Source organism: Streptomyces longisporus, from assembly GCF_039532765.1.
In the GTDB taxonomy this organism is placed as follows: domain Bacteria; phylum Actinomycetota; class Actinomycetes; order Streptomycetales; family Streptomycetaceae; genus Streptomyces; species Streptomyces longisporus.
In genome coordinates this window covers 968537-1026207 of record NZ_BAAASG010000002.1, presented here as the reverse complement: position 1 = coordinate 1026207, position 57671 = coordinate 968537, and the positions used below count along the sequence as shown (strand labels likewise).

The window sequence follows — 57671 nt, the reverse complement described above, 5'->3', positions numbered from 1 at the left end:
GGCGCCGCGTCCGGAAGTCCGGGCGCGGACTCGCTGCGCCGTCAGCTCGCCGCGCTGTCCCCAGCGGACGCGGACGAGATGCTGCTCGACCTGGTGCGCGCCCAGGTGGCGGTGGTGCTGGGGCACGCGTCCGGGGACGCCGTGGAGCCCGGCCGGGCCTTCACCGATCTGGGCTTCGACTCGCTGACCGCGGTCCAGCTCCGCAACCGGCTGAGCACGGCCACCGGACTGCGGCTGCCCGCCACCCTCGTCTTCGACTACCCCAACCCGATATCGCTCGCGGCGCACCTGCGCGAACGGCTGGGCGGCGGTACCGAAGCAGGCGCCGCCATGGCGCCGGCGGCCGCCGCGGCCACCGACGAGCCGATCGCGATCGTGGGGTTGAGCTGCCGCTTCCCCGGCGGCGTGGACGGTCCCGAGGACCTGTGGCGGCTGCTCGCCGAGGGACGGGACGCGGTCACCACGTTCCCCGCGGACCGCGGATGGGACCTGGACGGCCTCTACGACCCGGACGCCGAGCACCTGGGCACCTCGTACACGCGGGCCGGCGGATTCCTGGACGACGCCAGCGCCTTCGACGCCGGCTTCTTCGGGATCAGCCCGAAGGAGGCCCTGGCGATGGACCCGCAGCAGCGGCTGCTGCTGGAGCTGTCCTGGGAGGCGTTCGAGCGGGCCGGCATCGACCCGGTCTCCCTGCGCGGCAGCCGGACCGGCGCGTTCATGGGCGGCTACACCTCGGGCTACGAACTGAGCGTCCTCGCCGACCCCGACTCGGGGGCCGAAGGCCACCTGATGACCGGCATCGCCACCAGCATCCTCTCCGGCCGGGTGGCCTACGCCCTCGGTCTGGAAGGACCGACGATGACGGTCGACACCGCCTGCTCGTCCGCCCTGGTGGCGTTGCACCTGGCCGCGCAGGCGCTGCGGTCCGGCGAGTGCTCGCTGGCCGTGGCCGGCGGTGTGACGGTCATGGCGACGCCGGGCACCTTCGTCGAGTTCTCCCGGCAGCGCGGGCTGGCGCCGGACGGGCGGTGCAAGGCGTTCGCGGCCGACGCGGACGGCACCGGCTTCGCCGAGGGCGCCGGCCTCCTCGTCGTCGAGCGGCTCTCCGACGCCCGGCGCAACGGGCGTCGCGTGCTGGCGGTGCTGCGCGGCAGCGCGATCAACCAGGACGGTGCGTCGAACGGTCTGACGGCGCCGAACGGCCCGTCGCAGCAGCGCGTCATCCGCGCCGCACTGGCCAACGCCGGACTGCGGGCCGACGAGATCGACGCCGTGGAGGCCCACGGCACCGGCACCACGCTCGGCGACCCGATCGAGGCGCAGGCGGTGCTGGCCACCTACGGCCAGAACCGTCCGCAGGACCGGCCGGCCTGGCTGGGCACGGTGAAGTCCAACATCGGACACACCCAGGCCGCCGCGGGCGCGGCGGGCGTCATCAAGATGGTGCTCGCCCTCCAGCACGGCCTGCTGCCCGCCACGCTCCACGTGGACGAGCCGTCGCCGCACATCGACTGGACCGAGGGCCATGTGCAGCTGCTCACCGAGGCCCGGCCGTGGCCGGCCGGCGAGCGTCCGCGCCGCGCGGGCGTCTCCTCCTTCGGCATCAGCGGCACCAACGCCCACGTCGTCCTGGAGGAGGCACCGGCACCCGAACCGCCCGCGGACGCCGAGCCGGCGCCCGCCGTGGTGCCGTGGGTGCTGGCCGGGCGCACCGACGAGGCCTTGAGGGCACAGGCCGCGCGGCTGCGCGCGTTCCTCGCGGACCGGCCGGACGTGGACCCGGCCGACGTCGGCCGCACGCTGACCCTGCGCACGGCCTTCGACCACCGGGCGGTCGTGCTCGGCGAGGACCGGGAGTCCCTGCTGGTCGGGCTGGCCATGGCGGCGGCGGGCGTGCCGGCCAGGAACGTGCTCATCGGCACCGCCGCGGGAGAGCGCAAGGCGCTGTTCTTCTTCCCTGGCGACGGGCCTGACGAGGCGTCGGGCGACGGGCCCGGCAACTCGCCCGGGAACGTGCCCGGATGGCTTGCCTCGGCCGCCCGGCTGCTCGACGAGTCTCCGGTCTTCGCGGCCTCGATGGCCGAATGCGCCATGGCCCTGGCCCCGTTCACGGACTGGAAGCTGAGCGAGACGGTACGCGGAGGCGCCGTGGCGGTGGACCGGCCGGAGGTGCGCGGTCCCGTGCAGTGGGCGGTCATGGTGTCGCTCGCCGCGCTGTGGCGCTCGGCGGGTGTGCGCCCGGCCGCGGTCGCCGGGCACGGCGTGGGCGAGATCGCCGCCGCCCAGGTGGCCGGAGTGCTGTCCCTCGCCGACGCGGCCAGGATCGCGGTGCTCACCACCCGGCCCGCCGGCGCCCCGGGCTTGGCCGAACTGTCCGCGATCGCCCCGAGGACGGAGGGCGTGCCGGTCTTCTCCGGCCGCGACGCGGCGTGGATCGACGGTGCGGCGATGGGGGCGGGCCACTGGTGTCGCCCGCCGCGACCGGCCGCGCCCGTGGCCGAACTCGCCGAGGCCCTGGCGGGGGGCGGCTACGGCCTCTGCATCGAGGTCGGCCCGTCCCTGGCGTCCACCGCCGAGATCGGCCGCGCCCCCGCGGCGGCAGACGACCCGTCCCGATCCGTCGCCGTGGTCGCGACGCTGCGCGGCGACGGATCGGGACTCGGCGCCGTCACGGCGGCGCTGGCCGCCGCCCACGTCCGCGGTGCCGCGGTCGACTGGCTCGCGGTGCTGGGCCGCGGGCGGCACGTCGATCTGCCCACCTACGCCTTCCAGCGTCAGCGGTTCTGGCCCGCCGCGCCCCGGCCCGCGGCCACGCCGCCCGCGGCCGCTGCGGGCGAGGACCGTTTCTGGACGGCGGTGGAGGGCGGCGACCTGGCCGCACTGGCCTCCGTGCTCGGTGTCGACGAGCCGCTGCGCGCGGACATGCCGCTGAGCGAGGTGCTGGCGGGCCTGACGGCGTGGCGGCGCCGCGAGAGCGAGCACGGGCGGCCCGGCGGTCCGGCAGGTGACGAGGCGTCAGCCGACACCCTGGGCTGGCTGCGACGGCTGCTGGACCTGCCGTCGGAAAAGCGGCTCGACCTGCTCGTCGACCTGCTGCGCGGACAGTTCGCCGAACTCCTCGGCTATGAGACGGAGGAGCAGATCCGGCCCGACGCGGACGTGTTCGAGTTGGGAATGACGTCGATGACGGCCGTGCAACTGCAGGTGACCCTGATTCGACAGCTGGGCGTGCAACCGCCCGAGGGATTTGTTTATGATTACTATTCGCCGGCAGCGTTGGCCGATTTCCTCTCCGGGATTCTTCCGGATTCACTCGCGGAGGCCGATCCGGGCCCTGAGGTTCTCTAGGAATCCCGCCGAATTCCATTGATGGGATGGTTAAGTGCCGAACGAAAATTCAGCGTCCGTCATATCTGTCGGCGCGTCGAACCGCACGAGCATCCCGCCCGCCGCCCGCATCGCGGCCACCGCCAAAGAGAAGTCAATGTGGATGGTGGACAAGCTGGCTCCGGATTCCGCGGCCAACAACATAGGAGTCGCCCTCCAGGTCGGCGGGCGGCTGCGGCCGGACGCCCTGCAGGCGGCCATGGCCGTCGTGCTCGGGCAGTACGAGGCACTGCGCACCGTCTTCCTCGAGTCCGGCGCGGACCTGTTCAAGCAGGTCGTCCCCGTCGGTGAGTCGGCCGTCGAGATCGAGCCGCTCGACCTGTCCGGAGGCCGTCCGGAGCAGGACCTGGCGGCCTTTGTCAGCCGGCCGTTCCGGTTCGACGGACGGCCGTTGGCCCGGATCGGGGCCGCCGGCCACCCGGACGGCGACATCCTGTGCGTCGCCGTGCACCACCTGGTCTTCGACATGAGGTCCGCGGTCCTGTTCCTCCAGGCGTTCCTCGCCGCCTACGACGCGATCGCGGCAGGCCGGCCCGTGCCCGCGCCGCCGGCCGGCGCGACCCTGACCGAGACCGGCCCGAAGCCCGCGGACCTCGCCCACTGGCGGGAGGCCCTCAGCGGGTTCTCGCTCGGTGAGCTCGACCTGTGGTGCGGCCTGCCGCGCGGGCGCCGGCCCGCCATGACCGGCGAGAGCGTCGGCCATGTCCTCTCCGCCGAGGCGCAGCGGGCCGTGCGGCAGCTCCAGCGCACCGCCCGCGCGCCGGTCGCGGCGATCCTGCTGGCCGGGTACGCCGCCCTGCTCGCCGCGCACGGCGCCGGACCGGACCTCGTCGTCGGCTCGCCGGTCGACGTCCGCGGCTCGCGCGAGAGCGCCATCGGCAACCATGCCAACGTCGTCCCGCTGCGGGTCACGGTGGACTTCGCCGAGGGCTTCCGGGCCCTGGTACGCAAGGCTCGCGACGCCTTCCTCGGCGCCATGGCGCACCCGACCTCCGTGGACGACCTGGCCGGCGTGGCGGCAGGCGTCGAGCAGTCCTGGCAGCGCCCGCTGTTCCGGCACCTGTTCAACTTCCTGCCCGAGATGGCCGTAGGCGAGCTGACCGTGGCCGGGCTGCCCGCCAGGCTGCTGCCGATCGAGAGCCCGCACAGCAAGTACGACCTCGAACTCGTCGGCAGGCCGTCCGGCGGCGAGCTGCTGTTCCGGTACTCCCGCGAGATCTTCTCCCGCGCCGACGTGGAGGCGCTGCTGCGCCGGCTCGACGCGCTGCTGGTCGCCGCCGCCGAGGACCCCGACCGGCCACTGGGCGAGACCGCCGGCTGGAGCAGCCCCGACCGCCAGGCCGTCGACCGGGCCAACGACACCGCCGGCCGCCCACGCCACCCCGTCGTCCCCGAGGCGTTCGCCGAGCATGCGTCAAATGCGCCGCGGGCCGCGGCCGTGGCCGGCGACGACCGTGCCCTCGGCTACCAGGAGCTGCACGAGCAGGCGGAGGCGGTCCGCGCGCTGCTGGCCGCCGTCGGCGTCCAGGCCGGAGACGTGGTGGCGACCGCCGTATCCCCTGTGGAGCAGGCGGCCGCGGCCCTCGGCGTGTGGCGGACGGGTGCCGTCCTGCTGCCGCTCGACCCCCGACAGGACCCCGCCTGGCTCGACCGCCGGATCGAACAGGCGCAGCCCGCCGCGGTGCTGACCGGAGCGGGAACCGATCTGGCCGACGTCCGTCTGACCCGCTTCCTGCCGGGCGACCTGGCCGGTCTCGACCTGCCCGTCGTCCTGTCGATGGACACCGCCCCGGCGCCCGGCACCGCCGCGCCCGGCACCGCCGCTCCCCTCGACCCGGCCGCGCCCGCCTGCCTGTTCCACGACTGCGGGGACGACGGGCAGCCGGTGGCCAGGGCGCTGAGCCACACGGGACTCGCCGACAGCGCCGGGCACTTCGCCGCCGAACTCGGCGTGCGACCCGGAACCGGGCTGCTGTCCCTCGCGGAGCCCTCCACACCCGGCGCGATCCTCGACCTGGGGTTGGCACTGAGCGCGGGTGCCCGGCTCGTGCTCGCCCCCGAACAGGCACGCACCGGCGGCGCCGCCCTGCGCGCGGCGGTCGACCGGTACGGCGCGTCCGTCGTGCTCGTCCCGTCCGGCACCCCGGCCCGCATCCTGGAGGATCTCGGCGACCGGCTGCCGGGACTGACCGCCCTCGTGCACGCCGGGGAGATCACCCGCGCCACCGCCGGGCGGCTGCTGGCGGCCGGCTGCCGGCTGTACGGCGTCGACGGCATCGAGGGCACCACCGGCCGGGTGCTGTCAGGACCCGTCGACACGGTCGACCACGCGCCCCGCCTTGCGCCCATCACTCGTACACATGCCCGGATCACCGCCCCGGACGGGCGCGAGCTGCCGATCGGCGTGCGCGGCGAGCTGCGCCTGGCGGGCACCGGTCTCGCCGACGGCACGACCGATGAGCGATACGGACGGCGCCTGCGCACCGGAGTGCAGGCCCGTTGGCGCCCCGACGGAACCATCGAACTGCTCGGCCGGACCAGCCGGCAGACAGCCACCCCGGACGGCCCGGCCGACCTCGACCGGGTCGAGGCGGTGCTGCTGGACCACCCCGGCGTGACCGCGGCCGCCGCCCTGGCCGTCGCCCGCCCCGACGACACCCAGGTGATCGTCGCCTTCGTCGAGCACCCCGGCGCCGATCCTGCGCAGCAGCATCAGCAGCTGCTCGCGCACGCGGCGTCCGGCCTGGACACGCCCGCCGTACTCCGGCGGGTCGTCCTCCTCGACGCCCTGCCCCGCGCCGTCGACGGCCGCCCCGACCGGATCGCTCTGGAACGGCTCGCCGAGAAGGAGCTGGGCGAGGCACCCGAGCCGGACCCGGCCGACGACGACCCGCTGTGCGCCGGCCTCATCGGGCTGTGGCGCAGCCTGCTGCCCGATGCAGAGGTCACCGCACGGACCCACTTCTTCGAGTCCGGAGGTCATTCGCTGGCCGCGGCGATCCTGGCCGACCGGGTTCAGGAACTGACCGGCACGTCCCTCGAACTGAAGGAGATCTTCGAGCATCCGACCCCCGCGGCCCTGGCCGCGAGGCTGCGCGGGTGACACCGAGGCAAGGCAGCTCGCGGCGCGGGAGACCCGGCCGTCGCGGACCGACCACGACACCGCAGGGAAGAGTCAATGACCGCTGATTTCACACAGCACCGCCTCGCCGTCATCGGCGCCGGCGTGATGGGCACGAACATCTCGACGCTCGCCATGGGGCACGGCGTCGACGTCGTACTGGTCGAGACCGACGAGTCCGCACTGGCCTCGGCGAAGACGACGATCAGGCAGAAGCTGCGGCACGCCCAGCTGATGGACGTGCTGCCGGCCGACCGCCCGCAGGGTTCGCTGACCGTCACCGCCTCGCTCGAGGACATCGCGGACGCCACCACCGTGGTCGAGGCCGTGACCGAGGTCGTCGAGGTCAAGGAGCAGGTCCTGACCGCGGCCTCCGCGCTGGTGCGGCCCGGCACCACCCTGATATCCAACACCTCCTGCATCTCCATCGACGAGATGGCGGCCTGGGTCCAGCGCCCCGAGGAGCTGCTCGGCGTCCACTTCATGAACCCCTCGTACATGATCAAGATGGTGGAGGTCATCCGCGGCACCCGGACCGCCCCCGAGATCCTGGAGGCGGCCGTCGGGCTGCTTTCCGTGCTGGGCCGGAAGTCCCTGGTCATCAACGACTCCACCGGCTTCGTGATCAACCGGCTGCTGCACCCGCTGATCAACACCGCGGCCATGCTCGTGCAGGAGGGCGTCGCCTCGGTGGAGGTCGTCGACGGCCTGCTGGAAGGCTGCCTCGGGCACTCGACCGGTCCGCTGCGCACCGGCGACCTGATCGGCCTGGACAACCTGGTCGACTCGCTAAACGTGCTCTACGAGAGCCGCGGTGACGAGAGCTGCCGTCCCTGCGACCTGATGCTCCAGCTCGTCAAGGACGGCCATCACGGCCGCAAGACCGGGCGGGGTTTCTACGACTACGGCACGCCGGCGGCTTGACCGGCACCGCCCTCGCGGTCCGCCGCGCAGAAGTGCCTTGAACAAGAAGGGAGTTCAAGCCGGGCGGTCTTGTGCGCCGTGGGACGGACCGGCCAGGCTGGCTTCGTGGACAAACAACAATCAGCAGCCGAATCCACCGGGCCCGTGGCCGCAGAGGACATGAGGGCGTCGAACGCCGATCGAGACCAGGTGGTGGAGATCATCCGCGACGCGGCGGCCGAGGGCCGGCTGACTCCCGAGGAACTCGAACAGAGAGAGCAGTCGGCGCTGGCCGCGCGAACCCTGCGCGATCTGGCAACCCTGACCAGGGATCTGCCGGAGCAGCCGAAGCGGGCGAAATCGCCCGTCCCGGCCAAGGACCTCGTGAAGATCGAGAAGCGCATCGGCTCGGTCGAGTGGGTCGGCCCCTGGGTGGTCCCGCGCCGGATGGAGATCAAGCTGACGGTCGGCAACGCCAAGATCGACTTCAGCGACGCGGTGGTGACCGATGACGTGCTGTCGATCGACGTCGACCTCGGCATCGGAGGCGACCTGCTGCTGATCACCAGGCCGGGCATCGTGGTCGTGGCCAACGAGGTGATCGTGCGCATGGGCGATCTGAAGGTCCGCCCACCCGAGCAGGACCCGAATCACCCCGTGGACCTGCGGATCGAGGTCACCGGCCGGCTGCGCGGCGGCGACTTCGTCGTGCGCTATCCGCGCAGCCTGCGCTGACGGCGCTTGCGCCGCGAGGGCCGAGCGGCGCGCAACGTCGGGCCTTCGGCTCCCCGCTCGCCCTCGTCGGGTCGAAACCCGGCGAGGGCGACCTGCGTCAACGTGTTCTTTCACTGTGGCCGTCGACCGGCCCGGGCCGCTGCGCGAGCCGGTGAGACTGTCTCGTCCGCTCGGCGAAACGCGATGCATGCTCAACCCTCCGTGTTTCCGCATTCCGGTCCGCCGCTTTAAAGTCAGTGCGATTTCTCAGCCGAGGGACAAGCCCGCGGAGGCGGGCGGGAAGCGGCGCAGTAAGCCGCCGCCGCCCGCGGCGCGGCCGCCTTCCCTCGGGCTTCGCCTGCAGCTGCCACATACCGAGGGCTTCCGCGAGGCCGGCGCTGCCACCGACGGCGAAATATCCGACCTCACCGACAAAGAGCTGGATCTCTGGGGGAGCCCGTGGTCAGCAACGTGGAGCAGGACACCGAGGCTGTGGTCGGTGGCGGCGCAGGCGCTCGGCAGGACGCGCTGTGGCTGCTGGAGGCGCTCGTCCCGGGCACGGCCGTCAACAACCTGTCCGTCGCCTTCCGGGTCGGCGCGGCCGTGGACCCTGCGGCGCTGCGGGCCGCGCTGGCAGCCGTCGTACGACGGCACGAGGCGCTGCGCACCGTCTACCACTCCGACGGCGCGCGGCTGTCGGCCCGGGTGACCGCGCCCGGTGAACTGAGACCGGAGCTGACCGAGGTCACGACGGCCGCCGCCCCGACTGCCGCCGATCTCGGGCCCTACGTCACCGCGCCGTTCCGGATCAGCGGCGAACCGCTGATCCGGGCGGTGCTGCTGCACCATCCGGACGCGGACATGTGCGCGGTGACGGCGCATCAGCTCGTCCTGGACGCTCCTTCCCTCCGCATTCTGCTTGAGGAACTCGTCGCCGAGTACGAACGTGCCGCAGCGCAACCGGCGTCGGCCGAGCCGCACCCCGTCGAGCCCCCGTACGTCGCCCCTGCGCCGAGCCCGGCCGGCCTGGAGTACTGGCGTGCGCGCCTGGCCGGTGCCGCCACCGACACGCTCGACCTCGGCTGTGCGCTGCCCGATCCGGAGCGGCCGACCCTCTCCGGCGCGGTCGAGCGCGCCGAGCTCTCGCCCGGGGCCGCCGCCGCGGTCCGGCGGCTGAGCGAGGACCTGGCCGTCTCCGAGCGCTCGGTACTGCTGGCCGGGTACTGCGCACTGCTCGAGGCGCACGGCGCCGGGCCCGATCTGATCGTCGGCCTTCCCCACGACCTGCGGCCGCCCGCATCCGCGCGCACGATCGGCCCGCACGTCACTGTGCTGCCGCTGCGGATCCCGGTCGACCCCGACGAGCACATCGGCGACCTGATACGGCGCAGCCATGAGGTGGCCGGGGAGGCCGAGGCCCACGCCGACGTGGCCGTGGACGCGCATGCGCCGGAACTGCTGCGCTCCCGGTCCGGACGGCTCAGCGCGATGTTCCGCCTGCTGTTCGACTACGCCCCCGCCGCCGACGGACCTCCTGCGCGGTTCACGCTCGCGGGCACGCCAGCCGAACTCGTCGAGGTGGAGAACGGCTGCGCGAAGCCGGACCTCGAACTGCGGGTGGAGTCCTCGGCCGACAGCGCACTGCGCGTGCGTGCGGCCTACCGGACCGAAGTCCTGACGCAGTCCGACGTCCGGTTCCTGCTGGAGCGCTACGACGCGCTTCTGTCCTCGTTCGGCGCGCGGCCCGGCCGGACGGTGGGTGCCCTGCGCGGCTGGAGTGCTCGCGACCACGCGGTCATCGACGCCGCGAACGACAGCGCCGGGCCGGTCGAGCCGGACACCGTCCTGCGGGCGATCTGGCGGCGCGTGGCCGCCGCGCCCGATGCCGTCGCCGTAGTGGAGGACGAGCGTGAGGTCACCTACCGCGCGCTCTGGCTCGCCGCACAGCGCATCCGCTCCCTGATCGAGGCGGCAGGCGTGGAACCCGGCAGCGTCGTGGCCGTGGCACTGCCGCGCGGTGCCGCCCTGGCCGCCTCGGTGCTCGGTACATGGCTGGCCAAGGCGGCCTACCTTCCCGTCGACACGGCTCATCCCGAGGAACGGATCAGACACCAGCTCTCCGACTCCGGTGCGCGCCTCGTGCTCGGCGAAGCACGGCTCGCGGGACTGGCCGAGCCGGGCGCGAGGCTGACCGTGCTGCAGCCCCCGCCGGTGGACGGGACGGCCCACGACCCGACGCATCCGCTCGACGAGCCCGCGTGGACCGATCCGCAGTCCTGCGCCTACCTCATGTACACGTCCGGCTCGACAGGCCGGCCGAAGGGGACGCTCGTTCCCCATCTCGCCCTGGCCAATCTCGTCCTGCACTTCGTCGAGGAGCTGCGGGCCACGCCGCGGGACACGACGCTGTGGACGACGACGTTCGCCTTCGACATCTCCGGCCTGGAGCTGTTCGTGCCGCTCGTCTCCGGCGGACGCGTGGTCGCCGGCCCCGATGCGGCGCGCTCCAGTGGCCGGGTGCTCGGCGCGCTGCTGGACCGGCACGCGATCCGGATCGTGCAGGCCACCCCCACCACCTGGCGGCTGGTGCTCGACCGGGTCGCCGACCGGCTGTCCGGCCGCATCGTGCTGTGCGGCGGCGAGCCGGTACCGGCCTGGCTGGCCGGACGCCTGGTCGCCGCGGGCGCCGAGCTGCACCACGTCTACGGCCCGACCGAGACGACCATCTGGTCGACCTCGGCCCTGGTGACACAGGAACCGACCGGCCGGCTGGATGTCGGCCGTCCGATCCGCAACACCCGTCTGCTCGTCCTCGACGGCCGGGGCCGGCCGCTCCCGGTCGGCCTGCGCGGCGAGCTGTGCATCGCCGGTACCGGCGTGGCGATCGGCTACCACGGCCGCCCGGAACTGAACGCCCAACGCTTCGGCGTGCACCCCGAATACGGGCGCTACTACCGGACCGGCGACATAGCCGCCTGGCGGCCGACCGGCGTCATCGATCTGATGGGCCGAAGCGACCGGCAGGTCAAGCTGCGCGGCAACCGCATCGAGCTCGGTGAGATCGAGTCGACGCTGATGACGCATCCCCACGTCGGGGGTGTCGCGGTGGTCCTGGTCGGCGACCCGAGCGGCGACGGCGTCCTCGTCGCCTGGCTGGAGCCCGCCACCGGGCTCGAAGCGCTCGAACCGGACGACATCGCGGCCCACGCACGCGAGCGGCTGTCCAGGGCGATGGTCCCCGGTGAGTTCCTGCCCCTGGACGCCCTGCCGATCAACGGCAGCGGCAAGATCGACTATCCGCTGCTGGAGCGCCGCGCCGCGCAGCGCCGCAGTGCCGTACCGGCCTTCGGCGCGGGCCACAGCGCGCCCGGGGACGCCTCCACCGAGGGCTCGGGCCCCGGTTCGGGCGACGGGCTGCTCGACGAACTCGTCACGCTCTGGGCCGCGCTCCTGCGCCGCAACGACGTGGACGCCGACACCGACTTCTTCCAGCACGGCGGTCACTCGATGCTGGCCGCCGTCGTCCTCCAGGAACTGGAACGGATCAGCGGCGTCTCGCTCGAGCTGTCCCAGATGTTCGAGCAGCCCGCCACCCCCCGCGTCCTCGCGGCCCGCGCCCGCAGCGTCGCCGAGGACGCCGGCTGACGCGACCGTCTGTGGCCGAGGCCTCAGTTGAACATCCCGTGGGCCTGCCGACCGCACCGCGGTGCGGCAACTCGCCGCGGACGTCTTCGCGCGGGGGAAGACCTCCAAGACCGCTGTTCAATTGCGGGACATCGGCGTCCGGCGGATCCGGGTTAATCTGCCGAACGGCTCTGGATATGACCACTCTTCGCAGGCGGCGCCGGCCGACTTCCTGTTCGCGCAACTCCCGGCGTACGTCGAGGACGCCGATCTCGCGCAGTTGTCGAATTCGCGGGGAAATACCCTCCGCCTTAGGACGATGGGATGAAACACATGCCGAACGCACAGTCCTGGAGCGTCATATCCGCGCCCCCCTCGGACCGGATCATTCTCGGCGTCGACTTCCCGGCCGCCGGGCGGCGGGAGGCCGGGTTCGACGAACTGGTGGCCGGCATGGGCTCCGCATGGTCCGAGTACGGGTTCCTGCAGACCGTGCCGCCGACGGTGGGACTGGCCGACCGGCCCACCGGCGACTACTACACCGAGCACTGGATGCGGGCAGGCGACTGGGAGCAGTACGAGGTCGTCGCCGTGTTCGGGTACTGCGTCGGCAGCGTCTACGCCGCCGAGATCGCCCGGCGGCTCACCGGGACGCAAGGCACCGCGCCCAAGGTCGTCCTCTTCGACCCGCAGCTGACCGACGTCCAACTGCTCGCCAACGAGATGCACAAGATGATCGCCATGGCCGGCCCCGTCTTCTCCGAGGAAGAGGCCGAACAGGGCCGCCGACGCGCCACCGCGATCGTCGAGGGCACGTCCGCCGTCCTGGCGGAGGCAGCCGTGGAGATCGTCGACCTCTACCGTGAACTGGCGACCCTCGCCTTTCAGCGGATCGGTCTGTCCGACAGCCGCCGGGACGAGGTCGTCCGACTCTTCGAGTCGTACATGACGTGGCTCTCCGCGGCGGCCCAGGTCGACCCCAGCGACGTCTGGCAGCGCTCCGTCGGCATCACGTCCGACGACTTCGCGGCGCAGGAGGAGGCCGGGGACCCCATGGTCGTCGACGCCGTCAAGGTCCTCGGCCGGCGGTTCCCGCTCGGCCTCGGCCACGCCGACCTCATGCGCGACGAAGCCGCGGTCCGTGTGCTTGTCGACCACGTCGGACTGTGAGCGCGCCCCACCCGCCGTCGAGCAATGGCACTCCGCCTCATCGAATTCACCGTACGAGAGGACGAAAAAAATGAGCGATGTCGCAGATGTCCTGTCTGCCATAGCCGGTGTTGACGTTTTCCTCAAGGATCTCTTCGTCGGTGATGACGAGCATCTGAAGTCAGCGCTCGACCGAATCGACGAGAACGGTCTGCCGCCGGCCAGCGTTTCCCCCTCGCAAGGCAAGTTCCTCTATGTGCTCGCGAAAATCGCGAACGCGCGCAACATCCTGGAAATCGGCACACTCGGCGGATACAGCACGATCGCGATGGCCCGGGCGGTCGGCTCGAACGGGCACGTCATCACGCTCGAATACGAGCCGAAGCATGCCGAAATCGCGAAGGAAAGCATCGAGCGCGCGGGCCTCGCGGACATCGTCGACGTACGCATCGGTGCGGCACTTGAGTCCCTTCCGAAGATCAAGGAAGAAGGCTTGGCCCCGTTCGACCTCGTGTTCATCGACGCGGACAAGGAAAACAACGTCGAATACATCTCGTGGGCGGTCGAGCTCTCTCGTCCCGGCGCTGTCGTCGTGGTGGACAACATCATCTGGAACGGCGCGGTCCTGGACGAGAAAAGCGAGGATCCCAATGCGATCGGCGCTCGCGACGCACTGCTCGCTTTGAGCGCCGACGACAGGTTGGAAACCACCGTGCTGCAGACCGTGTCCTGGAAGGGCTGGGACGGATTCGCCGTGGCGGTGGTGAAGTAAGGCGCCGGCACGCGTCCGCGCCGAAGACGACATCCAGGATCCAGAGCCGGGCACCACAGGCGACTGAAAGGTAGACAACTCTCATGGCATCAGCAACGGTCCTTGTGGTGGGATCCGGGCCGACGGGGCTTTCACTGGCGTACGACCTGACGCGCCGCGGTGTGCCGGTGCGCATCATCGACCGACAGAAGGAGTTCACCACCGCGTCGCGCGGCAAGGCCGGAGTGCAGCCCCGGACGCTCGAAGTCTTCGACGACTTCGGAATCCTCGACAGGCTGCTCGAAGCCGGCACCACACGGCTGCCCTTCCGGCGGTTCCTCCGGGACCAGCTGATCAGCGAGGTGGTCCCGTACGAGGACAATGAGCCGCGCCCCGACGCGCCGTATCGCCGCATGCTCTACATCCGCCAGAACGACGTCGAGGAGATCCTGCGGGGCCTGCTGAGGGAGGTGGGCTGTGAGGTGCAGCGGAACACGACGCTCACCGGCTTCACGCAGACCGACACCGCCGTGGTCGCCACGCTGGAGGGTCCGTCCGGGACCGAGGAGGCCGAGTTCGGCTACCTGGTGGGGTGCGACGGCGGCGGCAGCACCGTCCGCAAGCAACTGGGACTGGAGTTCCGAGGCTTCACGGACAACACCCAGTGGCTGTACGTCGGGGACGTGGAGGTCGACGGGCTGCCCAACGACGCCTGGTACCAGTGGTACGACCTGGAGCGCGGCCTGCTCCTGATGTGCCCGCTGCCGGGGTCCGACTCCTGGCAGGTCCAAGGGTCGGCACCGGCCGCCCCCGACGGTACGATCCCGCCCCCGTCGCTGGAGGCGCTGCAGGACGCGGTCGACCGCATCAGCGGGATGCCCATCAAACTGAGCAATCCGACCTGGCTCTCGGTGAACAAGAAGAACGTCCGGATGGTCGATTCACTGCGCTCCGGCCGGGTCCTGCTGGCCGGCGACGCGGCCCATGTGCACCCCGTGGCGGGTGCGCTCGGCGCCAACACCGGCGTACAGGACGCCTATAACCTCGGCTGGAAACTCGCCAGGGTGGTCAGGAACGGGGCCCACCAGAGCCTGCTGGACACCTACCAGGAAGAGCGCCTGCCGATCGCGGAGTGGACCCTGCGTACGTCCCTCGCCTCCGCCGACCGGATCGCGGAAGCCGTGATCGGAGGCAAGGGCGGCGCCGAAGCGGGACTGACCGAGGAGACGATGCAGCTCGGGCTGAACTACCGCGACAGCTCGCTGAGTTGGGACCTCGCTGCTCGCGGTGGTGAGGACGGTCCGGGGATACACGCGGGCGACCGCGCCCCGGACGCACCGTGCTCGGACGGCACGCGGCTGTTCGATCTCTTCCGCGGACCCCATACGACCCTGCTGGGCATGGGGGCGGGTTGCCGTGAGGCGGTGGCCCGGGTGGATTCCGTCGGCATCGCCGGACTGCGCACCGTGGACCTCGAAGAACGTCCTGCGACCTACGGCTATACCGAGGACACCCTGGTCGTGGTCCGGCCGGACGGCTATGTCGGACTGGTGACGACAGCTGACGACAGCGCCGGGGTGCTCAAGTACATGGACTTCCTGCAGGCCCCTCATTCCCTCCAGGGCCGATAACCGAAGCACAGGTGTCTCGACCAGGCAGGCGGCCCTTGCCTGCGCGCACGGCACCGCAGTGGGGTGCAGCGACGAGTTGCTGCACCCCTGACCCATGTCCGGGGGCGGCGTCCGGTGTGAGGACCGGGTTTCGCACCGGACGGCGGCCGCAGGTCCGCGCCACGCGGTTTCCGCCCATCCTGGCCGGCCACTGTCAGGGCGCGGACGAGTCCGCCCTCCGGACCGAAATGAGGCCCGGCGGGTGCCCACCGCCGCGAGTGTGGGGCTAGACCCACCGGCGAAGGGGCGTAGCGGGATACCGGGCGCGGCCCGGCCGAACGTACCTTTTCCCGGTCGGCCGACGTGTTCTCCTGCCGGCCCGCGGATCAGCGCAGCCGTAACGAACCCGTTCCACCTTCCGGAACCAGACGTCAGGAGGGTCCCAGTGAACCGCCCTGGGCATTTCGTCGCATGTGTTCTCGTGGCCGCTGCTCCGCTGTTCGCACTGGGCGGCTGTGGCGTGCCCGACCAGGTCGATTCGCAGTGTGCGAACAGCTCCTGCACCGTTCATGTGCACTCCGGGACGTCCGTCGACGTCAAGGGCATCCGACTGAACGTCAAAGAGGTCAGCGACGACTATGTCACCCTCAGTTCCCATGGCATGAGCCTGCAACTGAGCAAGAAGCTCGACCTCAAGCTGGGCAGCCACACCCTTCGTCTGGTCCAGACGGGGGGCGGCACGGCGGAGATCCAGATCAAGTAGGGCGCGACATACGATGACCGCCACCTCCGAGGAGGTGGCGGTCATCTGTGTGCCGGTTCTGCCGGAGGCCCTCAGCTGCGCAGTTCTGAGGAATCCTGCACTGGCCGGTCCTCGGCCTCGTCGGAGGGGGAGGCGGAGTCGCCTGCCTCGGGAACGCCGCCCGCCCGGTCCGCATGGCCCGGCCACCACGCGGCGTGGCCGATGAGCGCGGTGAGGCTCGGGGTGAAGAACATCGCCATGATGAATGCGGCGATCGCGATACCGAAGGAGACCGCGAAGCCCATCTCCCTGAGCAGTGCGTTGCCCGCCAGCATCATCGTGGCGAAGGTGGCCGCCAGGATGAAGCCGGCCGCGGCCACCGTCGGACCGGCGTGGCGAAGCGCCACCCCGGCCGCCTCACGCGGGTCGCGGCCCTCACGGGCCTCCTCGCGGAGCCGGGCGATCATGAGGATGTTGTAGTCCGTGCCGATGGCGACCACGAACAGATACATGATCACCGGGAGCAGGAACATCAGGCCCGAGTGCCCCTGCCCCTTCTGGAAGATCAACACCGTGGCGCCGAGGGTGGCACCGAAGCCGAGACCCACCGAGGCGATCAGATACCAGGGGGCGACGACACTGCGCAGCAGAAGTCCCAGAATGACCATGATCAGCACAGCGGCGACGGGGAAGACCGTCCGGTAGTCGTGGTTGACCGCGGAGTCGATGTCCTTGTAGATCGAGGAGAGGCCGCCGACGACGGCTTCGCTGCCGTCGGGGGCTTGGGAGTGCGCGACGTCGCGCACCCTTTGCACCGCGGCGATCGCCTGGTCCGTCGACGCCTCGTACTTGAGTGTGACGGTGAAGTCCGCGCTGGTGCCTTCCTTGTTCAGCTGGGACATGCGGGCACTGGTGACGCCGTCAACGGCGGCGAGCTTCTCGGCGTACGCGTCGAAACCCGCCTTGTCGAGCGGCTTGCCGTCGGTGCTGGACAGGTACACGTCGGTGGGCGCGGCGGCGCCGGCCGAGTACGCCTTCTGCATGTCGTCCTGGACGACCATGGACTCCTTCGTCTTGGGCATCGAGCCGGATGCCAGGTCGAAGGTGGCCTTGTAGCCGAGCGCACCAAGAGCCAGCACGATCAGGACCAGGCCGGATGCCACCGCGGTGAGCGCCGGGCGGCGCTGTACGCCCCGTCCGAGGGCGGCGAAGCGGGCGTTGCTCGTCTCGTGCTTCCAGGACTTGGAGGGCCAGAAGACCTTCGGCCCGATGAGTGACACCACGGCCGGGATCAGGGTCAGAGCCGCGACCAGGGTGGCGGCCACCGCGATGGCGAGCGCCGGCCCCATCTGCTTGAGGAAGCCCAGCGTGGACAGCACCAGCGCGAGGAAGGCGATGACGACCGCCCCGGCGGCCGAGGCGATGGCCTCGCCGACCCGGCCGACCGCGTTGACCATGGCCTCCTTGGGCTCGTCACCGGCGCGCAGGCGTTCGCGGTAGCGGAACATCAGGAACAGGAAGTAGTCCGTGCCCACGCCGAACAGCACGACGATCAGGATCGACGAGATCGAGCTGTTGGCCTCGAGACCGAACAGCTTGGTGGCATAGGCGATCAGGCCGTTGGCGACGGCGGAGACCAGGCCGATCAGGATGAGAGGCAGTACGGCCAGGATCGGCGCCCGGAAGATGATCAGCAGGCTCACCAGGATGATCGCGAAGGTACCGATCCCGACCAGGGCGTCGCCGCGCTTGGACGCGTCCTTCTGGTCGAGGGCCTGCGCGGCGGGGCCGCCCAGCTTGACCTGGAGATGTGTGCCCTTGACCAGTTGCTTGACGTCGTCGCGCAACACCTTGGCAGCGTCGATCTGCGCGGGCTGACCCGCGGTCTTCCTGTTCATCTGGACCAGGGTCATGGTGTACCTGCCGTCCTTGGACGGCGGTCCGGGTACGACCTTCTGCACCTGGTCGATGTGCTTCTGACCCAGCTCGGTGGTGATCCGGGCGGCGTCCCGCTGGTCGTCGGCGGTCAGCTTGCCGCCGTCGGTGCGCTGGTACAGCGCGATCGCCGACGGAGTGAACGCGCCGGGGAACGCCTTGTGCTGGACGTCTGATGCCCTGATGGACTCGTAACTCTTGGGCAGGAAACTGCTCTCGTCACTGTTCGAGGGCAGGCTGGGTGCGGTGGCCACGATGGCCACCGCCGCGATCAGCCAGGCCACGATCGTCCAGACGGGATGCCGGACGACAGCGCTCCCAACGCGTCGGAACATGCGGGGGTCCTCCTGGATGGCAAGGTCACCGCGGCTCGGGAAGCGACCCCGGGCATCGGCGGAGTCGGCCGGCGCTCCTCGTCGGGCCGGCCGAAGGATTGGCTTGGGAGTGGCTGCCTTGCGGTCTGATTACGCCAGTGCCTCGTACCGGACTCGCGACCTGAAAGGCAGAGCCGTTCTCAGGAATTCTTCGGAAAGGCGGCGCGCAGCACGGAACCGCGGGTGATGACGGCGGCACCGATCAGGCCCAGGGCGGACACACCCTGCATTGCGGCGTACCAAGTGGGGCAGAGACCGGGAATCAGGTCGATGCCGATGATCGCGATCGGCAGGATCACGCTGAGCGTGCTCAGACGCTCGTAGTCCCGTCGCACTCCCTGCGAGGCGCGGACGGCGCTCCGGTAGAGCACCGGTGCGAGGGCGAGCAGGATGGCGCCCCGAATCCACATGAACCCGGTCGTCGAGTGGCCGGTGAGCGCCACCACGGCGACGGTCGCGAGCACGATGGCGCAGACCATGCCGAAGAGTGCGACGTACTTCTTCAGCTGGCTGAAGGCCTCCTGGGTGCGGGCGCCGTCGAAGTACGCCGCTCCGGCGGGGGTGTCGCTGGTGTTCATGATGTCCTTCTTTCTCCATCTCGTCGTGGTGTCGACGCTACGGAGCGCGAGCGTGCGGCGGTATGGGCCTGGACGTACGGGGGAGTGGGGCCAGCCCCACCTCCGAATCCAATATGGCGATGGCAAGGTGTTCCCCGGAGCGTTCAACCTCGGCGGTCGCCCACGGCACCACGCGTTCAACTGGAGCGAACCGTGGACGTGACCGTTGTTACGCTCCAGCGCAAGTGGTCGGGCAGGGTGCCCGGTGGTGCGTAGGGGGTTTGTGGTGGCTGTCGGTCAGGTAATCCGGTTCGACGGGACGCGTGGCTATGGGTTCATCGCACCGGAACACGGCGGTGAAGACGTCTTCCTGCACGTGAACGATTTGCTCATCCCCGAGTCGTCCGTGCGCTCGGGACTCGCGGTGGAATTCGAGGTAGAGGACGGTGACCGCGGGCTGAAGGCCTCCCGGGTCCGGCTTGCGCAGACGCTCGGTCAGGCGGGGCAGGCGATGGTGTCCCGGCCGCGCATGCCTGTGGCATCCGAGGGGGCGGCGGGCGGTCCGTCGTCCGAGGAGAACCAGGAAACGATGTGCGACGTACTCGGTTCGGCCGAGTACACACGAGAGGTGACCGAGCTGCTCCTGGCCTCCGCGCCAGAACTGACAGGGCGTCAGATCGTAGAGATCCGGGCGCAGTTGGTGCAGTCGGGCAGGCGGCACGGCTGGGTCGAGGACTGACGTGGACATGTGACGCATGCCGATCCGCTCGGGGCAGCCGCCTCGTGCGGCGCCGCACCTCTGTGGCGGAGCGGGGCGTCACCGACGCGACGCGGACCATGACGGAGGCGGCAGTGGAAGAGGTTCGGGCTGAGATCGTGGCCGTCGTGAGCCAGGTGCTCACGGCGGCCGGCGATGACGTTGTCGAGGGCGAATCGCTGTTCATCCTCGAATCGATGAAGATGGAGATCCCCGTTCTCGCCGAACACCAGGGCCGGATACTGCGGGTTCCGGTCGCCCCCGGTGACACGGTTCAGGAAGGTGACCTCCTCGCGGTGATCGGCTTCGACGGCCTCTCCGCGGATGAAGGGCAGTTGGCGACCGCTGTCTCGAAACGGCGGTGTTGACGAGAAGGGACGACATGAGCACCGAGACGCTGGAGTTCCAGGCCGAGGCGCGGCAACTCCTGCAGCTGATGGTCCACTCGATCTACTCGAACAAGGACATCTTCCTGCGCGAACTGATCTCCAACGCCTCCGACGCCCTGGACAAGCGCCGTCTCGCCGGTCTCAGGGACGACCGCCTGGGGGCCGAGGACCTGCGCATCGACGTCGAGGTGGACAACGAAGCCCGCACGCTGACCGTGCGGGACAACGGCATCGGCATGTCGCGCGACGACGTCGTGGGGCTGATCGGCACCATCGCCCGGTCCGGCACGGCCGAGACCCTGCGCCGGCTCCGCGAGAGCAAGGAGTCGGCGGAGCTGATCGGTCAGTTCGGCGTCGGCTTCTACTCCGTCTTCATGGTCGCCGACAACGTTGTGCTGAGCACGCGCAAGGCCGGCGAGGAGACCGGCGTGCGCTGGGAGTCGGACGGCGGCGGGACTTACACGATCGAGACCGCCGAGGATGTGCCGGAAGGCACTTCGGTCACCCTCCACCTGCGTCCCGCGGACGAGGAGGACGCGCTTCACGACTATGCCGACGAACGCAGGATCCGGGAACTCGTCAAGCGCTACTCGGACTTCATCTCGTTCCCCATCACCCTGGGTGACGAGACCCTCAACTCGATGAAGGCCCTGTGGGCCCGGCAGCGTTCCGAGGTCAAGGACGAGGAGTACCGGGAGTTCTACCGGCGCATCAGCCATGACTGGACGGACCCGCTCGAGATCATCCAGATGCGGGCGGAGGGCACCTTCGAGTACGAGGCGCTGCTGTTCCTCCCCTCGCGCGCCCCGCACGACCTCTACCAGCGGGACGCCCGCCACGGCATCCAGCTGTATGTCAAGCGCGTGTTCATCCTGGACGACAGCCGTGAACTCCTCCCCGACCACCTCCGCTTCGTCAAGGGAGTCGTGGACGCGGCCGACCTGTCCCTGAACATCTCCCGCGAGATGCTCCAGCAGGACCGGCACATCCAGCTGATCCGCCGCCGCCTCGCGAAGAAGGTCCTGTCGACCGTCAAGGACCTCATGAGGAACGACGTCGAGAAGTACCGCACGTTCTGGCGTGAGTTCGGACCCGCGGTCAAGGAGGGCCTCCTCGACGGGGCCGAGGATCACAAGGCCATCCTCGACATCGCGTCGTTCGCATCCACCGCCGGGGACGAACCCGTCGGCCTGGCCGACTACGTGGCCCGGATGAAGGACGGCCAGGACAAGATCTACTACATGACGGGCGAGAGCCGCGCGCAGGTGGAGAACTCCCCGCACATGGAGGCGTTCAGGGCCAAGGGGTACGAGGTCCTGCTGCTCACCGACCCGGTGGACGAGATCTGGGTCGAGGCGGTGCACGACTACGACGGCAAGGAGTTTCAGTCCATCGCGAGCGGAGAGGTCGACCTGCCCTCCGAAGAGGACCCGTCGCCGGAGAAGTCCGGCCGGTACGCGTCGCTGCTGGCCTGGCTCAACGAGACCCTCGACGAGGTGCAGGACGTACGTCTGACAACCCGTCTGACCGATTCGCCGGCGTGCCTCGTCAGCGCTGCCGAGGCCATCACGCCGGCCCTGGAGAAGCTGTACAGGGCGATGGGCCAGGCGGTTTCGCCGGTCAAGCGCATCCTTGAGCTCAACCCCGAGCACCCGCTGGTCAGCGGTCTGAACTCCGCGTACGAACAGCGTGCCGCGGATCCGGGTCTGACCGAAACGGCCGAGCTGCTCTACGGGTGCGCCCTGCTTGCCGAAGGCGGCGACCTGAACGATCCGGCGCGCTTCGCCAAGCTCTTCACCGACCGCCTCGTCCGGACTGTGTGACCGACGTCCTCAGCGCCCCTTCCGCAACAGCCGACCGGCTGTCGCGGAAGGGGCGCTGCCGTGCGTGAGGCCGGCGTAAATTACGGAACGTCGGCAACCGGATTAATTTTTGTTGCGAGCCGAGTTTCCGGAATCAGGCAGTTGAACGGAGACCGCTGAGCCTTCTGATGGTACATATTTTATGGAGGACGCGTGGCTGGTTGCTGCATCGTCCCAAGGGTCCAGTCACTGTTCCAAAAAATGCGGCGACAACGAGAGGTGACGTACGTGGGGCACAAATTCTCCCTGGTTCTCAGTCGGCAGATCACCGATGAGGAGTCGGTCATCCTGCGAGAAGCCGGTTTCGCCGACGCGGCTTTCCTGAGCGATTCACTTCCCACCAACGCCGATGTCGCCGTTACGAAGATAGATTTCGATGACACGGCATCGCCCACTCTGGCCGAGGCGATCGAAACGGCCCTGGAGACGGTGAAGAAGGTCCCCGACCTCACCGTGCCGGGTCTGAGTGTTCCGGCCGTGCCGAAGGAGTCTCCGGCCGACGAGCCGCCCGTGCTGGTCGGCGAGGTGGTGGACGAGGCGGCCGCAGCGGAACAGCCGCCGGCGAAGAAGACGGCCGCGAAGAAGCGCAGCGCGAAGAAGGTGAGCGCCGCGGTCCAGGGCGCGGGCGGGGTGTAACCGCCGGGAACACATCGAGGCTCCGGCTCGAGAGGTGACCATATGAGTCACCCGGAACAGCCGGAGCTTCGTTGCGTTTGCCGCCTGTCGGCGTCGTACTACTTTCAACAAGGTCGTTCAACTGGCGCATCGCGAGGGTTGAACACTTCTTCGAGTTTGAGTCGCGTGTATGACTGGGGTTGGCGGATGGGCCTCGCGCGTCCCGTGCTCGACGGGCCCAGAGCCACCGGAAGTACTTGAATTCCCTACTGACATCGATGTCGACGGTGGTAACAGCGAATGGCTCAGAGGAATTCGGTCGGCGTAGCCAGGTCTACGATGATGTCCGATGTGCGGCGATTATCGCGTATCAGGTCCCTGTCGACCGGCAGGTGTGATACGCCCAGGTCAGGCCTCTTGTCACGGTGTCGTACGGAATGCGACGCGGGGATCCTGGAGTTCTGGACCGCCGCAGCTGTGTCTCAGGTGCCGGCAAGCCCTCGGCGGGCTGGCGCATTGTGGTCTGGTGCTGAACTCCCTGGACGAGCCGAATAGTGCGGGAATCTGGTTGTCGAAGCCCGGGGGAAAACCTTTTCTACAGGGTCGGGGAAGATGGCCAAGATGCATGTTGACACCTTGTCGGTTTGCTGTCGTCGGCCAGTGGCGGACGCCCTCGACTCCTCCATCCATATGGGGGTGTCTTCTTCGATAAATTTGGGTAATACCTGCGTGCCGCAGTTCCGTTTTGTTCCCCTGGGTGCAAAATGAGGGAAGTGGAGACGGGGCTGGTCCGGCATTGCCGTCGAGTGTCTGCTCAGATGTGTCGAGCGGGTAGTCTTAAAGAAGTTGTAAATCCGGATGCTTCGCTTCCATGGCGAGGTGCGGACTGTTAGCCTGGAGGTACGGGATTTAACAATCCGTGCAGCCTGACCAGCTATTAAATCGGGGGTGTTAATGGGTGGCCTGCCAAACGTCCCTCATGGACTCCATGTGTGCGGTAGGAGCTAGATATAACGGCTCCAGCTTCTTCACTGCGAATAACTCGGTGTCGTTGTCATGGGGGTTGCAATATGGGCCTTGTAGGACGCAATGTAATTTCGCTTGGAGTGGATAGTTTTCGGGACGGTGTTCCCGGAATTGTTTCCGTTCCGATCATGCAGGTATTACCCGGGGACTCACCCCGCTTGGCGGGCGAGGACAAGGCTCACGTATTACGGCTGGCAGCGCTCGACGGCAAGCTTCCGCCCATACTCGTCGATCGAAGAACCATGAGAGTGATCGACGGGATCCATCGTTTGATGGCGGCCTCGCTCAAGGGGCAGGAGATAATCGACGTCGAGTTCTTCGACGGCAGTCGCGAGGACGCGTTCCTCAAGGCCGTCGAGGCGAACGTCGAGCACGGGCTCCCGCTGACTCAGGCCGACCGCACCGCAGCGGCACTTCGCATCCTCAAGTCGCATCCCGACATGTCGGACCGTGCCATCGCGAAGTCCACCGGTCTGGGGGCCAGGGCGGTCGCGGAGCTGCGCCGCTCGTCCGACTCCGTACCGAAGACGGATTTTCGTGTCGGGCGGGACGGCAGAGTGCGTCCGCTGAACGGTGCGAAAGGCCGGCTGCGGGCGGCGGAGCTCATCAAGGACAACCCGGACGCTTCCCTGCGCCAGGTGGCCAGGATGGCCGGAGTCTCCCCGGCGACGGCGCTCGACGTGCGGCGAAGACTGGAACGCGGTGACGAACCAGTCCCGTGTCCGCAGCCCGCCGTCGGGGTCGAGGCGGAATCCCTGAGGGATGACTGTCCGGTCCAGAACCTGTCCGAGGTCGGGCCCCAGTCGACGGCCACGCTCGAAAAGCTCATGCGCGATCCCTCGCTGCGACAGAGCGAGTTGGGGCGCCGGCTCCTGAGGATGTTCAGGGAGAACGTGCTGGGGGCGAAGGACATGACGGACATCGTTGCCTCGGTGCCCTCCCACTGCATCGAGTTGATCATTCAGCTCTCCCGGCACAACTCGCTGATCTGGGACGAGTTCGCCCAGGAGTTGAAGCGGCGGGCGCAGGTCGTCAATCCCGAATAGCGGCGGATCTGTTCAAGGTGACCGTGGCCTTCCAGGGCGACGGGTGTCCGCCTGAGAACCGGGCGGGAGCGGGCACAGGGCGGCGAGGACCGGACAGCCGGTCCGTCCGCCCGCATGCCCCGCGCCCGCCGCCGGGACGGGCAGGCGTCCTGTTTCCTCACCGTGGCGGCTCGGCTCCCCCGAGGTGCGGGTGGCTAGCTCTCCCCGGGGTCGGCGGCGGTCAGTGCGAGGAGCGCGTCCTCCAGGGGCACCCGCTCGACCCGGAGACCCTCCGGCACGATGCCGTGGTGCGCCAGTTCGGACAGGACCGGGTGCAGCACGTCGGTGGTGGCGGTGACCGTCACCCGCTCGTCCTTACGCGTCACACCGGTCACGCCGGGCAGCCGGGTCAGCAGGTCGTCGTGGAGTGGGAGGGACGGCAGGAACGTGATCCGGTGGTGGTCCCGGATCCGCTGGATCAGTCCGGACGGGGTGTCGACCGCCGCTACACGTCCTTTGTTCAACAGGGCGACACGGTCGCACAGGCGCTCTGCCTCCTCCATGAGGTGTGTGACGAGGAGGATGGTGACGCCGCTGGCACGGACGGTTTCAATCGTGTCCCATGTCTCCCGCCGGGCATGGGGGTCAAGGCCGGTGGTGATCTCGTCCAGCACTGCCACCTGAGGGTTGCCGACCAGTGCCAGCGCCATCGACAGGCGCTGCTTCTGGTCGCAGGACAGTTCCCCGGAGCCGGTCGTGGCCCCCGAGTTGAGCCCGAGCGAGTCGACGAGCACATGCCAGTCGGCGGGATCGCGGTAGAAGGAGCTGTACAGCGTCAATGCCTCGGCGACCTGCAGTCTGTCGGACGTTGTGCCGTCCTGTAGCCGGACGTCCAGTCGGCGGGTGATCTCGGCACGTTCCGCATAGGGGTCGAAGCCGAGCACCCTGATGGTGCCCCCGTCGCGTTTCCGCAGCCCCTCGATGCATTCCACGGTCGTGCTCTTGCCCGCGCCGTCGGGCCCGAGGATCCCGAAGATCTCACCTTGCTCGACGGTCAGGGAGACATCGTCGACCGCCACCACGTCGCCGTACTTCTTACGCAGGTTCTGCACCTCGATTACTGCGGACACGACTGTCCCTCCGTGTAGGCATCCCCCGCGGATGTCATACGGCCGGCGGTGAGACCGGCCGACTTGAAGAACCTATGGGGGCACCCCGCTGCGAGGTATCCCACTACGCCCCGCGGACTGTGGGTCTATCCCCACTCACCCAGCGTCACACCCATGGCCCTTTTTGGCTGGAATCAGCCGCTCTGAGGGGCGGGTCGTCGGCTGTCGGGACGAGACGAGGGACCGCCGTTCAGCGACCGCTCTGTTCGTCGGCGCCGAGATAGGTCAGGACGGCCCGGACCCGGCGGTTTGTGTCGTCGTCGGCGGCGGCGAGGCCGAGCTTGGCGAAGATCGTGGTCGTGTACTTGCTGATGGCGCCTTCGCTGAGGAACAGCCGGCCGGCGATCGCCGCGTTGGAGAGTCCCTCGGCCATCAGGGCAAGCACCGAGCGCTCCCGCTCGGTGAGGGTGGCGAGCGGATCGGCTCGCATGGGACGACCCAGCAGCTTCGCCACCACCGTCGGATCGAGTGCCGTACCGCCGTCGGCGACGCGACCGAGTGCGTCCATGAACTGTCCGGCGTCCAGGACGCGATCCTTGAGCTGGTAGCCGACGCCACCGTGCCCGTCGGCGAGGAGTTCGCGCGCGTAGAGCTGTTCCACGTGCTGCGAGAGGATGAGCACGGGCAGCCCTGGTACCTCCCGGCGCGCGGAGAGCGCGGCCTGCAGTCCTTCGTCGGAGAACGTCGGCGGCAGACGGACGTCCACGATCGCGACATCCGGCCGGTGGGTGAGCAGCGCATCGAGGGTGGCGGGCCCCGTGTCGACCGCCGCCACCACCGAATGGCCATGGGCCTGCACGAGACGGACCATGCCGTCGCGGAGGAGGAAAAGATCTTCGGCTACGACAACGCGCACGGCACCGCCACGGTCATATGGGTGGGACCTCCGGCCGGGCTGTCGATCTCCAGCCGGCCACCGAATGCAGCCAGCCGACGCTGGATCCCGCTCAGTCCGGAGCCTGGTCCGGCGGCGGCCCCGCCGATCCCGTCGTCGGCCACGGTGGCGGTGAGCGTCTCATGTGCGTAGGTGAGTTCGACTGCCACCCGGGAGGCATGGGCATGTTTGGCCACATTCGCCAGCAGTTCCGCCACGGCGAAGTAGACCGCCGACTCGACCGGGCGTTCCGGCCGGGCAGGCACGGCGCTGTGCACGGTGACCTCGACCGGAGCGTCGAGTGCCAGGGCGCGCACGGCGTCGATCAGGCCGCGCTCGGCGAGCACGGGCGGGTTGATGCCGCGGACCAGCGATCGCAGCTCGGCAAGCGCGGTGGCCGACGAGGCTCGGGCGTCGGCGAGGATGGCCTTCGCGGCGTCGGGATCGGTGTCGACCAGTTGCTCGGCGGCTCCCATCGACATACCCATGGCGACCAGCCGGGCCTGAGCGCCGTCGTGCAAGCCCCGTTCGATGCGCTCCAGTTCGGCCGACTGGGTCTGTGTCAGATCCGCGCGGATGGCTTCCAGCTCCTCCACGCGCCTACCGAGCTTGGTGCGCGGGACCGGCCCGAGGAACCGCTTCGCCAGAGGCCCGAAAACCCGCCACGCGAACGGGGCTGCGGCCAGGCTCGCGGCGATCATGACGATGCCGTAGCCGAGGAGCCCCGGCGTCGACGTCATGGAGACGCCGCCGACGAGCCCGAGCAACGGCAGGACCGCGACCGGCAGCACGGTGACACCGGCGATCAGGGCCCACAGCCCGTCCCAGTGCAACTGCGGGTCGTGGAACCGGGCGTGCACCTTGGCTCGGCGGCGGGCTTCCCGCTCGGACCGGTGGTACTCGTGGCCGTCCCACCAGTACCCCGTCACCATGCGGGTGACCGGCGGAACGGGCCGGTAGGACACCTCGATCCGCAGACCGAGCCAGTCTTCCGCGCGTCGGCGCGCGGCCGTCGCGAGCGCACGGCTGGTCAACGGGTGTACGACCCAGACGGCCACGGCCATCCACACGATGACGACCAGGGTCTCCCCAAGAGTGGCCAACGCCCGGACGGCCAGCGGGGCGGAGGCAATTCCATCGGACCAGGAATAGGCCACCTGGGAGCCGCCCAGACCGACGACCACCGCCACAGTCACGAGCAGGCTGGTCAATCCAGCCAGCACCAGGGACCGGTACAGTCCCCGCGCGACCTCGACGCACCAGCGCACGGGACCGCCTCCTGCAGGCAGCCTCATTCGCCCATCCTTTCGCCCGGCAATCATTGTGCCAGCCGGGATTCCCTTCCCGGCATACGGCGAACGTACGTCGGCCGTTCCGCGCCAGGCATCCCGCTACGCCCCCCGAGCGGTGGGTCTAGCCCCACTTCGGCCTTGGGCGCCGGTTCGGGGGGACTGGCGCGCAGTGTCCGACCGCGGAGGCGGGGTCAGACCGGAGGGATCGTCACCGCGGTGGCCACCCATTGGTGACGGACCGTCCACCGTCCCTCGAAATACCTGAGTCGGCGGCCTCCGACGACCGGTCCGGGGACGAGCAGCTCGGCGCGAAAATGACCGTAGGGCACCGCTCCGGATGCAGCATGGACCTCGATGTCCGCCTCCTCGAAGCCAAGCCACTCGCCGGTCAGGGGGAACCACGCCTTGTAGACGGACTCCTTCGCGCTGAACAGCAGCCGGTCCCAGTGGACGGCGGGCCGCTGCGCGGCCACCAGTGCGAGGCGCGCCCGCTCGGCAGGCAGCGACACGGCGTCCAGGACGCCCTTGGGCAGCGGCCCGTGGGGTTCGGCATCGATACCGAGGGAGACGAGGTCGGTGGTGCGGACGAGGGCGGCGGCGCCGTAGCCGTCGCAGTGGGTCATGCTGCCGGCCAGACCGGCAGGCCACAGCGGTGCGCCGTGCTCGCCGGGCAGGATCGGCTGCGGGGGCACGCCGAGCTTGTCCATGGCACGGCGTGCGCAGGCGCGTACGGCGGCGAACTCGCACCGACGCTTCTGCACGGCCTGCGCGACGACCTCGGCCTCCTCGGGATACAGCGGGGCCTGATCGGCCCCGCCGTCGCCGAATGACTCCACGGCCACCACCGAGTCCGGGAGCAGGTCAGTGATCAACGGTTTCCACCTCCAGCAGCAGTTGGCGGCGCACCCTGCCCGAAGGGCGCGGGTGCCGGCCGCTCGCGGGATGCTGAGCCGACGCGACGAGATGAGGGGACTGCTCGCCGCGAAGGCTCCACGCCCGGACCGCACCCCTGCGCAAAAGCGCCGGACGGGGAGGGGAGATCGTGTTGTTCGACGGCATCCTGATCCCCACCCGGCACCGCATCGGAACAGAGAGCCGGCCCAACCACTTCGGCCCACTGCGTCCGACCGGCGCGGTGAGCGGTGGGTCACCGGCGCTCGGCGCGGCTGTGCGTGTCCTCAGCGGGGAATCAGCTGACGTTACTGCAGCCCGACGTAATGACAGGCGCCGACTCGTCGGACCTGTAGGACCAGTTGAGGCACCGCCAGACCGCGCTGCCGCCGGTGGTGGTGATGGTGCGGTATTCCCATGCGAGATCGGTCGGCCCGGTGCAGTTGGTGCCTTCCAGCCACAGGCCGGTGGTACTGAAGTGCGACGTCAGAGTCGCGCATACGTAATCGGCGGTGGCGGCGGCCGAGGTGGCCGGGGCGGCATGTGCTGCGGTGGCGGGGGCGAAGGTGCCCACGAGAATCGCGGCTGTGCAGGCACCGAGGTGTAAAACCCGCTTCAAGTGAATCTCCTGTCTTCGGCCCGGGCCACGGCGGCCCCGGGCGTGCGCTCCCAGTCTCGGCAGGTGAGAGATGGGGGACAACATTTGCCCGGGTCCCGAGGTCAAACGCGGACGGGCGTCAGGACGCGCGAGACTCGCCCACGACCTGGACGGCATTCCGACCGAAGGCCATACCCCGACAGCCAGCCGGTTTTCGATGACGGCGAGGGTGAGCTGGCAATGCCTATTTCGGGCCGCGGTCGCCATCGACGGGTCGAGGCCCGCCGACCAGTGCGGCAAAACCGACGACGCCCCTTTCATCGGCCCCAGGGTCACACCGGTGGTCAGCCGGGTGCGGGGGAGTCACCCGGCTGACACTGAAGAACGTAATCATCCGCAGCATGCGGCCGGTATCCCCCTACGCCCCACGGGCAGGTGGGCCTAGCCCCACTCCTCGGCCCCCTCCGGCGTGAGTTCCGGATGCTGTTTGCTGCACTGGGCAGCCATCGCCTCGGGTCGCCTTGCCCGGAGTGCGACGATGCCTCACCCCCAGGCAACCGATCCCCGAACTCTAGAAGAACCCCAGTTTCTTCGGACTGTAGGAAACGAGAACGTTCTTCGTCTGCTGGTAGTGCTCCAGCATCATCTTGTGCGTCTCGCGCCCGATCCCGGACTGCTTGTAGCCACCGAACGCCGCGTGCGCCGGATAGGCGTGGTAGCAGTTCGTCCAGACGCGGCCCGCCTGGATCGCCCGGCCTGCCCGGTACGCGGTGTTGATGTCCCGCGTCCACACGCCGGCACCGAGGCCGTACAGCGTGTCGTTGGCGATCTTGACGGCGTCGTCGAAGTCGTCGAAGGACGTCACGGAGACCACCGGGCCGAAGATCTCCTCCTGGAAGATCCGCATGCGGTTGTCGCCCTCGAAGATGGTGGGCTGGACGTAGTAGCCGCCCTTCAACTCGCCGTCGTATTCGAGGCGTTCACCGCCGGTGAGGACCCGGGCGCCTTCCTGTCGGCCGATGTCGAGGTAGGAGAGGATCTTCTCCAGCTGGTCGTTGGAGGCCTGGGCGCCGATCATCGTGTCGGTGTCGAGGGGGTGCCCGGGCTTGATCAGCTCGGTGCGGGCGACCGCCGCCTCGAGGAACTCGCCGTAGTTGCCGCGCTGCACGAGCGCCCGGGACGGGCAGGTGCACACCTCGCCCTGGTTGAGCGCGAACATGGTGAAGCCTTCGAGTGCCTTGTCGCGGAAGTCGTCGTCGTGCGCCCAGACGTCGTCGAAGAAGATGTTGGGCGACTTGCCGCCGAGCTCCAGGGTGACCGGCTTGATGTTCTCCGAGGCGTACTGCATGATCAGCCGCCCCGTCGTGGTCTCACCGGTGAACGCCACCTTCGCCACCCGCGGGCTGGACGCGAGCGGCTTGCCCGCCTCCACGCCGAAGCCGTTGACGATGTTCACCACGCCCGGCGGCAGCAGGTCCGCGATCAGGCTCATCCAGTAGTGGATGGAGGCCGGCGTCTGCTCGGCGGGCTTGATGACGACCGCATTGCCCGCGGCGAGAGCGGGGGCGAGCTTCCACACCGCCATCAGGATCGGGAAGTTCCACGGGATGATCTGCGCGACGACGCCGAGCGGCTCGTGGAAGTGGTACGCCACGGTGTCGTCGTCGACCTCGCCGAGCGAGCCCTCCTGGGCACGGATCGCGCCCGCGAAGTAGCGGAAGTGGTCGATGGCGAGGGGGATGTCGGCGGCCAGCGTCTCACGCACCGGCTTGCCGTTCTCCCAGCTCTCGGCGACCGCCAGCTTCTCGAGGTTCGCCTCCATCCGGTCGGCGATCTTCAGCAGGATGGCGGAGCGTTCGGTCACCGAGGTACGGCCCCACCCGGGGGCGGCCGCGTGCGCCGCGTCCAGCGCCCGCTCCACATCCTCCGCCGTGCCGCGCGCGACCTCCGTGAACGGCTGTCCGTTCACCGGCGACGGGTTCTCGAAGTACTGTCCGCGGGCCGGCGGCACGTACTCGCCCCCGATGAAGTGGTCGTAGCGCGCCTGGTAGGAGACGATCGCGCCCTCGGTGCCGGGCGCCGCGTAACGGGTCATGCTGCTCTGCCTCCCTCGAAGCGCTGCCCGCCGTTGGGCAGCTCCCGTCGGGAGGCTAGGGACGACGACGTTGCAACTACGTTGCCGCGAGCGCCCCGGGGATCCGGGCGTGGCCTGCGCCGGTGCGGCTCCCCGGCGGCCGGTGGTTCCGGGCCGGGTGGCCGGTGTGGTCGGCTCGTCCTTGGGGGTGCTTTGGCGGGCTTGGACGGATGCTGGGCGCGGGGGTGGTCAGTGCCGTGCGGCGGCAGGGCTACACCGTCGTGGTGCCCCGGCGGCCGGTGGCCCCGGGCCACGTGGCCGGTGCGGTCAACTCGTCCTCCAGCGCGGTCAGTCGGGCCCGGACCGTCGCTGTCGGCCGAAGCACGGCGAGAGCCCGCCACACGTCGAGGTCGTCCTCACCCCACGGCGCGTGCGCCCAGTCGGCCAGCAGGTCGGGGTCGCGGCGGGCGATCAGTGCCGTACGCAGGGCGTCGGCGAGTCGGTGCCTGAGCCGCACCACCGCCGGGGCCTGGGAGCCGGGCAGCAGCGGACCCGCGTACGCCGTCGCGGCCGCCGTGACCGCTCCGGTCTCCAGCCGCCGCTCGACGACGGCCACGTCGCACTCGACGGGCACGGTCAGCCGGTACGGCCGCGAGGCCAGCAGCCCCGGGCCCAGCACCCTGCGCAGCCGGGCCAGTTCGGCGCGCAGCGTCACCGGCGTCACCGACTCGTCCTCGTACAGCGCGCACAGCAGCTCGTCGCCGGTCAGCCCCTCCGGGTGACGGGCCAGCAGGACGAGGATCTCGCTGTGCCGGCGGCTGAGCCTGATCCTGCGCCCGCCGGTGACAAGGTGCGCCTCGTCCCGGCCCAGCGCCGTCAACTCGGGCGCGTCGGAGGCGGGCCGCTCGGGAGTGAGCAGCGCCAGCTGTGACTCGGCGGCGCGCGCGACCGCCTGCACGAATCCCAGGCTGTGCGGATGCGCGAGACCGTCACCGCCGGTGATGTCCACGGCGCCGAGCACCCGCCCGGTGCGCGGATCGTGCACCGGAGCGGCCGCGCACGTCCAGGGCTGCACCTGCCGGATGAAGTGCTCGGCAGCGAAGACCTGCACCGGCCGGTCGACGGCGACCGCGGTCCCCGGCGCGTTGGTGCCCATCGCTGTCTCCGCCCAGCGGGCACCCGGCACGAAGTTCATCCGCCCCGCATTCCGCCGGGTGGCCGGATGACCCTCGACCCACAGCAGCCTGCCCTTGGCGTCGCACACCGCGAGCAGATGCTCCCCGTCGGCCGCGAACGTCCCCATCAGCTCACGGAACAGCGGCATCACCCGCGCCAGCGGATGCTCGGCCCGGTAGGCGCCGAGGTCTCCGTCCGCCAGCTCCACGCTCGCCGTGCCGTCGGGCCCCACGCCGGCCCGGGCGGAGCGCCGCCACGACTCGGCCACCACCGAACGCACCGGACGCGTCACCGTGCCCGCCTCGGTGAACGTCTCGTGCGCGCGACGCAGCATCCGCGCGTGCTCGGCAGGGTCGGCCCCCGGCTCCAGGGCCACCCACGGATCGGTCAACTCGGCCTCCCCGAGAGGTGATGCGGCTGGGGACATCGTCACTCCCGGTGCGCGCGCCGACAACCGTTTCGACCAGGTCACCCGAATGACGGCCCGCCCCCCGGGTCAACGGCCTTCTCTACCGGACCCGACCGACCCCCGGGGTCAGCCGACGGCGACGAGCTTCATGTAGCGCCTCCAGTCCCAGTGGCGTCCGGGGTCGGTATGGTCCGTCCCCGGCACCTCGTAGTGCCCGATGATGTGGTCCCGGTCCTTCGGGATGCCGTACTTGGTACAGATCGCCGCGGTGAGTTTGGCCGACTGTTCGTACAGGGCGTCGGTGAAGTATGCGGGCCGGTCCACCCAGCCCTCGTGTTCGATGCCGATGCTGCGCGTGTTGTAGTCCCAGTCGCCCGCGTGCCAGGCGATGTCGGCCTCCCGCACGCACTGCGCCACATGCCCGTCCGCCGAGCGCACCAGGTAGTGCGCGGTCACCTTCTTCTCCGGGTTCTGGAAGATGGCGAGCGTCTTGGCGTACGTCTCCTGAGTGACATGGATGATCACGCAGTCGAGAGGATAGGACGCGGGGCGGTCCGATGCCGTGTAGTTGGACCTGCTCGCCTGCTGCCACTCCGCCCCCGGGTAGTCGACCGCCTGGTCCTGCGCTCCCGCCCGCGCGTCGGGAAGTAACGCGTACGGGACGGCGGCCAGGGCGGCGCCCTTCAGGAACCACCTTCTGGATGTGCTAGGTCCTGCCCTTTCCATGAAGCCGTGCCTTTCGATCAGTGGGGGAGGCTCAGCCCCGCACAGTCGTCGCGATCTCGCGCAGCTGCGCGTGCACGCCGCGATGAGTCTCGCGCGAGGGCAGCCACTGTTTGCGGATCTTGGCCACACAGGTGTAATTGGTGTCGCACACATTGGCCAGCGGCGACTCGACCGCCTGCGTTGCGAACTGGTACGCGTCCAGCTCACTGAACCCGTAGTCGCGCACCAGCCACTGCACCAGGTCGAGCTGCGATATCCGGAACGCGTCCTCCAGCGGCCGGGCCGAGCCCGTCGAGATGATGTGCGTGTCCGACTCGATGCGCGGCCAGGGCGTGGCGAGCCCCTTGAGCAGTTCCACGATCACCACGGTGTTCATCGCGCACTCCACGGCGACCCCGCAGGTCTCGCCCTCGCCCTGCCGCGCGTGGCCGTCGCCGAGGCTGAGCAGCGCGCCCTCCACATTCACCCCGAGGTAGCAGGTCACACCGGCCCGCATCTCGGGCGTGTCCATGTTGCCGCCGTGCGCGTCGGGCACCAGGGCCGAACGGACCTCGAGGTTGGCGGGGGCCACGCCCACCGTGCCGTGCATCGGGTCCATGGGCAGCTCGGCCTCGATGTCACTGTCGCGCGCCCGGAACAGCGCCGTACGGCGGGCGCGGTCGAGCTGCCAGATCCACACCGTCTCCGGCAGCGGCGGCTGGAGTGTGGCCGTGGTGTGCGTGGAGGTGAGTGCGCCGAACAGCGGGACCGTGGTGGACGCGGCCCAGTCACGGGCCGGTTCGACGGACACGAAGTGCACGGCAATCGTGTCGCCCGGTTGGGCGCCCTCGACGTGGAACGGCCCGGTCTGCGGATTGAGGAAGGGGAACTCGCACACCTCGGACACCAGGTCCTTCTCGGAGCGCACCCGCCCGGCGAAGCAGTCCTCGGTGTACAGGTCCAGGACGGTGCCGGGCGCGATGCGTGCCACGGGCGGTGCGCCGCCGAACGTCCAGGCGTACTCGCCCGGCTCGGGCCGGACGGTCAGGATGCGGGGGTCGCTCATCGTCGTGCTGCTCCGTTCTGCGCAGGATCGGTGGGGGAGGGGTCGTCGAGGTGGACGCGGGCGGTCTCGGATATCCGCTCGGGATGGCGCCGCATCAGCACCAGCAGCACCACGACGCCGGCAGCCATCCACACGGCGACGATCGGTCCGGCGTAGGACACCGGTGCGGTCAGCTCGGTGACGAAGTCGAAGGCGGGCAGGCCCGCCGCGGTCAGCAGTGCGGGCACGAACGCGACGATCCCGAGCAGCGGCAGCAGGAGATGCCGTACCGGTTTGAGCAACTCCCGTCTGCGGCGCAGGAAATAGCCGGCGCAGGCGAGGTTGACGACGATGTAGACGCCGATCACGACCGTCACGATCACCGTGGCGAGCAGCAGGAAGGCCGTCACCGGGTCGTAGCCGAAGCCGAGCGCCAGCACGGCACCGACCGCCACCACGCTCTGCACGGCGATTCCGGCGACGGGGGAGCGGTATCTGGGGTGGAGCGCGGCGAGAAGGCGGGGCAGGACGCGGATGCGGGCCAGGGCGTAGGCGGTCCGGGTGGAGACGTTGGCGCACGCGTTGGCGTTGGCGATCGTCGAGTTCACCACGGCCAGGAACACCAGCACCCAGAACAGGCCGAAGGACGCCCGTGCCACACCATCCCAGGACGCGGCGCCGGAGGCCCCGAACTTCGCGAACCGGTCCGGTCCGAAGTACACCGTCATGGCGTAGGTCGTGACCACGTAGAACAGGCCGATCCCGAGCGCCGCACCGAGCACTGCCCGGTGCATGGTGCGGCGCGGGTTGCGGGTCTCCTCGGCGAGCGGCGCCGCGGCCTCGAACCCGGCGAAGGCCAGCACCGTGTACACCGACCCGGCAAAAACGCCGCTGAGCCCTTGATAGCCCTCGGCCGTGTGCGAAGTGCCGAACACCGAAAGCGTGTTGTGCGCTCCCGCCCTGCCGATCAGCCAGACGGCGAACACCAGGAACACCAGAACCTCGAAGACGCCAAGGACGGTGCCGAAGCGGGCCGAGGCACGCACCCCGAAGTACCCGGCGGCCGTGATGATCGCCGCACCCGCGAGCGCCCAGGGCCACCACAGGTCCGCCGGATACGAGGACCACTCCTGGTGCAGTGTGCCCGCCGTGGTGAAGCCGAGCTGAAGAAGCAGCAGCGGCGGTACCAGCGCCTCCACGAACACATAGCCCCAGCCGACGAGGAAGCCGACCGCCGGATGCAGGCCCTGCGCCGCATACGTCGACACCGAGCCCGCCGCGGGGAGCTCACGGGCCAGCTCGGCCACGCAGGACGCGGTGAACAGACAGGCCACCAGCGCGATCAGCACGGCCAGCGGCAGACTCCCGCCGGCGAAGGCCGCACCCGACGGAATGGACGCGGCGACGGCTGCGGCCGGCGCCATGGCCGTGATGCTCTGGAACAGCACCTCGCGCAGCCCGATCGCGTCACGCCTGAGACCCGCGTCCGCTGCCACATCCCCCGACATGTGAATCCCCCTCAATCCACGCAGACTTGCCCGACGCCGCCCGACCCGGCGGGAGTGCCTCGCGTGAATCACGGTACGGCGCTTGCGAGTTGGGCAGAAGGGTGCAGCGTGCTTCGGTGGACGACGGCGCGAATGTGGAAAACCCGGCCACCCGTACGGGTGAAGCCGACGGCTGAAGTGATCTACTGCGTACGCCGCAGGCTCGCCGAAAGATGGTGCTGCAAGGGCCGGCCGACGGCCGCGAGGTCGAAGGCGAAGGTGAGGGTGGCGTCGTCGGCGAGGGTGTAGCGGCGGCGGGTGGCGGTGACCTCCTTCGCGGTGGGGGTGAGTGCCACGTCGTGGGTGGAGAGGTCCACCGTGCCCTTGCCGGCCTGGCCGACGGCGATCTCCGCGATCCCCGTGGGCTGGGTGATCAGCGCCTCCACCCGGCCGTCGGGCTGAAGCCGCCACCAGCCGCTCTCCCGGGCCGCCGGACGCAGCGGCGCGTCCTCGGCATCGAGGAGCCAGGCCCGGGCCTCGTAGCGGAGGAAGGGCCGCCCGTCATGGCTGAAGACGACCTCCTGCCCGTACGCGAAGTCCCCGTCGAGCGTCGGGTAGCCGCCCTCGCCCCGGCCCCGCCATGTGCCCAGGAGACCGAGCACAGGCGCGAGCAGCGGGTGCGGTGCGGGCGGTGCGTCCGGCCGGTGGCTGTCGGGGTAAGGGTGCTCAGCTGCGGGGTCGAACACGGTTGCTCCTCGGGTCGTGCCGGTGCCGGGGGAAAGCCTAGGGCGGGTGCCGGGCGCAGATCCGGAACAACGGCGCGGGTGCGGGGATCAGACTCGTTCAGCCGCCGCTGCGGGTGCCGGGATCGGACCCGTTTCGCACTGCTGCGGGTGCCGCGCTCAGGCCCGTTCACCCACCGCCGCGGGGTCGTCCAGCACCGCCCGTACCACCGAGTGTGCCGCTCCGAGAAGCGGCCCCTCCGGGCCCAACCGCGACACGGACACCGGACAGGCCGGGCCCGCGGTACGTCGGTCCAACTCGGCCTCCAGCGAAGGCAGCAGCCACGGCGCGAGCCCGGCCAGGGCGCCGCCCAGCACCACGCTCTCGGGGTCCAGCAGATTGACCGCCCCGGTCAGCGCGATGCCGAGCGCCCTGCCCGCGTCGCGCAGCGCACCCCGTACGGCATCGTCACCCTCGGCGGCCCGGCCCGCCAGCAGCCCGACACGGTCCTCGCCCGGCTCCAGGCCCGCCGCACGCAGTACCGCCTCCTCACCGGCGTACTGCTCCAGACAGCCGCGCCCACCGCACGCGCACACGGGCCCCTCCGGCTGCACCGGCACATGACCCAACTCGCCCGCGAAACCCCGCGTTCCCCGCAGCAGCCCCCCGGCCACGACGACCGCCGCGCCGATACCGATCTCCGCCGACACATGCAGGAAGTCGTGCGGAGTGCTCTCGCCGAGCCAGAGTTCGGCGAGAGCCCCGAAGTTCGCCTCGTTGTCGACGGTCAGCGGGATCTCGGCGGGAAGCAGCGCCCCGATGTCGGTGTCGTGCCAGTCCAGGTTCGGAGCGCGTACGACGGTGCGGGCGTCGCGCGCCACCAGGCCCGGCACGGCCACCGCGAGCCCCGCGGGCCACAGCCCCTCGCGCTCCGCCTCGGCGACCACCCGACGTACCAGCCCGGTGAGTTCCTCGATCACCGGCTCGGGCAGGCGGCCGCGGTTCGCACCGTGCCGCACGGCACGCGCGCGTACCTGTCCGCGCAGGTCGACCGCGCAGACCGCGAGGTGGTCCACACCGATCTCGGCGCCGATGCCGGCGGGGCCGTGCCCGCTGACGGCGAGCGCCGAGCCGGGACGGCCCACCCGTCCGGGCCGCTCGGGGCCCAGCTCCTCGAGCAGCCCGGTGCGTATGAGCTCGTCGACGAGGGTCGACACCGCCGCCCGGGTCAGCCCGATGCGAGAGGCCACGGCGGCACGGGAGAGCGGTCCCTCGGCGCTCACGGTGTGCATCACCCGGGCGAGATTGCGGCGGCGCATGCCCTGCTGGGTGTCGGGCAGCACCCGCCCTGGGCCGGCCGGGTGGGCCTCGTGCAGCGGTGCGGTCATGCCCCCGTCCTCAGCTGTCGGTGCTCCGCTCCAGCAGCGGGGCCGCGTCGGAGAGTACCCCGGCGATCCTCGCCAGCGTCGCCTCGTCCCGCTCCACGGCCTCCAGCACCGGGCCCGCGGCGGTGTTCCAGCGCCGGGCGACAGCGGCCGGATCCTCCCCGGTGAGCAGGCCCGCCGCCTGCGCCGCGGCACCCAGCGCGACCAGCTCCTTGGCCTGGGGCACCTGGACCGGGCGGCCCGACAGGCGACGTACGGTCTGCTGCCAGGCCCTGCCCCGGGCGCCGCCGCCGATCAGCAGCAGCGGGACCGAGCGGTCCGCGTCCTCGTCGAGGACCAGGTCGAGTGCGCCGAGCAGCGAATGCACGGCGCCGTCGTAGGCGGCCTGCAGGAGCTGGCCGCCGGTGGTGTCGTGCCGCAGTCCGTGCAGCAGACCGGAGGCGCCGGGCAGGTTGGGGGTGCGCTCACCGTCCAGATAGGGCAGGAGCGTGACGGCGGTGGTCGGCTCGACGGCCTCGCGGTCCAGGCCCAACAGCGTCGCGACGCGGTCCACGGCGAGCGTGCAGTTCAGGGTGCAGGCCAGCGGCAGCCAGTCGCCGTGGGCGTCGGCGAAGCCCGCTACCGTGCCGGTCGGGTCGGCCGGGCGCCGCTTGGAGACCGCGTACACCGTGCCCGACGTGCCCAGGCTGAGCACCGGGGTGCCGGGACGCAGTCCGAGGCCCAGCGCCGCGGCGGCGTTGTCACCCGTCCCGGGAGCGACCAGGGTGCCCTTGGAGAACGGCAGGTCGTGGCTGTCGCGCACGGTGCCGGCCACCTCGCCGGGCCGGACCACCCGGGGCAGCAGCGCGGGATCGAGCCCCACGTGCGCGAGGGTCTCCTCGTCGTACGACTCCGTCCCCGACGCCCACCAGCCGGTGCCGGAGACGTCGCCGCGGTCCGTCGTGCCCTGCCCGGTCAGCCGCTCGGTGAGGTAGTCGTGGGGCAGGCGCACCGCCCTGGTGGCGCGGACGGCCTCCGGCTCGTTCTCGGCGAGCCACGCCCACTTCGTGACCGTGAAGGACGGTCCGGGCACGCTTCCGGTGCGCTCCGCCCAGGCCTTCGGGCCGCCCAGCTCCTCGACCAGGCGGCGGGCCTGCGGCGCCGAGCGCACGTCGTTCCACAGCAGCGCCGGGCGCACCGGCTCGCCCCGCTCGTCCAGTGTGACCAGGCCGTGCTGCTGTCCGCCGATGGAGACCGCGGCGGCCTCGTGCGCCGCGTCGCCGCACTGGTCGAGGGCCCGGCACAGGGCGTCCCACCACTGGCGCGGGTCGCTCTCGCGGCCGGCCCCGGAGGAGACGGTGTGCGGTGCCTGGCCGCTCGCGACGACCTGACCGGTGGCCGCGTCGACGACGAGCGCCTTGGTGGACTGGGTGGACGTGTCCACGCCGACGACGAGCGGACCCTCGGCTGCTGACATCGGGCTCTCCCTTTTTCCGCGGCTCTGCGGCTCTGACCTGCTGGTTCGAGGGTTCCCGGGCCCTGGCGACCCGGAACCTCACCCCTTCGGGGACATCTTGTCCCTTCCCAGGGATGCTTCCGCATACTAATTTGTAAACCGCCATGACGAAATAGTCGTAAGGCAACGGTCGCAAACGAGCAAGGAGCCGCGGCATGAGCTACCAGCCCACCCCCGAGGACAGGTTCACCTTCGGCCTGTGGACCGTCGGCTGGCAGGGAAGGGACCCGTTCGGCGACGCCACGCGGCGTGCCCTCGACCCGGTCGAGACGGTGCAGCGCCTGAGTGAGCTCGGCGCCTACGGCGTCACCTTCCACGACGACGACCTGATCCCCTTCGGATCCTCCGACACCGAGCGCGAGTCGCACATCAAGCGCTTCCGCCAGGCCCTCGACACGACCGGCATGACCGTGCCGATGGCCACCACCAACCTCTTCACGCACCCCGTCTTCAAGGACGGCGCGTTCACCGCGAACGACCGCGAGGTGCGCCGCTACGCCCTGCGCAAGACCATCCGCAACATCGACCTGGCGGCCGAGCTCGGCGCGAGGACGTACGTCGCCTGGGGCGGCCGCGAGGGTGCCGAGTCCGGCGCAGCCAAGGACGTACGGGTCGCCCTCGACCGCATGAAGGAGGCCTTCGACCTCCTCGGCGAGTACGTCACCTCCCAGGGCTACGACCTGAAGTTCGCCATCGAGCCCAAGCCGAACGAGCCCCGCGGCGACATCCTGCTGCCCACAGTCGGCCACGCCCTCGCCTTCATCGAGCGCCTGGAGCGCCCGGAGCTGTACGGCGTCAACCCCGAAGTCGGTCACGAGCAGATGGCCGGACTGAACTTCCCGCACGGCATCGCACAGGCCCTGTGGGCGGGCAAGCTCTTCCACATCGACCTCAACGGCCAGTCCGGCATCAAGTACGACCAGGACCTGCGCTTCGGTGCCGGCGACCTGCGCGCCGCGTTCTGGCTGGTGGACCTCCTGGAGAGCGCCGGTTACGAGGGCCCGAAGCACTTCGACTTCAAGCCGCCGCGGACCGAGGACCTCGACGGTGTGTGGGCCTCGGCTGCCGGCTGCATGCGCAACTACCTGATCCTCAAGGAGCGCGCGGCCGCCTTCCGCGCCGACCCGGAGGTCCAGGAGGCGTTGCGTGCCTCGCGGCTGGACCAGCTCGCCCAGCCGACCGCCGCCGACGGCCTCGAGGCCCTGCTCGCCGACCGCAGCGCCTTCGAGGAGTTCGACGTCGAGGCGACCGCCGCGCGCGGGATGGCCTTCGAGCGCCTCGACCAGCTGGCCATGGATCATCTGCTGGGGGCTCGCGGCTGAACGGCACGCGTATGCGTGCGCGTGCGTGCTTGATCCGTTCGCGCACGCGCGCGTGCCCGAGCGACCCCCCGCGGAATGCCCCGGAACCGTACGGTCCGCGACATGGGCCCGTATCAACTTCCGTGCGGGGGTCGCCGCCTGCCCGTTGTGCGGCGACTCTGGACGGTATGGCCACACCGCCGGTACCGCCTCAACCGCCCGGACCGCCGGGTGGCACCCCGCCACCCGGCGGCGGGTTCGGACCACCTCCGACCTACGGCGACTGGCAGCCGCCCCCACCACCGCCCGGGCGACGGCGCATTCCGCTCTTCGTTCTCCTGGTCGCCCTCGCGGCGGTCGCGGTAGTGGTCGTCGTCGTCCTCATGGCCTCCGGCCGCGACGGCTCGCCCGACAAGAAATCGCCCAACGGCTCCAGCGAGAGCTCCGGCCGCGCCTCGTCGCCGTCCCCGGGCATCCCGACGGAACTGCCGAGCAAGCTGCCCACTGGACTCCCGTCAAAGCTGCCCAGTGAACTGCCGAGCAGTGTCCCCAGCGACCTCCGATCGCTGATCCCCTCCCTGGGGGGCCTCGACCTGCCGTGACATGAGGTCGGGCACCCTGAGAAGACACCACACGATGCCAACGGCCAAGCAGCGAAAGCGAGTTCAGGAGGGTGACGGTCCACAGACTCGACCCGGATACTGGGGACATGCAATTCGTCTTCTTCATGACCCTGCCCGGGCTGGTCATCGTGCTGACCCTGCTGGCCTTCGTCGACCAGCTGCTGATGCGCGCGGGTCGGGCCGGAGTGCTGCCATGGCGGAACAGCGCACGTCAGGGGCAGATATCAGCGACCGGATTCGAACAACTGCATGCGAGCCTTTCCCCGGGCAAGCAGCACGAGCTGAAGGAACGGCAGTCGTCGCTGGTCTTGCCGGACAACGAGGATGACGGGGCCCCGCCGAACAGGACGACGGTGGACCTGACCGCAGGGACGGCGGTCGTACGGATGCCGCGCTCCGGGCGGTAGGAGCATCGCCCGACCGTCGAAGGCACACGCGCCGCGTTCGTCGTCACACGGCATGTGGTGGATCGTCGTGTGGAACGTCTCCTCGTCGATCCATCTGGGCCCGGCAACCCGCACAGCGTGGCCGGCGCGCCGACCGATGAGCGAAGGTACCGGGACATCGATGCCGTGGCCGGGCTGAGTCAGCGCGAGCGACTACGAGACAACAACGAGCCCGAAACGAGTGGATGGCGGCGCTGCAGCCAGACGTCGCTCGCCCCCTATCATCCCAGGCAGGGGGGCCTCAGACGTTTCCCCGGGCAGGGGGCTGAGCATGGGGTCGACTACTTCTCGTCCGGTGTCACGGCGCTTCGTCGGCGCCGTCGCGGTCGGCGTGGCCCTGGCCGCCACCTCGGGATGCACCGTTTCCCCCGACGCCGTCGCCGGCATCTCCGTGACCGCCGAAGGCCATCTGCTGGGCGTCATGATGGTCTGCGGACATCACATCGACGGCGCGACCCTCTATGTGGACACCGACGACGTCAGCAAGCAGGTGACGGTGGGCTCATGGACCGCCGACCGCCCCCTCACACCGGGCCTCGTCGCCTGGACCCTCGATGCTCCCGCCGCCGACTGGACCACCACCAAATCCCTGGCTCCGCTCACCGCCAAGACCACCTACACGCTGTCCGGCTGGACCAAGGACAACTCGTGGTCGGCGAGCAGCATCACCTTCACCCCGGCCGACCGGGACCGGCTCACCCCCGGCCAGGTCCGCTACGCCGATATCTCCGACAACGGCGACGAATCAGCAATCACCGTCTCCCTGGCGGACTTCAAAGCGAAGGCCTGCCAGAAGGTGTGACGCGGCGGCGCCTCCGGTTGGGGCCCGCTCCGACTGTTCGCCATTTCGTCGGCAGTCCGGCAGGTCGGTGGCCATATCTGATGGGTGGACGACCGACGCGGTTGGGCTGCTCGGCCTCCTCAATTGCCCTGGTCGCTGCACTTGCGCCGTCCATGCCAAGGCTCTATAACGTCTCCTGCAGGTATCGGCGGGGATGGCCGGAAATGGCAGTTGCCGCCGACCAGGGGGGATCCTCGGCTCCGTCGCCATCGGCATCAATGCCCGCAGACCGACGGAGACCGAACCATGTCCAACGACGCATATCGTGCTGCCCTTACCCGTCTGGCCGTCGACCCGGCGTTCCGCGCCGAACTCGACGGCGACACCGGTGAGGTGGCGCGAAGACTCGGTCTGTCGCCCGCCCAGGTCGCCGAACTCCGCTCCCTCCGCGTCGAGTCCGGCACCGACGGGGGGCCGGCAGCTCTGGACCCACGGCTGTCCAAGTCGTCCCTGTTCTTCGGAAGTGCGGCGCACGCGCTGGCGCATCACGACATCACGGCTGACCACGCGGTCCCGGTCGACCACCAGGCCGCGGTGACGCACGAGGCCTCCTCGACCCACGCCGTCCCGGCGGAGCAGGTCTCCGGCTACCACCAAGCCGGCGCCCCGGCCTCAACCGAGCACGCCTACGACCTGTCAAGCCCCGCCGAGGGCCAGGAGGACGCCGTCGGCCTGGACTCAGCCGCCACCGGGATCCACAGCCTGCTCGGTGGCCCCCTGCTGGACCGGTCCCCGGCCGAAGCAGCCGGCGGGCTGGACCAGATCGGCAACTTCGGCGACTTCGGAGGGTTCGGCGAGCATGCCGGCGGCGGCGCCGAGGGCGGCCTCGGTGACGGCGGCTTTGGTGACGGAGGTGCCGGTTCCGGCGGGTTCGGCGACCTCGGCGGCCATGGCGACCTCGGCGGCTTCGGCGGTGCCGGCGGGGAAGGCGGCGGAGACGCCGGTCACTTCGGCCACGGTGGCATCTACGACCGTGACGGCGGCGAAGGCAGCGGCGGCGAGGGTGGCGGCGGCGAGGGTGGCGGTGAGGGCGGTGGTGACCCGGAGAACACCAATCGTCCCAGCGGTGGCGGTGGCCACGGCGGTGGTGGTGAGGGTGGCGGTGGTGGTGAGGGCGGTGGTGATCCGGAGACCGCCAATCGTCCCAGTGGTGGTGGCCACGGCGGTGGTGGTGAGGGTGGCGGTGGTGGTGAGGGTGGCGGTGACCCGGAGAACACCAATCGTCCCGGCGGTGGTGGTGGCCACGGCGGTGGTGGTGAGGGTGGCGGTGGTGGTGAGGGCGGTGGTGATCCGGAGACCGCCAATCGTCCCAGTGGTGGTGGCCACGGCGGTGGTGGTGAGGGTGGCGGTGGTGGTGAGGGTGGCGGTGATCCGGAGACCGCCAATCGTCCCAGTGGTGGTGGCCACGGCGGTGGTGGTGAGGGTGGCGGTGATCCGGAGAACACCAATCGTCCCAGTGGTGGTGGCCACGGCGGTGGTGACGGTGGGGGCGACGGAAGCGGCGGAGGCAGCCAGGAGAACGTCGGTCGGCGTCCCGGCGGTGTCGGTGAACCCGGCGGTGGCAACCGCATCATCGTCCAGGGTGGCCTGCCCGCCTCGGGCGAGGACGGCAGCGGTGATCACATCATCGTCCAGGGCGGCCTGCCGGCCTCCGGCCTCGGAAACGCCGCCACGCACCTGCCGGACTCCGGCCCCGCCGCGGAAGGCGACGCAGGCTTCAACGGCGGTGCCTTCCTCAGCGGTTCCGGCGGAGGCTGAGCCAGACCCATGCTCTGCCGTGTCTGCCGCGTCCACGTGCGGCGCGACTTCCCGTACTGCCTGCACTGCGGCACCCCGCGCCGGGGTGCCGCACCGACCTCGTTCGCCGCACCCCAGCTGCGCGGCCTCGACGACCCCACGCTGCTCGTCGCGCTGACCGGCCCGGTCACCACGCTGGGCCGGGACGAGGACAACGACGTGGTCCTGTCCGACACCAGCGTCTCGCGCCGCCACGCCCGCATCGTCCGCACGGCTGAGGGCTTCCGGATCGAGGACCTGGACTCCTTCAACGGCACCGCCGTCGGCGGCGCCGACCTGCACGGTGGCACGGCCGGCCTCGCCGACGGCACCGAGTTGTCCGTGGGCGACGTACGCCTGGTGTTCGAGCAGCCTCGCCACACCCGGATCGGCTCGCGCACGATGGTCGTCGGCACCCAGCTGACCCAGCTGCCCACCGAGGGACCGGCCGGGCGGGATGAGGCCCCCGAGGCGAACGGTCCGCTCACCGCGCGCCCCCGCCGCCGCTCCGGCTGGGCCCTCAAGCAGATACCCACCGAACGCGGCGCGCCCCGCTGGGTGCTCAACAGCACCCGCACCGGCCGCTATCTGGAACTGGACGAGCGCCAGGTCTTCCTGTGGCACGCCGTCGACGGCGAGAACACCGTACGGGATCTGCTGTTCGCCTACGCCGACCGCTACGGCGAACTCGCCCTGCCCCGCATCGAGTCCGCGCTGGCCGCATTCGCGGACGCCGGGCTGCTGCGTGGCCTGCCGGGACGGCCGGAGGAGGAGCGGCCGAAGGGCTGGCGGCGGGCGGCGCGTGCCGTGTACCGGGCGCTGTTGAAGCTGGAGGTGTCCGTCCCCGGCCTCGACCGGCTGGTGACCCGGCTCTACCAGGCTTTCGGCTGGCGGCTGTTCACCCGGACCGGGGTGTTGCTCGCCTGGCTGTCGGTGGCCGGCGGTCTCGTCGCGTTCGTCGTCGCGCAGGGCCGGCACCATCTGCTGGACTTCGGCGGGGCGGGCGTGTGGGGCCCGGTCCTGCTGGCCGCCGGATACGTGAGCGCGCTGCTCGTTCACGAGCTCACGCACGCGCTGGCCGTGAAGTCGTACGGTCGCAAGGTCAGGCGCGGCGGGTTCCTGCTGATGATGGGGATGCCGTTCGCGTTCGTCGACACCAGCGACATGTGGTTCGGCTCCCGCTGGTCACGGGTCGTGGTGGCCCTTTCAGGGCCGCTGTCCACGGCGGCGCTGGCCGGCTGGTGTGCCACGGGCGCGGCCCTGCTGCCCGCGGGACCGGCCTCGGCCGTCCTCTACCACCTGGCCTTCGGCCTCTACCTGAACACCCTCTACAACTTCAACCCGCTGATGCCGCTGGACGGTTACCAGGCGCTGACCGACGCCCTGCGGGTGCCCCGGCTGCGCGAGGAGGCGAGCGCCTACTTCCGTACGGGCCTGTGGCGGGACCTGCGCGCGGGCAACCGGCCCGGCCCCCGTCAGGCAGGCCTGGCCGCCTACGGCCTCGCGGTCGTCGTGGGCACCTATGGTTTCCTCGGCCTCGCCCTGCTGGCCTGGCGCTCCCGCATCGGTGACCTGCTGGACGGCCGCCTGCCCGAGCCGTGGACCACGGTGATCGAGGCGGCCGTGGTCGCCCTGGTCGCCTTCCCGGTGTGGTCCGCGCCCGCGCGCTGGCTGCTGCGCCGGGTACGGCGCCGGCGGGACGCGAAGCAGGTACCGCAGCAGGCCGGGTTCCCCGCGCCGGCGGAGAGGACCGCATGACCCAGGACACGCACACCGAGGGCGGCTGGGCCGTACCCGGATACGCTGCCGTCCGGACGCTCGGAGAGGGAGCCGGCGGCCGGGTCGTCCTCGCCCGGCACACCGCGACCGGCGTCCCCGTCGCCATCAAGTACCTGAGTGAACGCCTGCGCGCGGACCGGGAGTTCCTGGCCCGTTTCCGCGCCGAGGCCCGACTGCTCGGCGAGCTCCGGCATCCGTGTGTGGTGGGGCTGTACGAGTACGTCGAGGCAAGCGCCGGGGCCGCGATCGTGATGGAGGCGGTGGACGGCGTCAGCCTTCGTCGGCTGCTGGGCCGGCAGGGGGCGACCGGCCCCGAGGCCGCGCTCGTCCTGCTCAAGGGCTCCCTGCTGGGGCTGGGCGCTGCGCACACGGCCGGGGTCGTGCACCGCGACTACAAACCGGAGAACGTCCTGGTCCGCGCCGACGGCACCAGCGCGCTCGCCGACTTCGGCATCGCGGTGCGCAGCGGCCGGGAGACCGACGTCGAGGGCACGCCCGCCTATATGGCGCCGGAGCAGTGGAACGGCGAGCCGGCCGGCCCGGCGACCGACGTCTACGCCGCGTCCGTGGTGTTCTTCGAGTGCCTGACCGGTCGGCGGCCGTTCCCCGGCGACGACGTGACGGCTCTGCGCCTGCAGCACCTGCGCGCACCGGCCCCGCTGGACGACGTACCCGCGCCGGTGCGTGCGCTGCTGCGCGCGGGCCTGGCGAAGGACCCGGCGGACCGGCCCGGCGTCGAGAGGTTCCTAGCCGACCTGGAACGGTCCGCCGCGGAGGGCTACGGCGCCGACTGGGAGGAGCGCGGTCGCCGCCGACTGGCCGAACTCGCCGCGCTGCTCGCTCTGTTGCTCCCGTTCACCACGACCGCGACGCTCGAAGGCTCGGCGAGTGCGCTGACCCTGCTGGACCGGCTGAGGCGCGGGGGATGGAAGGTGGTGACCGGCGGGGCGGCCGCGCTGGTGATCGTCGCGGGCGGAGCGACGTACGCGACGGGCCGCCCGCACGAGACGTCGACGACGGTGGCGAGTTCGACCCCCGCTCCGGTCAACTCGCCCACGGCGCCCGGCATTTCGCCCTCCCCTTCCACTTCGGCGAGCAGCGCCCCGCCCACGGCCGACACCTCGCCCACCACCACCCCCTCGGACAGCCCGTCTACCTCTACCTCGTCCACGCCGTCCACGGAGACGACCGCACCGGCCGGGACACCGACCACCGAGTCCCCCGGCCCGGCCACCCCCGGCACGGTCACCCTCGCCATCGGCTCCTGGCAGCGTGGACAGAAACCCGGCACGCTCATCGCGGCGGTGACGGTCGCGACGACGGGCACCGGCCCGCTGACCGTCACCGCGAACTACTACGTGGACACACCCGCCGACCCCTACGGCTCCCAGTCCCGGACCCTGTCCGGAAGCACGCACTACGACCTGACCTTCGAGGCGGATTTCTCCAACCACCCGTGCCGGGGGACCTGGGAGGTCTCGCTCAGCAGCGACCCGGCGGCAGCGAACGGTTCCCAGACGGCCTCCCTCGACGCACCTCCGTGCTGACCAGGCCCCCGAGAGACCCAAGAGACCTCAGACCCACTCCCCGTCGCGACGAGAACGGATCGACATGACGACAGCCACCACAGTGGCCGGACGGCCCCTGTCCGGCTGGTCACGGGACGCCCGCCATGGCACCTGGTACGCCCTGCTCCCCGCCCGGTCCGGCGAGCGCACCCTCGGCGCACTGCGCATCGACCGCGCCCTGCTGGCGCCCGAGGGCACGCGCGAGCGCCTGGCGGCCACGGTCCTCGCCACCGCGAAGCTCAGGCTGCCCGGGCTGCTCGGCACGGTCGATCTCGTGGCCGAGGCCAGTGAGGTGTGGCTGCTCACGGCCCGGCCGCCGGCTCCCGCCCTGGCCGACGTCCTGTCGTCCGCGGGCGGTCCTCGGCCGGACGCGGGCAGCGCGGCCAGCATCCTCAACGAGACCGCGCAGACCCTTCTCGCCCTGCGCGCGGCAGGCCTGCCCCACGGCCCACTGGGCGCCGACACCGTCGTGATCGCTCCGGACGGTGTCGCGCTGCTGGCCGAGGCGGAGCTGGGCGCGGTGCTGGGCGACGCGGCCGCCGTACCGGCGTCGCTCGACGCGCCGCACGCCGACGCCCAGGCAGCGGCCGCCACCGCTGCCTGGGCCGCTTTGGCCCGCACCCTCGGCGACGCCTGGACGCAGCCCAAGACCGCCGCGGCCGACCTGTTCGCCCACTGTGCCGCCACCGCCGAGTCGCAGGGGCTGGCGGCGGCCAGGGACGCACTGGTCGCCGGACGCGCGGCGCTCCCGGCGGACTTCCTTCGCCGTACGGCGCTCCGGGCGGTGGTGGCCGCGTCCACCCCGGAGTACGCACCACGTAAAGCACAGGCACCGTTCGTCACGGAGGCTGCCGTTCGCCCTGCCCCACATACGGACCCGCACCCGGCGCCGAACGCAACCAGTTCCGACCCACGCCCCATCGCCCCCGAAAACACCGCTCCCGCACCCGACCGCTCGTCCCTCCCCGCCATCACCGTCGGTCAGCCCGCCGCGGCGGACCACGCCGCCGCCACCGACCAGCCCACCACGCTCGGCCGCGCTCACCGTTCCCATGCCGCGGACACCCGGGCAACCGTCCTCGGCAAGCGCAACCGTGTCGTCCTGCCTCCGATCGAGGCAGGGGAGGACTCCAGCGGGATCCTGCTCCGGTTCGGGCCCGGGGTCCCGGTGGAGGAGCAGGACGTCCTGCGTGCCCGATGGCGGACCGAGACAGCGATTCCTGCCTCCCCCCGCTCGCGGCGCGGACGGCGGAGCTGGATCGTCACCACCGCCGTCGTCGCGATCGCCGCCGTACTGCTCTGGCTGCTGCTGCGCCCGGCCCCTGCTCCCGAAGTCCTCTCCGTCGGAGTCGAAGCCCCCGCCCGGCCGTTGCACTGCGGTCAGACGGCCGACCTTGTCGGTGTCGTCACCACCGACGGGCACGGCGGCCCCGTCACCTACCGGTGGCTGCGCGCGGACGGCCAGGACTCGGGCGAACTGGTCCGTACCGCCGCTCGCGGCGAGCGCCGGGTCAAGGTGCACCTGCGCTGGACGGTTCGCGGTTCGGGCCGCTTCCGGGGGACCGCCCGCCTGCGGATCACGCACCAGCCGGCCCCGATGGAGGCGAAGGCGAGCTTCACATACGTCTGTTCCTGAGGCATCTGTTCCTGAGGTGTGTGTCCTTGGGCATGTTGTCGGCGTGAGCCGCGTCGCATCGGAGCGAGCGAGGTTGCTATGCAACGAGTTGCATAGCAGGATCGTTGGCATGGCGCTCGAACACGCGATCTTGGTGTCGCTTCTGGAGAAGCCAGGATCCGGCTACGAGCTGGCCCGGCGCTTCGAGCGGTCCATCGGCTACTTCTGGACCGCGACCCACCAACAGATCTATCGCGTGCTCAAGCGCATGGAGAACGACGGCTGGATCGACGTCCGGGACGTCCCGCAGCAGGGTCGGCCGGACAAGAAGGAGTACTCCGTCGCCGACCTCGGCCGGGCCGCGCTGTCCTCCTGGCTGCAGGATCCGATCGAACCGGAGAGTGTCCGTCACGACCTGGCCGTGAAGATCCGCGGTGCCGCCTTCGACGACCCGACATCCCTGATCCGCGAGGTGGAGCGACACCGTCAGGCGCACCGGGACCGGCTGGCGCACTATCTCGCAGGAGAGGCGCGCGACTTCACGCCCGAAGCAAGCACGGCCGGTCCTGATGGGCCGCTCGACGCGGAGCGGGAGCTCCAGCACGTGGTCCTGCGCGGTGGCATCGCGTACGAGCGGATGATGATCGGCTGGCTGGACGACGTGCTCGCCACGCTGGCACGGTTCGGTCCCGCCCGCTGACCGTCGCCGTTCCCCGGCCAATCCTCCCTGATCCCCCGCTCTTCGCGACCTTCCGATCCGATCCGGTCCGTCCCCGTCCGACCTACCGTTTCCCGCCCGTCCACCAGCCGAAAGGCGTCATCCCATGGCCGACCAGCTGCTGTTCAACCCGCGCACCTACGACCCCGCGCACTTCGACCCCGAGACACGGCGCTTGCTGCGTGCCACCGTCGACTGGTTCGAGGAGCGCGGGAAGAGGCGGCTGATCGAGGACTACCGGACCCGCGCCTGGCTCGGCGATTTCCTCGCCTTCGCAGCGAAGGAGAACCTGTTCGCCACCTTCCTGACGCCGTCGTCCGCCGCGGGGGAGGGGGAATCCGACAAGCGGTGGGACACCGGCCGGATCGCCGCGCTCAACGAGATCCTCGGCTTCTACGGCCTGGACTACTGGTACGCCTGGCAGGTCACGATCCTCGGCCTCGGCCCGGTCTGGCAGAGCGACAACGCCGCCGCCCGCGCCCGCGCCGCCGAACTCCTCGCCCAGGGAGAGGTGTTCGCCTTCGGCCTGTCCGAGAAGGCCCATGGCGCCGACATCTACTCCACCGACATGCTGCTCGAGCCCGACGGCAACGGCGGCTTCCGCGCCACCGGCTCCAAGTACTACATCGGAAACGGCAACGCCGCCGGACTCGTCTCGGTCTTCGGCCGCCGTACCGATGTCGAGGGCCCCGACGGCTATGTGTTCTTCGCCGCCGACAGCCGTCACCCGGCCTATCACCTGGTCAAGAACGTCGTCGACTCCTCGAAGTTCGTCAGCGAGTTCCGGCTGGAGGAATACCCCGTAGCGGCCGAGGACGTCCTGCACACCGGCCGCGCCGCCTTCGACGCCGCGCTCAACACCGTCAACGTCGGCAAGTTCAACCTGTGCACCGCCTCGATCGGCATCTGCGAGCACGCGATGTACGAGGCCGTCACCCACGCCCACAACCGCATCCTCTACGGCCGCCCCGTCACCGCCTTCCCGCATGTGCGGCGCGAGCTGACCGACGCGTACGTCAGGCTCGTCGGCATGAAGCTGTTCAGCGACCGCGCCGTCGACTACTTCCGCTCCGCCGGCCCTGACGACCGCCGCTACCTCCTCTTCAACCCGATGACGAAGATGAAGGTGACCATGGAGGGCGAGAAGGTCATCGACCTGATGTGGGACGTCATCGCGGCCAAGGGCTTCGAGAAGGACAACTACTTCGCCCAGGCGGCCGTGGAGATCCGCGGCCTTCCGAAGTTGGAGGGCACGGTCCATGTCAACCTGGCGCTGATCCTGAAGTTCCTGCGCAACCACCTCCTCGACCCGGTCGACCACCCCGCCGTGCCGACCCGCCTCGACGCGGCCGACGACGACTTCCTGTTCCGGCAGGGACCGGCCCGCGGCCTCGGCTCGGTGCGCTTCCACGACTGGCGGCCCGCCTTCGACACGTACGCACACCTGCCGAACGTGACCCGCTTCCGCGAACAGGCCGACGCACTGAGCGAGTTCGTCGCCACGGCCGCGCCGGACGCGGAGCAGAGCCGGGACCTCGACCTCCTCCTCGCGGTCGGTCAGCTCTTCGCCCTCGTCGTGCACGGACAGCTCGTCCTGGAGCAGGCCGCCCTGACCGGTCTCGACGAGGACGTGCTCGACGAACTCTTCGCGGTCCTCGTACGGGACTTCTCCGCGCACGCCGTCGAACTGCACGGCAAGGACTCGGCGACGGAACAGCAGCAGGAGTGGGCGCTCGGTTCGATCCGGCGGCCCGCCGTCGACGAGGCACGCACGGAGCGGGTCTGGCAGCGGGTCGAGGCGCTGTCCGGCGCATACGAGATGGCCCTGTAGGCGCGCGCATCACAGCCGGTGGCCGGGCGGCGTGGGCCCGGCCACCGGTCGGCAAGGGTTCGGCCCGGCCGCCCGGCCGACTGCGGGGCCCGTCAGGCGGGCTCCTCCCCGGGGTCCGGCTCTGCCGAGGCCAGAGCAGTCGCCGGATCCTGGCAGGCCGCTCCGGCGGGCACCCAGCGGCCCCGCTCCTTGCGATACGGCCACCAACGCCCGTCCCGCCCCAGGCGCAGTTGGGCCGGTGCGCCGACGACCGTCCACCGGTTGCCGCTCGCCCGCAGCGACGGTCGCTCGTCCTCGTCCCAGGCCGACTCCAGGGCGGCACGCGCGCGTGCGAGAGCATCGCCCGAGGCGGTCCACTCCTCCTCCAGCACGGACAGCGCGGCCGCCCCTCCGAGGCGCCACGCGCGCGTGGCGCGCGCCAGCCCCTGCCGGTCACGTCCAGACGCCTCGGCCAGCCGGTCCACCGCAACCGCCTCATCGGCTCCTGCGGCGAGACGGACCGCATCCTGCGCGAGCGTCAACTCCTCTTCCATGGTGTGCTGTTCGGTCCCGGGACGGAGCGCCTCGGTGAGCAGGCGGTGTGCCTCTGCGGCGGTTCGCGCGGCCAGATACTCCAGGGCGGCCGGGTCCACACCCGGGCCGGGCGGGGCCTCGGTGTCCAGGGACGGCGGTGTACCGGGTTCCGTGGGCAGCTCCGGCGGGGTGGGCAGGGGCGGCAGGATGCCGCCGGTCCTGTACGCCTCGGCCGCGTCCACCCCCTCCGGCTCGGCCGCCTCCTCCGTGGATGTGGTGCTGCGGATCTGGAGGTCGTCCAGCAGGGCCCGTTCGCCCCTGCCGCGGATCAGCAGCAGCACGAAGGGATCCTGGTCCAGCAGCCGTGCCACCTGGTAGCACAGGGCCGCCGTGTGCCCGCAGTGGTCCCAGGCGCCGCAGTCGCACTCCGGTTCCAGATCACCCATGCCCGGCAGCAGTTCGGCGCCCGCGGCCGCCGCGTCCTCGACCAGATGCGGTGGCATCTCGCGGTCCAGCAGCGCCGCGACATGTCCGGCCCGCTCGACCGTCATGTCCAGGAACCGGTCCCACTGTTCACCGTCCAGCTCCTCCAGCAGGACGTCGGCCCGGTGAGGGGTGCCACCGCGGCTCTGGACCACTGCCGTGATACGTCCCGGGCGTACGGACACCGCGCCCACACAGCCCGCGCGCGCCAGTCTGCGGCCCGCCTTGAGCTGTTGGGAGTCGAGCGCTGTGTCCTCCAGGGCTTTGAGCCAGGCCCGGCCCCACCAAGTGTCCGCAAACCCCCGCCCGTGCGCGGGCGGCAGCGCGGCGAACGTACGCTCCACGTCCTGGTCGTGCCGGTTCATCGGGCGCCCCCTCGCAGTTCCACCAGATCGGCCAGCTCCGCGTCCGTCAGCTCCGTGAGCGCTGTCTCGCCGGAACTCAGCACCGCGTCGGCCAGCTCCCGCTTGCGGCCGAGCATGTCGGCGATGCGGTCCTCGACGGTCCCCTCCGCGATCAGCTTGTGGACCTGCACGGGCCGGGTCTGGCCGATACGGTACGCACGGTCGGTGGCCTGCGCCTCGACGGCGGGGTTCCACCAGCGGTCGTAGTGCACGACGTGTTCGGCCCGCGTCAGGTTCAGTCCGGTGCCCGCGGCCTTCAACGACAGCAGGAAGACGGGGACTTCACCGTCCTGGAAGCGCCGCACCATCGTCTCGCGTTCGGCGACGGGCGTCCCGCCGTGCAGGAACTGCGAGGTGATGCCACGGGCCGTCAGGTGCCGTTCGATGAGGCGCGCCATGCGCACGTACTGCGTGAAGACCAGAACGCTTGCCCCCTCGGAGAGGATGGTGTCGAGCAGTTCGTCCAGCAGCTCCAGCTTCCCCGAACGACCGTCGATCCGCGGCCGTTCCTCCTTCAGGAACTGCGCCGGGTGGTTGCAGATCTGCTTCAGTCCCGTCAGCAGCTTCACGATCAATCCGCGCCGCTCCATGCTGCCGGCCGCGGAGATCTCCGCGAGTGTCTCGCGCACCAACGCCTCGTACAGACCCGCCTGTTCCATGGTCAGGGACACCGCACGATCGGTCTCGGTCTTCGGCGGCAGTTCCGGCGCGATCCCAGGATCCGACTTGCGGCGGCGCAGCAGGAACGGCCGTACGAGACGGGCGAGCCGCTCCGCGGCGGCCGGGTCCCGGCCGCTCTCGACGGCCTGTGCGTACCGCGTGCGGAAGGTGCCGAGCCGGCCCAGCAGCCCGGGGGTCGTCCAGTCGAGGATCGCCCACAGCTCGGAGAGGTTGTTCTCCACCGGGGTCCCGGTGAGCGCCACGCGTGCGCGTGCACCGATGGAACGCAGCTCCCGTGCGGTCGCCGAGTACGGGTTCTTCACATGCTGCGCCTCGTCCGCCACGACCATGCCCCATGGGATCCCGCCGAGCCGGCGCGCGTCCAGGCGCATCGTCCCGTACGTGGTGAGCACGAATTCCCCGTCCGCCACCGCGTCCAGGCTGCGCCGCGCCCCGTGGAAGCGGCGCACGGGCGTGCCGGGCGCGAACCTCTCGATCTCCCGCTGCCAGTTGCCCATCAGCGACGTCGGACACACCACGAGGGTGGGACCGGCCGTCGCCCCCTCGCTCTGCCGGTGCAGATGCAGCGCGATCAGCGTGATCGTCTTGCCGAGTCCCATGTCGTCGGCCAGACAGCAGCCCAGACCCAAGGACGTCATTCGGGCCAGCCAACTCAGGCCCCGGCGCTGATAGTCCCGCAGGGTGGCCGCGAGGGCGGCGGGCTGCGCGACCGGCTCCTGCGCCTCCGGGGCCGACAGCCGCTCCCTCAGGGCTGCCAGCCACCCCGTGGGCTGTACGTCGACCCGGTGGCCGTCGACCTCCGTCGAGCCCGTCAGCGCGGCTCCGAGCGCGTCGATGGGTGTGATCTTGCGGTCCTGCTGGGCGCGGGCGCGCCGCGCCTGTTGGGGGTCGATGAGGACCCATTGGCCGCGCAGACGCACGACGGGCCGGCCGGCCTCGGCGAGCCGGTCCAGCTCCGCGCGCGTGAGCTGCTCGTCGCCCAGGGCGAACCGCCAGTTGAAGGCGAGCAGCGCGTCGGCGGACAGGAACGACGGCGTGTCCGAGGCGGGCCGGCCGGCCACCGGCTCCTCGTCCGGCGGGCCGATGACCGCGCGCGCGGTCAGGGTCCGGGCCAGTTCCTTCGGCCAGTGCACGTCGACTCCGGCGGCGGCGAGGTCCCGGGCGCCGGGTCCGAGCAGTTCGGTGACCTCCTCGTCGGCGAGTTCGACGGCGTCCGGCACGCTCGCCGACAGCAGGGGCGTCAGCGGCGGCCAGGAGCGAGCCGCCCGGCGCAGTGCGAGCAGGGCGTCCATCCGCGCGCGCGGACCGAAACCCCGGCCCCCGTCTCCGGATGCGCCCCACACCTCGGAAGCGTCCGCCACCAGCGCCGGATCACTGACGCTGTGCACCTGCAGTACGGCCCGCAACGGCCCCGCGGCATCCTCCTGCGTCAGCTCGGCAAGGCCGGGCACCTCGATCCGCAGCGAGAGCCGTACGCCCGCGTCGTGGCCCGCGGCGACATCGGCGGCCCACGCCCGCTGCCCGGGCAGGTGCTGCGGTGCCTGCGCCGCGTAGGCGGGCCCGCCCGTCACCAGGAAGGCCGCCGGGGAGCGCGGGAGCGTGTCGGCCACCGCGTCCAGGAAGGCGCGTAGCAGCCCCTCCGGGGCGGGCAGCCGCAGCGGCCCGGTGCCGTCCACCGGGATGGCGTGTGCCTCGGGCGGCATCGCGGCGGCCAGCCCGCGGATGCGGTCGACGTCGTCCAGGGGCAGGGGGCCGACGCGCCAGGCATCATGATCGCCGGGGGACAGACCGGGCAACAGCAGCCCCCGGGCGAGGAGTTGGAGGGCCAGCACGGCTGCCGAGCCCCAGAAGACGGCCCCGGGGTGTGCGTGCGCATCGGTACGCGCGCGCGTGAGGACCGCAAGCGCCGCACGCACCGGCAGCAGGACGGCGGGAACCTGGACCAGCTCGACGCCGTCGCCGCCCGGCAGGACGACACCCAGATCCTGCAGGGACCCGGCCGCGTGAGGCGGAGGGGCGCTGCCGTCGGGCCGCCAGAAGGCGACCCGGCCGGTGCGGGCCGGGTCACCGGGCATGAAAACGGCGCAGCAGCGGGCCAGTTCGGAGATCTCGGACGGTGGTGCCGCGGGGATCCTCTGCACAGCGAAGCCGCATTCCTCAAATTTGACTACTGGGGTCGGAGTCGCCGAGGGTACAGCATTCGGCGGGCCGGCGGGACACGGCCGGACCGCCGCCCGGCCGTCCGGCTTCCGGGGTGTCGTCAGCCCCCTGGTGCACCACCGGCTGACCCCCGCCCGTACACGGGTGGTGGCGTCATGGTCGCAACAGGTTCTCGCTCCGTACGTTTCCTCAGGTCAGCCCGTTGCCCGAGAGAGCCGGAGACCGGACATGCCCGAGCCCACCACAGCCGTCGCCGAACCACTTCGGGGAACGCGCGACGCACCGCCCGCGGGAAGCGAGTTCGCGCCCCTTCTGCGCACGGTCCGGGGCCAGGGACTTCTGCAACGGCGTCGCACCTGGTACACGGTCACCATCGCCACCAACGCACTCGCGCTCGCCGGCATCGTCACGGGCATCGTCCTGACCGGCGATTCCTGGTGGTCGCTGCTCCTGGCACCGCTGCTCGCCGTCTTCGGCGCCCGCACGGCCTTCATCGGCCACGACGCGGGCCACTCCCAGATAACCGGCGACAAGTCGGCGGCCCGGGTCATCGGCCTGATCCACGGCAACCTGCTCCTGGGCATGAGCTATGCCTGGTGGAACGACAAGCACAACCGCCACCACGCCAACCCCAACCACATCGACAAGGACCCGGACGTCGTCGCCGACGTCCTCGTCTTCACCGGCGCACAGGCCAAGGAGCGCTCGGGCTTCCGCCGCTGGCTGACCCGCCACCAGGCCTGGCTCTTCTTCCCGCTCACCCTCCTGGAAGGCGTCGCCCTGAAGATCCACGGCTTCCAGGACCTGCGTCGGCAGACGCCCCGGGAGCGCACCGTGGAGGGCCTGCTGCTGGTGACCCACCTCGCGGCCTACGCGACCCTGCTGCTCAGCTCGCTCTCCCCGGGCAGGGCCCTCGCGTTCGCCGCCCTGCACCAGGCGCTGTTCGGCCTGCACCTGGGGCTGGCCTTCGCCCCCAACCACAAGGGCATGGAGATGCCCGACCCGAACGGCGAGCGCTGGGGACATCTGCACCGGCAGGTGCTCACCTCGCGCAACATCCGCGGC

At 70.7% G+C, this 57671-nt stretch carries 41 protein-coding genes and 1 pseudogene (2 of these 42 running past the window's edge); 24 read left to right on the top strand and 18 right to left on the bottom strand.

The genetic code is table 11. The features are described from left to right. The 9 genes and pseudogenes from ABD355_RS06090 to ABD355_RS06050 form a co-directional block, all read left to right on the top strand. A pseudogene (locus ABD355_RS06090) lies at positions 1-3282 on the top strand (SDR family NAD(P)-dependent oxidoreductase) (its annotated part extends 11313 nt beyond the left edge of the window); the annotation flags it as partial. A 211-nt stretch (positions 3283-3493) separates the two neighbouring features. Then, positions 3494-6493 (top strand): condensation domain-containing protein, encoded by a 3000-nt coding sequence (locus ABD355_RS06085; protein WP_344399016.1) that lies wholly within the window; start codon positions 3494-3496, stop codon positions 6491-6493. Between the two features lie 75 nt (positions 6494-6568). Beyond that, positions 6569-7435, top strand: a complete 867-nt coding sequence (locus tag ABD355_RS06080; RefSeq protein ID WP_344399015.1) for a 3-hydroxyacyl-CoA dehydrogenase family protein — start codon at positions 6569-6571, stop codon at positions 7433-7435. Between the two features lie 78 nt (positions 7436-7513). After that, positions 7514-8149 (top strand): DUF1707 SHOCT-like domain-containing protein, encoded by a 636-nt coding sequence (locus ABD355_RS06075; RefSeq protein ID WP_344399014.1) that lies wholly within the window; start codon positions 7514-7516, stop codon positions 8147-8149. Positions 8150-8587: 438 nt separating this feature from the next. Further along, positions 8588-11773, top strand: coding sequence for a non-ribosomal peptide synthetase (locus ABD355_RS06070; RefSeq protein ID WP_344399013.1), 3186 nt, complete (start codon positions 8588-8590; stop codon positions 11771-11773). A 312-nt stretch (positions 11774-12085) separates the two neighbouring features. Beyond that, the gene (locus tag ABD355_RS06065) at positions 12086-12922 is read left to right on the top strand and encodes a hypothetical protein (RefSeq protein ID WP_344399012.1); all 837 of its coding nucleotides are present in this window, start codon (positions 12086-12088) and stop codon (positions 12920-12922) included. A gap of 70 nt (positions 12923-12992) precedes the next feature. Beyond that, complete coding sequence (locus tag ABD355_RS06060; RefSeq protein ID WP_344399010.1) at positions 12993-13673, top strand: O-methyltransferase; 681 nt, start codon at positions 12993-12995, stop codon at positions 13671-13673. 83 nt (positions 13674-13756) lie between these two features. Then, complete coding sequence (locus tag ABD355_RS06055) at positions 13757-15283, top strand: FAD-dependent oxidoreductase (RefSeq protein ID WP_344399009.1); 1527 nt, start codon at positions 13757-13759, stop codon at positions 15281-15283. 460 nt (positions 15284-15743) lie between these two features. Next, positions 15744-16025, top strand: a complete 282-nt coding sequence (locus tag ABD355_RS06050; protein WP_344399008.1) for a hypothetical protein — start codon at positions 15744-15746, stop codon at positions 16023-16025. Positions 16026-16096: 71 nt separating this feature from the next. Here ABD355_RS06050 and ABD355_RS06045 read toward each other — a convergent pair whose 3' ends face one another. Next, complete coding sequence (locus tag ABD355_RS06045; RefSeq protein WP_344399007.1) at positions 16097-18274, bottom strand: MMPL family transporter; 2178 nt, start codon at positions 18272-18274, stop codon at positions 16097-16099. Positions 18275-18453: 179 nt separating this feature from the next. Then, positions 18454-18891 (bottom strand): hypothetical protein, encoded by a 438-nt coding sequence (locus ABD355_RS06040; RefSeq protein WP_344399006.1) that lies wholly within the window; start codon positions 18889-18891, stop codon positions 18454-18456. Between the two features lie 244 nt (positions 18892-19135). Between ABD355_RS06040 and ABD355_RS06035 the strand changes: the two genes are divergently transcribed. The 5 genes from ABD355_RS06035 (at position 19136) to ABD355_RS06015 (ending at position 24565) form a co-directional block, all read left to right on the top strand. Beyond that, a complete protein-coding gene (locus ABD355_RS06035; RefSeq protein WP_425585698.1) occupies positions 19136-19609 on the top strand; it encodes a cold-shock protein in 474 nt (157 codons plus the stop codon). 44 nt (positions 19610-19653) lie between these two features. After that, positions 19654-19995: a biotin/lipoyl-binding carrier protein gene (locus tag ABD355_RS06030; RefSeq protein WP_344399005.1), complete on the top strand. Its 342-nt coding sequence runs from the start codon at positions 19654-19656 to the stop codon at positions 19993-19995. Between the two features lie 14 nt (positions 19996-20009). Next, positions 20010-21839, top strand: coding sequence for a molecular chaperone HtpG (gene htpG, locus ABD355_RS06025; protein ID WP_344399004.1), 1830 nt, complete (start codon positions 20010-20012; stop codon positions 21837-21839). A 267-nt stretch (positions 21840-22106) separates the two neighbouring features. Next, positions 22107-22514: a hypothetical protein gene (locus tag ABD355_RS06020; RefSeq protein ID WP_344399003.1), complete on the top strand. Its 408-nt coding sequence runs from the start codon at positions 22107-22109 to the stop codon at positions 22512-22514. A gap of 1163 nt (positions 22515-23677) precedes the next feature. Continuing rightward, on the top strand, positions 23678-24565 hold the full coding sequence (locus tag ABD355_RS06015) for a transcriptional regulator (RefSeq protein WP_344399002.1): 888 nt from the start codon (positions 23678-23680) through the stop codon (positions 24563-24565). Positions 24566-24759: 194 nt separating this feature from the next. Here the strand turns inward: ABD355_RS06015 and ABD355_RS06010 are convergent, their stop codons facing one another. The 13 genes from ABD355_RS06010 to xylB all read right to left on the bottom strand — a co-directional run bounded on the left by ABD355_RS06010 (position 24760) and on the right by xylB (position 39828). Then, complete coding sequence (locus tag ABD355_RS06010; RefSeq protein ID WP_344399001.1) at positions 24760-25674, bottom strand: ABC transporter ATP-binding protein; 915 nt, start codon at positions 25672-25674, stop codon at positions 24760-24762. A gap of 229 nt (positions 25675-25903) precedes the next feature. Further along, a complete protein-coding gene (locus tag ABD355_RS06005; protein WP_344399000.1) occupies positions 25904-26569 on the bottom strand; it encodes a response regulator transcription factor in 666 nt (221 codons plus the stop codon). Continuing rightward, on the bottom strand, positions 26554-27882 hold the full coding sequence (locus ABD355_RS06000) for a sensor histidine kinase (RefSeq protein WP_344398999.1): 1329 nt from the start codon (positions 27880-27882) through the stop codon (positions 26554-26556). The genes ABD355_RS06005 and ABD355_RS06000 overlap by 16 nt, the downstream gene beginning before the upstream one ends. A 188-nt stretch (positions 27883-28070) precedes the next feature. Beyond that, the gene (locus ABD355_RS05995; protein WP_344398998.1) at positions 28071-28751 is read right to left on the bottom strand and encodes a 4'-phosphopantetheinyl transferase family protein; all 681 of its coding nucleotides are present in this window, start codon (positions 28749-28751) and stop codon (positions 28071-28073) included. Between the two features lie 317 nt (positions 28752-29068). Beyond that, positions 29069-29344: a hypothetical protein gene (locus ABD355_RS05990; RefSeq protein WP_344398997.1), complete on the bottom strand. Its 276-nt coding sequence runs from the start codon at positions 29342-29344 to the stop codon at positions 29069-29071. Positions 29345-29939: 595 nt separating this feature from the next. After that, positions 29940-31463 (bottom strand): aldehyde dehydrogenase, encoded by a 1524-nt coding sequence (gene adh / locus ABD355_RS05985; protein ID WP_344398996.1) that lies wholly within the window; start codon positions 31461-31463, stop codon positions 29940-29942. A gap of 250 nt (positions 31464-31713) precedes the next feature. After that, positions 31714-33009, bottom strand: coding sequence for a GAF domain-containing protein (locus tag ABD355_RS05980; protein ID WP_344398995.1), 1296 nt, complete (start codon positions 33007-33009; stop codon positions 31714-31716). 144 nt (positions 33010-33153) lie between these two features. Continuing rightward, positions 33154-33753: an N-acetylmuramoyl-L-alanine amidase gene (locus tag ABD355_RS05975; RefSeq protein WP_344398994.1), complete on the bottom strand. Its 600-nt coding sequence runs from the start codon at positions 33751-33753 to the stop codon at positions 33154-33156. 31 nt (positions 33754-33784) lie between these two features. Next, on the bottom strand, positions 33785-34798 hold the full coding sequence (locus ABD355_RS05970) for an acetamidase/formamidase family protein (RefSeq protein WP_344398993.1): 1014 nt from the start codon (positions 34796-34798) through the stop codon (positions 33785-33787). Next, complete coding sequence (locus ABD355_RS05965) at positions 34795-36285, bottom strand: APC family permease (protein WP_344398992.1); 1491 nt, start codon at positions 36283-36285, stop codon at positions 34795-34797. Before ABD355_RS05965 ends, ABD355_RS05970 begins: the two co-directional genes overlap by 4 nt. A gap of 182 nt (positions 36286-36467) precedes the next feature. Then, positions 36468-37010 carry a heme-binding beta-barrel domain-containing protein gene (locus tag ABD355_RS05960; RefSeq protein ID WP_344398991.1) on the bottom strand — a complete coding sequence of 181 codons (543 nt, stop codon included), beginning with the start codon at positions 37008-37010 and terminating at the stop codon, positions 36468-36470. A 156-nt stretch (positions 37011-37166) separates the two neighbouring features. Continuing rightward, on the bottom strand, positions 37167-38375 hold the full coding sequence (locus ABD355_RS05955; RefSeq protein WP_344398990.1) for an ROK family protein: 1209 nt from the start codon (positions 38373-38375) through the stop codon (positions 37167-37169). 10 nt (positions 38376-38385) lie between these two features. After that, entirely contained in the window at positions 38386-39828 is a 1443-nt protein-coding gene (gene xylB, locus ABD355_RS05950; protein ID WP_344398989.1) for a xylulokinase, read from the bottom strand. 194 nt (positions 39829-40022) lie between these two features. On the opposite strand from xylB, the gene xylA reads away from it, so the two are divergent. The 4 genes from xylA (at position 40023) to ABD355_RS05930 (ending at position 43039) form a co-directional block, all read left to right on the top strand. Further along, entirely contained in the window at positions 40023-41189 is a 1167-nt protein-coding gene (gene xylA, locus ABD355_RS05945) for a xylose isomerase (RefSeq protein ID WP_344398988.1), read from the top strand. Between the two features lie 167 nt (positions 41190-41356). Next, positions 41357-41770 carry a hypothetical protein gene (locus tag ABD355_RS05940; protein ID WP_344398987.1) on the top strand — a complete coding sequence of 138 codons (414 nt, stop codon included), beginning with the start codon at positions 41357-41359 and terminating at the stop codon, positions 41768-41770. A gap of 107 nt (positions 41771-41877) precedes the next feature. Then, on the top strand, positions 41878-42198 hold the full coding sequence (locus ABD355_RS05935; RefSeq protein ID WP_344398986.1) for a DUF6191 domain-containing protein: 321 nt from the start codon (positions 41878-41880) through the stop codon (positions 42196-42198). Positions 42199-42532: 334 nt separating this feature from the next. After that, on the top strand, positions 42533-43039 hold the full coding sequence (locus tag ABD355_RS05930; protein ID WP_344398984.1) for a hypothetical protein: 507 nt from the start codon (positions 42533-42535) through the stop codon (positions 43037-43039). 717 nt (positions 43040-43756) lie between these two features. Here ABD355_RS05930 and ABD355_RS05925 read toward each other — a convergent pair. After that, a complete protein-coding gene (locus ABD355_RS05925; RefSeq protein ID WP_344398983.1) occupies positions 43757-44755 on the bottom strand; it encodes a hypothetical protein in 999 nt (332 codons plus the stop codon). Positions 44756-44845: 90 nt separating this feature from the next. Between ABD355_RS05925 and ABD355_RS05920 the strand changes: the two genes are divergently transcribed. The 5 genes from ABD355_RS05920 (at position 44846) to ABD355_RS05900 (ending at position 52365) form a co-directional block, all read left to right on the top strand. Beyond that, the gene (locus tag ABD355_RS05920) at positions 44846-46612 is read left to right on the top strand and encodes an FHA domain-containing protein (protein WP_344398982.1); all 1767 of its coding nucleotides are present in this window, start codon (positions 44846-44848) and stop codon (positions 46610-46612) included. Beyond that, complete coding sequence (locus ABD355_RS05915; RefSeq protein WP_344398981.1) at positions 46609-48180, top strand: serine/threonine-protein kinase; 1572 nt, start codon at positions 46609-46611, stop codon at positions 48178-48180. Before ABD355_RS05920 ends, ABD355_RS05915 begins: the two co-directional genes overlap by 4 nt. 64 nt (positions 48181-48244) lie before the next feature. Beyond that, complete coding sequence (locus ABD355_RS05910) at positions 48245-49837, top strand: hypothetical protein (RefSeq protein WP_344398980.1); 1593 nt, start codon at positions 48245-48247, stop codon at positions 49835-49837. Positions 49838-49946: 109 nt separating this feature from the next. Next, positions 49947-50516 carry a PadR family transcriptional regulator gene (locus tag ABD355_RS05905; protein ID WP_344398979.1) on the top strand — a complete coding sequence of 190 codons (570 nt, stop codon included), beginning with the start codon at positions 49947-49949 and terminating at the stop codon, positions 50514-50516. Positions 50517-50640: 124 nt separating this feature from the next. Beyond that, positions 50641-52365, top strand: coding sequence for an acyl-CoA dehydrogenase family protein (locus tag ABD355_RS05900; RefSeq protein WP_344398978.1), 1725 nt, complete (start codon positions 50641-50643; stop codon positions 52363-52365). Positions 52366-52457: 92 nt separating this feature from the next. Here the strand turns inward: ABD355_RS05900 and ABD355_RS05895 are convergent, their stop codons facing one another. Both ABD355_RS05895 and ABD355_RS05890 read right to left on the bottom strand, forming a co-directional pair. Further along, the gene (locus tag ABD355_RS05895; protein WP_344398977.1) at positions 52458-53726 is read right to left on the bottom strand and encodes an SWIM zinc finger family protein; all 1269 of its coding nucleotides are present in this window, start codon (positions 53724-53726) and stop codon (positions 52458-52460) included. Next, positions 53723-56587 (bottom strand): DEAD/DEAH box helicase, encoded by a 2865-nt coding sequence (locus ABD355_RS05890; protein WP_344398976.1) that lies wholly within the window; start codon positions 56585-56587, stop codon positions 53723-53725. The genes ABD355_RS05895 and ABD355_RS05890 overlap by 4 nt, the downstream gene beginning before the upstream one ends. Before the next feature lie 247 nt (positions 56588-56834). Between ABD355_RS05890 and ABD355_RS05885 the strand changes: the two genes are divergently transcribed. Then, positions 56835-57671, top strand: partial view of a fatty acid desaturase family protein gene (locus ABD355_RS05885; RefSeq protein WP_344398975.1) — the 5' portion only. Its footprint extends 219 nt past the window's final position; the window shows 837 of its 1056 coding nt (coding positions 1-837); the start codon lies at positions 56835-56837; the stop codon falls past the right edge of the window.

Coding starts and splice junctions, on each gene's coding strand:
- ABD355_RS06085 (WP_344399016.1), top strand. CDS start 3,494: ATGGTGGACAAGCTGGCTCCGGATTCCGCGGCCAACAACATAGGAGTC.
- ABD355_RS06080 (WP_344399015.1), top strand. CDS start 6,569: ATGACCGCTGATTTCACACAGCACCGCCTCGCCGTCATCGGCGCCGGC.
- ABD355_RS06065 (WP_344399012.1), top strand. CDS start 12,086: ATGCCGAACGCACAGTCCTGGAGCGTCATATCCGCGCCCCCCTCGGAC.
- ABD355_RS06060 (WP_344399010.1), top strand. CDS start 12,993: ATGAGCGATGTCGCAGATGTCCTGTCTGCCATAGCCGGTGTTGACGTT.
- ABD355_RS06055 (WP_344399009.1), top strand. CDS start 13,757: ATGGCATCAGCAACGGTCCTTGTGGTGGGATCCGGGCCGACGGGGCTT.
- ABD355_RS06045 (WP_344399007.1), bottom strand. CDS start 18,274: ATGTTCCGACGCGTTGGGAGCGCTGTCGTCCGGCATCCCGTCTGGACG.
- ABD355_RS06040 (WP_344399006.1), bottom strand. CDS start 18,891: ATGAACACCAGCGACACCCCCGCCGGAGCGGCGTACTTCGACGGCGCC.
- htpG (WP_344399004.1), top strand. CDS start 20,010: ATGAGCACCGAGACGCTGGAGTTCCAGGCCGAGGCGCGGCAACTCCTG.
- ABD355_RS06000 (WP_344398999.1), bottom strand. CDS start 27,882: ATGAGGCTGCCTGCAGGAGGCGGTCCCGTGCGCTGGTGCGTCGAGGTC.
- adh (WP_344398996.1), bottom strand. CDS start 31,463: ATGACCCGTTACGCGGCGCCCGGCACCGAGGGCGCGATCGTCTCCTAC.
- ABD355_RS05975 (WP_344398994.1), bottom strand. CDS start 33,753: ATGGAAAGGGCAGGACCTAGCACATCCAGAAGGTGGTTCCTGAAGGGC.
- ABD355_RS05970 (WP_344398993.1), bottom strand. CDS start 34,798: ATGAGCGACCCCCGCATCCTGACCGTCCGGCCCGAGCCGGGCGAGTAC.
- ABD355_RS05965 (WP_344398992.1), bottom strand. CDS start 36,285: ATGTCGGGGGATGTGGCAGCGGACGCGGGTCTCAGGCGTGACGCGATC.
- ABD355_RS05955 (WP_344398990.1), bottom strand. CDS start 38,375: ATGACCGCACCGCTGCACGAGGCCCACCCGGCCGGCCCAGGGCGGGTG.
- xylB (WP_344398989.1), bottom strand. CDS start 39,828: ATGTCAGCAGCCGAGGGTCCGCTCGTCGTCGGCGTGGACACGTCCACC.
- xylA (WP_344398988.1), top strand. CDS start 40,023: ATGAGCTACCAGCCCACCCCCGAGGACAGGTTCACCTTCGGCCTGTGG.
- ABD355_RS05940 (WP_344398987.1), top strand. CDS start 41,357: ATGGCCACACCGCCGGTACCGCCTCAACCGCCCGGACCGCCGGGTGGC.
- ABD355_RS05935 (WP_344398986.1), top strand. CDS start 41,878: ATGCAATTCGTCTTCTTCATGACCCTGCCCGGGCTGGTCATCGTGCTG.
- ABD355_RS05920 (WP_344398982.1), top strand. CDS start 44,846: ATGCTCTGCCGTGTCTGCCGCGTCCACGTGCGGCGCGACTTCCCGTAC.
- ABD355_RS05915 (WP_344398981.1), top strand. CDS start 46,609: ATGACCCAGGACACGCACACCGAGGGCGGCTGGGCCGTACCCGGATAC.
- ABD355_RS05910 (WP_344398980.1), top strand. CDS start 48,245: ATGACGACAGCCACCACAGTGGCCGGACGGCCCCTGTCCGGCTGGTCA.
- ABD355_RS05905 (WP_344398979.1), top strand. CDS start 49,947: ATGGCGCTCGAACACGCGATCTTGGTGTCGCTTCTGGAGAAGCCAGGA.
- ABD355_RS05900 (WP_344398978.1), top strand. CDS start 50,641: ATGGCCGACCAGCTGCTGTTCAACCCGCGCACCTACGACCCCGCGCAC.
- ABD355_RS05895 (WP_344398977.1), bottom strand. CDS start 53,726: ATGAACCGGCACGACCAGGACGTGGAGCGTACGTTCGCCGCGCTGCCG.